The following is a 57,671-nucleotide window of genomic DNA, read 5'->3' on the forward strand; positions in this document are numbered from 1 at the left end:
AGGATGTATCAAATGTTGGTGTCAAAGAAGGAGAAATGCTCTATCGGCAATTAGGGCGCACGGGAGAAAAAGTCTCACTAATTGGTTTGGGCGGTCATCATATTGGCAGACCTAAAGACGAGCAAATGGCAATCGCGCTAATTCGTAAAGCGATCGATCGCGGCATTAATTTTATGGATAACTGCTGGGACTATCACGACGGCGGTAGCGAACTGAGAATGGGTAAAGCTTTGCAAAATGGCTATCGCGACAAAGTTTTTCTTATGACTAAAATTGACGGTCGAACCAAAAAGTCTGCTGCCGAACAAATAGACCAGTCCCTGCAACGCTTGCGAACCGATCGCATCGATCTGCTGCAACATCATGAAATTATTCGCCTGGAAGATCCCGATCGCGTTTTTGCCCCAGGCGGTTCGATGGAAGCAGTATTAGAGGCTCAAACAGCTGGAAAAGTTCGCTACATAGGTTTTACAGGACATAAAGACCCATACGTTCATCTCAGAATGCTAGAAATTGCCAAACAGAATAACTTCCGTTTTGATGCAGTACAAATGCCTTTAAATGTAATGGACGCTCACTTTAGAAGTTTTGAACGGCAAGTTTTACCCGTTCTGGTTCGAGATGAGATTGGCGTATTGGGTATGAAATCAATGGGCGATCCTTACATTCTTCAGAGTAACACCGTTAGCCCCATTGAATGCCTTCATTACTCGATGAATTTGCCCACTTCGACGGTAATTACGGGTATTGAAAAAATGTCGATTTTAGACCAGGCATTTGAGGCGGTCAAAACCTTTGAACCTATGAGTGAAGAACAAGTAAGTGCATTACTCGATCGCACCCGCGAAGCAGCAGCTACAGGTAAGTACGAGCTATTTAAAACCTCATATAAATTTGACGGTACAGCTAAAAACCCCGAATGGTTGGGATATATCGATTCATAGTTAAACTGCTTTTAGTATTTAATTAATACTGAATGAATTAAGATCTTAAATAATAAGAGCGCGTTCGCAATTCGATATTATTCTCTTGTTTCTATGGTTAAGTCTCTTTCAACCTCACAGTCAACTTCAACTTCTAGTTTTTCAAATAACAATTTATCGGCAACCCAAAAAATTGCTTTAGACGTGTCGGGCATGAAGTGTGCTGGCTGTGTTAAGGCTGTAGAAAATCAGTTAGAACAAAATTCTGGGGTAGTATCGGCTCAAGTCAATCTAATTACAGAAGTAGCGGTAGTTGAATACGAAGCTAAAACTGTCAAACCAGAATCACTAGCAGAAAAACTAACTGCAACGGGTTTTCCTACGCAATTGCGACAGAGCGATCGCAGCATTCGGCAAGCCGCTAATGATGCTCGTAACAAACGCCAAGAGCAGCAGCAACAGCAAGTTCGCCAATTGATTACTGCCGCGATATTATTAGTTTTTTCCAGTATTGGGCATCTCAAACATTTTGGTTTGCCCTATATTCCCGTACTGAGTAATGTTTGGTTTCATTGGGGGTTGGCAACTCTAGCTATATTTATCCCTGGGCGATCGCTCATAATTGATGGTTGGCGCGGTTTAGTTCGTGCTATGCCCAACATGAATACTTTAGTCGGTTTGGGTACAGTTAGTGCCTATGTGGCTAGCTGCATAGCTTTAGTATTTCCCCAACTAGGTTGGGAATGCTTTTTCGATGAACCAGTAATGCTGCTGGGCTTTATCTTGTTGGGGCGGACTATAGAGAAAAAAGCTAGAAATCGTGCTTCTCAGGCGTTAGAAAAACTAGTCTTTTTGCAGCCACCAGTTGCCCGTTTGGTTAGTAAAGATGATTCAGAAACGGCAATTGAAATTCCTGTAGAACAAGTCAAGATAGGCGAATGGCTGCGAGTTTTACCAGGAGAAAAAATTCCCGTTGATGGGGAGATAGTTTTAGGTGAAACAGCTATTGACGAGTCGATGCTGACGGGAGAATCTTTGCCTGTAGAGAAGCGAGCTTCAGATATGGTAAAGGCAGGTACTATTAATCAATCTGGAGTTATTACGCTCGAAATAACTAAAATTGGCGATCGCACGACTCTTGCTAAAATTATCAGTCTGGTTGAAGATGCCCAAACTCATAAAGCTCCAGTACAGCAGCTTGCCGATACCATTGCGGGTTACTTTGCCTATGGGGTAATGGCGATCGCTACATTAACTTTTCTGTTTTGGTATTTTATCGGCACTACAGTTTGGACGGAAGTTTTAGTTACCACTTCCCACACTATGGGAGGTATGGTAATGAATACTTCACCTCTATTGTTAAGTCTTAAACTAGCAATTTCTGTATTGGTTATCGCCTGTCCCTGTGCGCTGGGTTTGGCTACCCCCACCGCAATTTTAGTCGGTACGAGTATCGGTGCCGAACGAGGAATTTTAATTAAAGGTGGCGATATTTTAGAGCGAGTCCAGCAATTAGATACCGTCGTCTTCGACAAAACTGGTACTTTAACTATCGGTCATCCGCAAGTTACTGACTGTATACCTTATGGCGAACTGGATAGCAATCGCCTATTACAGTTAGCTGCTGCTGTTGAAAATGGCAGCAATCATCCTTTGGCTAAAGCAATTATCGACTATGCTAAAAAACAACAACTTTCTATGCTGAAAGCACAAGATTTTCAAAGTGAATCGGGTTTGGGTATTTTGGCAACGGTAGCAGATAAAAAAGTTTATTTGGGTAATAAAGATTGGTTAGTCAAACACAATATTAAACTTGACGATGACAGCCAACGTCGGGCAGAGTCTCTATTGCGATCGGGAAAAACGGTTATTTATGTAGGAGTAGAAGAAAAATTAGGGGGATTAATTGCCTTACAAGACACCCTACGTCCCGATGCGGCTCAAACCGTTCGAGAATTGCAGTCAATGGGTTTAGAAGTAGTTTTACTTACAGGCGATCGCCAAGAAGTAGCAGATACCGTAGCAAAAGAACTAAAGATAAACAGAGTCTTAGCTGAAGTCAAACCAGAACAAAAAGCAGAGGCGATTAAATCTTTACAAAAATCGCAGACAGTAGCTATTATTGGCGACGGCATCAACGACGCGCCAGCTTTAGCAGTAGCAGATGTAGGCATATCTTTACAAGAAAGTACAGATGTAGCGATCGAAACCGCCGATATCGTTTTGATGCAGAATAAGTTAGCAGATGCGATCGCCTCAATCGAACTCAGTCGGGCAACCGTCAATAAAATTAGGCAAAATCTGCTTTGGGCTTTAGCGTATAACGTATTGGCAATCCCCCTGGCAGCAGGAATATTGTTACCTAGTTCGGGAATACTTTTATCTCCAGGGTTGGCAGCAGGAGCAATGGCGTTTAGTTCGGTAATAGTTGTTTGTAATTCACTTTTATTAAATCTTCATTTTTCCTCGACTAAACGATAATTTATGTGAAAATGAAAGACGAAAATTAGAAGTTTAAGCGATTTAGTAGACACCAAAAAGTAATCCGCTCATTACAAACTTACTTAATCAATGGCTGCAAAACCCGTACAACATCGTGAAGAACACGTATTAATCGTCATTGATGGCAAAGGACGAAAAGAAATTCTACTGCGAGAAGAATACTATTCTCTAGGTAGAGGAAAGCAATGCAACATCGTGTTGCAATCTCAGTTTGTATCCCGCCATCACGCTACTATTATCAAGCGATCGCGTGAAGATGGCAGTTATTACTATCGGATTATTGATGGAGATTCTGAAGGCAAGGTTAGCGTCAATGGCTTGTTAATAGATGGTCGTAAGGTACGCTTTCACGATCTTAAAGATGGGGATAAGGTAGTATTTGGTCCCCAGGTTTATGCAATCTATCAATATCGTCAATACGATATTTTTCCGACCATTCCCCCAGACGATCCTTTTGACATTACCCTAATCGATCCTTCAACGATTGATGCTTCACTGGATGTAGACAATTAATTTAATGGATGCTTTTGCCAATTTAATCGGACAGGATCGGGCAGTTCAATTTTTATGGCAGGCTGTAAAATTAAATCGTATCGCGCCGGCATATTTATTTTATGGTGCGGTTGGCATTGGTAAAAAAATAGCTGTGAAAAGTTTTGCCGAACTGTTACTGACTGCTAATTTACCATTTGATAAACAGCTTAAGGCGATTAAAAAAATTAGAGCCAAACAACATCCCGATTTGTTGTGGGTGCAGCCTACTTATCTACACAAAAAAGAATTAATCTCGGTCGATCGCGCTATGGAGCAAAATTTATCATTTAAAACCGCTCCTAAAATTCGCATCGAACAAATTAGAGATATTACGCGGTTTTTAACTCGCCATCCTTTAGAAGCCTCTCGTCAGATGGTAGTTATTGAATCAACCCAAACTCTAACAGAACCTACTGCTAATGCTTTGTTAAAAACCCTGGAAGAACCAGGAAACGCAACTATAGTTTTGCTAGCCCTGGACAAAGACTTACTTTTGCCTACATTGGTTTCACGCTGTCAACACGTCCAATTTTATCGCCTGTCAGAAAGTAATTTGGCAACAATTCTCCAACGGGAAGGCTACTCAGAAATTTTAGAGCATTCCGAACTCATGGAGATCGCCCAAGGAAGCCCAGGACAGGCGATCGCTTCTTGGCAGCAGCTACAGCAAATAGATCGAGATTTACTGCGGCAGTTGTTACAACCACCTCAAAGTCCTTTAGAAGCTTTTAAACTCGCCAAAACTATTAATGCAGAGCTAGATTTAACAGCGCAACTTTGGCTAATCGACTATTTACAAAACTACTATTGGCAACAAGGAGCGACACGAGAAACGATCGAGCATTGTGAAACAGCACGTCAGTATCTAAATGGTCACGTTCAACCCCGTTTGGTTTGGGAATGCCTACTTTTATCTCTGGTAAACAACAAACTGACTATAAATAGCCATGTTCGGTTAGGAAATTAAGACCAATATCTTCTTGTTGTGCGATCGCATTACCATTAATAGCTGTTTCAGGTAGTAAACCTTGAAGATTCTGCCTTACCGCTCTTTCTACATATTTACCAAGAATATCGCTTTCTAAATTTACTAAATCTCCGCTTTGTAAATAACACAGATTAGTTTCGGCATAGGTATGAGGAATTACGGCACAGCTAAACCAACTGCGATCGCCAGCGATTTCGGCAATAGTCAAACTAATTCCATTGACGGCAATACTGCCTTTGGCAACTAAATACTGTCCGATACGCTCTTGCCATTTATTTGCTTCTGGGGGACTGCCAAAACGCATCAACCAGGAGTTGTTGCTAGAGCTAGATTCAAGCAAACAGCCAATGCCGTCGATGTGTCCCGTAACAAAATGTCCGCCGATTTTGCTTCCTGCCCTGAGAGAAGTTTCTAAATTGGCGTATTTAGCAGCGCGGCGGCGATCGCCTAAAATTGTCCTATTTAAGGTTTCGGGAGAAACACTGGCAATAAAGCTGCGATCGCTAATAGTTTCTACTGTCAGACAAACTCCATCTACTGCCACGCTATCCCCAACTGCCAAATCCTCTAAAACTGAGGCTGCCTGTCTTCCGTCGAGCAAAATTTGCAACCGATCTCGCCCTACAGTATCTACCGAACCCAGAGATTGTATTAAACCTGTAAACATAATATTAAAAAAAATACTTTAACTTGAGAACCGAGCCGTTGTAACATAGTAAACAACTAAAAAATACATAAAAAAGCTTAAAATTGCCAATTTTTAAGGAACAATTGACCTATAAATTGCATACTAAATATTAGGGAAACTTATCACTAGCAATTTATTTGCGCTCAAATAAATTTTTTACCTAAACCGAAAAAATGAATAAATTTCTGCAAGACAGGCTTTATACATATTATTTTAACTTCGGGAGGACTTGGTCAACGCCAATAAATTAAGGCATACTGTGATTAAACATTACCAGGTCGAAACAGACTTTACCCGAACAGGGTAGAGTTACTGCGATCGCCAAATTCCGCCCCGTTCAAAAAATAATATTGCTTTGCTGCTTGGCTCGTATGATACATTCAGCATATTTTTACCAAGTTGAAGCAAACTCCGTTGTGTTACGACGAAGTATCTTTGACTAGAGCAAAAAAATCGACATTATGATATTTTTGCTTGTTTTAGCTCTTATATTCTGCCGATATTGTTACTTCTTCAGAGGCTAAATCCATGATTGAAATGAAAGTTGCTGGCATTGCACTAGAAGCCGCTAGTCGTAGTCCATTTATCCTGCTCAAAGATAGTTCGGAAAGACGAGCATTACCTATTTTTATCGGACAAGAGCAAGCCAGATCGATTATCAGCGCGTTGGAAAAACATTATCCCCCTCGCCCTCTCACTCACGATCTAATCGCGAATATTTTTGACAGTTGGGATTTGAACCTGGAAAAAGTTATCATTCATTCTTTGAGAGATAATACATTTTATGCGGTTCTCTGTCTGCAAAAAGGTGAAGTCAAAAAAGAAATTGATTGTCGCCCGAGTGATGCTGTTGCTATTGCTCTGCGGACTGATTGTCCAATTTGGGTAATGGAAGAAGTAATTGCCGATGCTTCAATTCCTGTAGACCGAGATGCTGATGATGCCGAACGAGAGGCTTTTAAAGAATTTGTTTCCGATCTCAGTCCAGAGGAGCTAATCAAACGAGGTGGCTACAAGCAACACTAGTACCGCTACGCGGAAGTAAAAAGTTAGAAGTCAAAAGGAAAAAGTGTTTGGCTTTTTCCTTTGTTATTTGTTCGAGCAAATTTATTAGATGCGACTGCGAAGATTTGGCAAAACCAATCTCGATTTATCGGTGTTCTCTTTGGGAACCATGCGTTTGGCTTCTGAAAATACAGCCATAGCTACAGTTGAAAGAGCGATCGCGCTAGGCATCAATCATTTAGAAACTGCTAGGGGCTATGGCAATAGCGAAACTTATTTAGGTTCGGCTCTAAATAAGCTACAAATACCGCGATCGCAAATACACATTACAACTAAACTACCCCCTACGCTAGATGCCGAACAAATGAGGGGCTGGATAAACGAGTCACTAGACAGATTGGGTTTAAAATATATCGACTGTTTGGCAATTCACGGCATTAATACCTACGAACATTTAGAGCGACTCACAAGTTCTTCAGGCTGTTTGAAAGCGATTAAAGAGGCAATTGCCGAGGGTAAAATAAGACATTTGGGCTTTTCTACTCACGGTAGTTTAGAGCTAATTTTAGCAGCTATTAATACAGATTTATTTGAATTTATCAATCTTCACTATTATTATTTTCAACAGCGCAACCGAGAAGCGATCGCCCTGGCTGCTAGTAAAGACATGGGGATATTTATTATCTCGCCAGCAGATAAAGGAGGTAGACTCTACACCCCTCCCGAACAGTTAAGGCAGCTATGCAGACCTTTTACTCCTTTAGAATTAAACTATCGTTTTTTATTGAGCGATCGCCGCATTACTACTTTAAGTGTCGGTGCGGCTATTCCAGAAGAATTAACAGTTCCTTTGCAGCTAGCGGATAAAGACTATACTCTTACCGTTGCCGAAATAGAAGTATTTAATAGATTGGAAGAACATCTAGAACAATCTTTAAACGACGAACTCTGTCGTCAGTGCGATCGCTGTTTGCCCTGTCCCGAACAAATTAACATTCCCGAAGTGCTAAGACTCCGCAATCTAGCCGTAGCCTATAAGATGACAGATTACGGTCGATATCGCTATCGAATGTTAGAAAATGCGGGACATTGGTTTCCAGGCTCTAAAGGTAATCGCTGCACCGAATGTGGTGATTGTTTGCCTCGTTGTCCAGAAAACTTAAATATACCTTTTTTAGTTAAAGATACTCATAGCAGATTAAATGGTTCCCCTCGCCGTCGCTTGTGGGAAGAAAATTAATAGCTAATCTGTAGGGTGACAGAAGCGCGTACGGTTTGTTCTCCACCGATTACAGGGGTACTAGGTTCGGCTGCATCTGCACTCATTAGTCTTTCTGCTTGGATAAGCTTTGGTTCGGGAACATTAGCACCATTAATTTGAATGCTGACGATCTCTTCAGGACTAAAATTAAGAGTTTCTAAAACCGCCTCTGCTTGCGATCGCGCATCAATAGTTGCCTGACGCAAAGCCTCTTTTTGTGCCTCAGAAATGGCTGTGTCAGTTGCGGTAAAACTTACGCGATCGATACGAGTAGCACCTGCTTCCACCGCTTCATCTAATAAATTACCTGCTCGCTCTGTTTCCAAGCGAAAACTGACTGTATTGGTACCGATATATCCGATTAAATTTTGTCGATTGTTACTGTAATCATAATTTGGCTGTAGCTGTATACCAGTAGTTTGTAACTGTTCTACTTTAGAAGACTCCAGCAAATCTACTACTGCCGAGGTACGTTTGGCAAGTTCCTGTTGAACTTCGATAGCTGTTTTACCTTTAATTTCTACGCCTAATTCTACTTGGGTTAAAGTTGTAGAAATTTTCTCCATTCCCTCTCCCGTTACTGTTAGCGTTCGCATGAGTTTTTCTTTGGTCAAAGCTGGTTCGACTGAAACTAAATTGAGCAAACTTAAAAGAACCAGCGTAAAGCCAAAACGCCGATAGGGTAAAGCAAGTCTATTCATTTTGTAGTTGTTTCCAATTTTTTTGATACTTAGTACGTATCTGTTGACTGGTTAGCTCTTTTGTTAGTTGCACGTAGGCTAAAATTATTAAATTATAATGTTGGGACATAGGACATATTTGTACGGACGTTCCATCATGCGCACGTTTCATCGTGCAGACGTTTCCAAGGAACGTCCCTATAGGACTCGCAAAATACTAGGGATACTGTCAATCGTGTCGCTATTTTTAATCTCAGCTAATGCTTGGCGAAAATCCCCTTCTATTACATCGTGAGTAACTACGACAATTTCGGCTAGTTTATTGCGGAAGCCAATTTGCACCACCGATTCTAAGCTGACGTTGTGTTTGCCAAAGCAAGTACCCAAATGTCCGATAACTCCAGGAACATCTCGACAGAGAAAACGAGCATAAAAACGAGTTTCGATCGCTTCAGTGGGAGTTAGCTTGCAAAAATCGCTATGAGTAAGACTCAGAAGCGGATCGAGAGTTTTAGTATTGCCATTACTTTTGAGAATGCCGACAATATTAATAATATCTGACGCTACAGCACTGGCAGTAGCACCTTTACCCGCACCAGGACCAAAAAACATTACCTGTCCTAAAGGTTCTCCCTGTACTAAAACTGCGTTATAAACTTCGTTGACGTTAGCCAGAGGATGAGTCTTAGGTACTAAGGTAGGATGAACTCTTACTTGTAAAGAAGGATCGGGTTCTAAATTGGTTTTGGCGATCGCTAACAGCTTGATAACAAAACCTAAATTGTTAGCATAATTAATATCGGTGGCGTTTATTTCCCGAATACCCTCACAAAGAATATCTTCTCGATTGATTCTGCCTCCAAAAGCGATCGAAGCTAAAATGGCAATTTTATCGGCAGCATCCAAACCATCGACATCGGCAGTAGGATCGGCTTCTGCATAACCTAATTGTTGTGCTTCAGCTAGTACTTCTTGAAAATCTACGCCTAATGCTGACATTTGAGTCAGGATATAGTTAGTAGTGCCGTTGACAATACCGATGAGGCTTTGAATGCGATTAACCCCCAAAGATTGCTTGAGTGGTTTAATTATGGGAATTCCACCCCCTACCGCCGCTTCAATTAATACGTATACCCCAGCTTTATTGGCTGCGGTATAGATTTCATCTCCATGACGAGCGATTACGGCTTTATTGGCAGTAACGATGTGTTTGCCATTAGCAATAGCTTTAAGAATTAGCGATCGCGCTGGTTCTAATCCTCCAAGCAACTCTACAACAATATCAATTTCAGGATTGGTAACGAGGGTTTCTAAATCTGTAGTCAAAGTTCCCGCTGGCAATTCAACCTCTCGGGGTTTATCGAGCGATCGCACACCTACCCGCTCGATTTTAATCTCATTTAACAGCGTATTGCGCCCTGAAGTATCTAATAAAATTTCAGCCGTACCCGTACCAACGGTTCCCAATCCTAGTAAGCCAATCTTGAAAGCCACAGTTACTTAAAATTCCTGATAGTGTAACTTTATCTAGATTAGCGGTAATAGGTACGATTGGCTATGGAGAGTTACTTCCTGTAATTTTAATGCGGTAGCTATTGTTGGCGTTTTCTCGATAAGAACCAATCCAAACTTCATAAATGCCAGGTTGCCATTGCCCTTCAATCATAGGATTGGCACTTTCGGCATCATCGTTACACCAAACACCACCTGGACCTTTAATTAAAATAGTTGTATCTGCGCTACTTTCAACTTCTACTTTTAAAAAGTCAAAGAAAGAATTGAGTTTAAAAATATGATTTGGCTGGCGATGAACGAAACCATCACAATACCCCGTAGCAGTATTTTCAGTTCTAACTACCTCTGCTGCTGAGGAATTTCCGCCGCTAATACCTTCAAGGGTCATCGGACTAGAAATAAATTGGCGGTCTATAATTACTTCCTCAATTCGATTTTGAGCTAATGTCGAAGTATTACAGCTAAGAATSGAGCCGATAAACAATAACCAGTAAAGTTTAATAAATGCTTGTTTATTTAAATTTAAGTCGAGCGATGACTTTATTTTATCAATCGCCAGGCGACGGTAATTATTAAGGTAGTACAATGGCTAAACGTAAATTAAATTTAGAAATTTACTGAAAATTTATTATTTACTGCTAGACGTTATTATTAAAAGGCTTGTTCCAAATACACTACTCTTAGTAAAAAGACGTTGCATCATATTGGATGGTGATAATAATTGACGGGGAGACGCAGGGAATAATTTGAATGTTGCTGAAAAAATTATCCCCCAACTATGAGATGTCAGTAAAAATACTAAAAACTGCCATAGTCTACACACAATGTTAGTTTTCCTCGATAATTAATAACTGTTCTCGATCGAATACCAATCTATCCTTGTTAAATTCTAGTTTTGAACCATTTCAACCACTTGCAGCGATCGCTACCAATCAAACAGCCGCTCGAATTCTGCAACCTTTGTGTCAAACTACGGAAGCAACTTTATGGCTACCCGAATCTGTAGAAAAGACACAAAATGCCCAATATTACCATTCAAGTCTTAAAAAACATCTTACTTCAATTTGGACATCTCACAAAGCAATTGTTTTTTGTCTGGCTGCTGGTGCGGTAGTGCGCTTAATTGCTCCATTATTAGCAGACAAACAAAACGATCCTGCAATAGTAGTTATCGATAGCTTGGGGCGTTATGTTATAAGTCTATGTGGCGGACATCAAGGCGGTGCAGACTTACTGACCCAACTGATTGCCGATACTATCGGAGCGGTACCAGTAGTTACGGGAGCGGCTAGCAGTTGCAAATTACCCGCGATCGATACTCTAGGTGTTCCTTACGGTTGGCGTAAAGGTGAGGGAGACTGGACGGGAGTAATGGCAGCAGCAGCCAGAGGCGAAACCGTACAGGTAATTCAAGAAGTGGGTAATACACTATGGCAAGAACATCTCCCAGAGCAACATTCGTTTAGTTTTGACTTTTCTGAAATTAAGCCTCAGGCTCGTATTTGGATAAGTCTTACCCAAAGAAAATTTGCCCCTAAGTCTGATTTTCCCAAAGTACAGTGGCATCCTAGAGTCTTGTGGGTAGGTATTGGTTGCGAGAGAGGTACTTCTAGGCAATTAATAGAAACGGCTATTAATACCACTTGTCAGAAATATCATCTAGCTAAAGACGCGATCGCGGGAATTGCCAGTATCGATATTAAATCCGACGAAACGGGAATTTTAGAACTATGTGGCAATCTTTCCCTGCCGTTTAAAACTTTTACTGCCGAACAGTTACGTCAGGTGACAGTACCTACACCTTCTAATGTTGTGGCTAATGAAGTTGGTACGCCAAGCGTTGCCGAAGCTGCTGCTATCTTGGCAGCTAATAACCAAGAATTGCTAGTTACCAAACAGATATTTAAAGGCGATAACGAACCTGGAGCGGTTACTGTAGCGATCGCGCAAGCCGAGCTAGAATATACGGGACGTACTGGCAAACTGTTTTTAGTCGGTATTGGTCCTGGTAGTTTAGATCAAATTACGCCTGCGGCAAAAACTGCGATTACCTCTGCCGATGCAATTATCGGTTACTCTCTCTATACCGAATTAATTGAACCCTTACAGCGTGTAGGACAAATTATTGAATCTTTACCCATTACTCAAGAAAAACAAAGAGCGCGACGAGCTATAGAACTAGCGCAGTGGGGTTTAACTGTTGCCGTGATTTCTTCTGGTGACTGTGGTATCTACGGTATGGCAGGTTTGGTGTTAGAAGCTTTACAAGCCGATAACTGGGATGGTAAAACCCCTCAAGTACAAATATTTCCTGGTATTTCCGCTTTACAAGCGGCAGCATCTAGAGCGGGCGCACCTTTAATGCACGATTTTTGTGCTATCAGTCTCAGTGACTTATTGACTCCTTGGGAAGTAATTACCAAACGTCTGCAAGCCGCAGCGCAGGGAGACTTTATTGTGGCAATTTATAACCCGCGATCGCAAAAACGCACCCAGCAAATTATTACCGCACGGGAAATATTTTTACAGCATCGTCCGTCAAATACCCCTGTGGCGATCGTTCGAGAGGCTTATCGAGATAACGAACAAGTTACTTTGACTACATTAGAAAAAATGTTAGAAGCTCCGATAGATATGCTAACCACAGTAATTATCGGCAATAACAATACTCGTAACTATGCTAACTGGATGATTACTCCCAGAGGTTATTCGGTAAATGTTTAGTTGAGACCAAATAAACACTATCGCGAACGCATTTCAATTGGAGTACAGAAGAAATAGTTTTATTGCTTCAACAGCCGTTTCAATAACATGTATACAAAAGCTATCAGTATTATTGATGATTAAATATAGTGACCGCACTGTCACTACAAACTTTAGTAAGATCGACTCAAATTTAAAAATTTCTGATTTTTACGAAGATGTAAAGTCTACCAACTAAATTGTTTTGACGCGATCGCTATCTATGTATTTAGAGTGCAACTGATGTTCTTCAGCAAGAAGTTTAGGTTTAATGTAGAGATTTTCTAGCAATACGCCGCCTCCTGCAACCCAAGGGGGAACGATTAGCGCACCGATAATACCCAGTACCTGCGCTCCACCTAAAACTGCTAGTAGTTGATATAGTGGGGGAACCTTGACCGAACTACCAACTAATAGCGGATCGAGTAAATAAGTTTCTAAATTCTGCACGATCGCGAATAGCAAGATTACCCAAACAAAAGTCAAGCCTCCTTGAGCGATCGCCACAATTAAAGCAGGTATTGCCCCTAAAATTGGTCCAAAAAAGGGGATTAGATTAGTAAAGCCAGCAATTACGCCCAAACCTAACGCCAATTCCGACATTCCCAAAAATCTTAGAGAGATGCTAATTACCGTACCTAAAATAGCCGAAACTAAGATTCGTCCTTGAATATAGCCTCCCATTCTCTTACCCACTGGCTGTATTTGATCCGCCAGCTTTTGATTCCAGGGGTAGGGAAACAAATTAAAAATATCTCCCAGCAGTTGTTTAGAACCAGACAGCATGTATGCTGAGAGTAACAAGGCTAAAAAGAGGCTGAAAACGCTGCCGATAATACCTCTGGTAACGCCATAAGAACGAACTACCAGTTGTTGACTGGAACGAATTGCCCAAGATGCCAAACCCTGAATATCTAAGAACTGACTGATAATACTAGGGGTACCTGGTTCACTGATGCCAAAGCGCATTGCTAAATTTTCCAGCAGCGATCGCAATGTTTCTAAATAGAGAGGAAGTTTGCCAATCAAACGCTCTATTTGTTGGGCAACTGTCGGACCTACTATTAGTCCAAATCCTGTAAGCGCACCAATTAAACCCAAATATACCAGCAAAACTGCCAGCCAGCGCGGTACACCCAATTTATGCACGAGATTAACGCTTGGTGCCAAGGTAGCAGCTATAACTACCGAAATCATCAACACCACGATCAAACTTCTCAACTGCCATAGCAGTATTACCGATAAAATAACTGTCGTAACTAGCAGAATGTTAGTGACAGAAAGATTAGTACGTTTATCTGACATATAAATTGCGTTTAACCGCGAAATAATTTAGCAGAATAGCCTGTTATTAGCAAAATAGCTATTGTTTTAGACCAAAGATAGTTCGATATTTTCTCCCGACTCAAGATTTATGGCTTTGGTACTGAGATTATTTTGTTGCAGCATTTGATTTATTTCTGCTTCGCTACCCTCTGCCTGCAAAATAGCAGGAATAAAGCCTTCAAACTCTATATCTCCACCTGCGGCAGTAGATAATAAAACTTGGGGCTTTAAACGCTTACAAATATCCAAAGCCGTTTCTTGTCCTTTGATTACCGCACCAATTACAGGTAACTTCAAGCTAATAAATGGGGTAATAATAACATCTATAGGAGCGGCTTCAGAAAGTGAATCGTCATGATGACCGTGAGGTTCGTAATAAATATTTTTACCCGACTTTAATCCTTTGATAATATAACCATTTTCAACAAGTGTGGGTCCGATGGGCGATCCAGGTACGGCTTGAATTTCTATTTTGTCTTGCCAGGTAAAGCTCTGTCCGTGTTCTAAGGTGTTTATATTGTGGTAGTCGAGTTTCTCTACTACTTTGGCTGCATTAAGAGAGGCAACTACGGGAAGATCGCGATCGAGTTGTTTGAGAGTGGGTGGATGGGCATGATCTTCTAATCCCTGCGAGAGCAAGATCAAGTCAACATCTTCAGGAATAGGATAGGTGTTATTTTTTTTGCCTTTAAACAACCAAGCCTGATTGCTAAAAACCAGATCGTCTACAAACCAGGGATCTAAAAGTATTCTGGTGTCGTCGTGTTCTATCAGCCAGGTGTTGCTATCAAAATGTGTAAGCTGCATCGAGTCAATATATGTAAATTACTATTAATATTTTTATTGTAAATATATTTTAAGAAATCTAAACTATGAGCGATCGCAATATCGGTAGAGTTCAAGAGTTGGCTCAAAAATATTACGCTCGTCAGGATGCAACGGGCTGGTTTGAAGAACTGTATTCTTTAGCCGAGGGAGATATTGGGGCAATTCCCTGGGCAAAATTGACGGTAAATCCTCATTTAGCCGACTGGCTCGAACAGAATAGAATTAAAGGCCAAGGAAGAACTGCTTTGGTAATTGGCTGTGGTTTGGGTGACGATGCCGAAGCTTTAGCTAACTTCGACTTTGAAGTAACGGCATTTGACGTTTCTCATAGCGCGATCGCCTGGTGCAATCGTCGCTTTCCCAATTCATCGGTAAACTATCTCAGAGACGATTTGCTACAGCCACAAGTTTTAGTTGGTAAAAAATTTGATTTTGTTTTAGAAGCTTACACCATTCAAGCTTTACCCGCCGATATTAGAATTCAGGCGATCGCTAATATCCCTCGCTTTCTCGCTCCAGATGGTAAATTATTAGTCATTTGTCGTGGTAGAGAAATCGACGAACCAGCCAATGAACTACCCTATCCACTAACTAAAACCGAACTGGCTTATTTTGAAGAGTTGGGTTTGCAGCAGGTTAGTTTTGAAGAGTGTGGTGACTCTCAAGTCAGAAGGTTTCGCATTGTTTATACGAAGTAATATGAAATACTTAATTGTTTGCTACCAATGGTATTGTCTTTGGCTTTAAGCTTTTTATTTTTACCTCATCTTTCTAAATGTAGCGTTCTTTTTTAGATTTCATATAACAAGCTATTATGCGATTTTTATTCTCAATTTATTTATAAACAGCAACTAAAAATTATTTGAGATCGAAATGAAGTAAACAAAAAATAGCGATTGCTCTTGAAATTTGAAGCGATCGCCTGAAATCATAAATTTATTTACAGCAATATCTTTGGCTTTTTCCGAGTTTATCTTATGTATTATTAAAGACTAACATTTGTAGCTCTAAGAGTTGCTATAGTTGCGAGTTAAAAATAACTCCAAAATTATCGGCACTAAGATGGTCGGCGTTTACGCTAGATAAAAAAGCTAATTTTTCATCGTCTGCACTGATTACTGTACCGCTATATTTTTGAGTTAGTTCGATGTCTTTGTAACTCAAACCTCCACCCAGACTAATGTAATCTTTGTCAACCTCAAAGTCTTTAATTTGGTCATAACCATTTCCTGATGCGATTAGAAATTTATCGTAACCTTTACCGCCATCAATCCAATCGTTGCCTTTACCGCCATCAATCCAGTCGTTTCCTTTACCACCGTAGATGGTATCGTATCCTTCGCCGCCATAAGCCTTAATATTGACAGCAGTGTATCTAGCATCGAGCCAGTCATTGCCTTCTCCACCTGCGATGTAAACTTGTTTCACATCAGTACCAGACAGGTCTTTTACCGTGATAGTATCGTCTCCGCCAAGACCATTGAGTTCAAACTTTTCGACGTTATTGGCATCTACACTAAAAGGTACCAAGTTTATTCTTTGAAATAAGGCTTGATGTCCCTTAGCTTCTAACTCAAATTCATCTCCTGCATCCGCACCATTTATTCGGGAAATATCGTAATCTTTACCACCTTCATTAATATCGCTACCATCACCATTATTCCAAACAAAGAGATCGTTTCCTTTACCACCAAATTTACGATCACTTCCTCGATCGCCAATTAGAGTGTCGTTTCCTTTTAAACCTTTAAGAAAATCGTCACCGTCACCACCACGAAGTAGATCTTCTTTTTTAGTTCCAATAATTTTATTATTGCGATTGTCGCCTATTGTTGTAACCATTTTTTGTTCTTCTTGATAAATTTTTTGACTACAAATAAATAGTAAAAATCAATCGAGAATAACTAGAGATAAAAACAAATAAATGATTTTATCAGTTCAAAAATTTGCTTTTCTAATAGAAATAAATAAGTATTTAAAGGTTTAAAAAATTAGCGATTGGTTGGCAGCTCTCCCTGGACATAAAAAAAGATCGCCTCGTATACTAACAGGCGATCGCAATAAAAATATTTTTACCAGGAGGCTTATAGCTTTAAGAAGCGACTCCGAAAACTACTACAAAACCCAAAACCGCCGCAAAGATAATTAAGGCGTAGAATTGGGCGCGTCCGTTTTCAAAATACTTCAAGCCTTCACCACTAAGAACGGCTGCCAGTCCCGTTAGATTTACCGCACCATCGACAACGCGAGCATCTACTTCCATAATTTGTCTTGCCAGACGGCGACAGCCAAGAACGAAGACGTTATGGTAAATGTCGTCGAAGTACCACTTGTTAAGGGATAGTTTGTAAAGGGTAGGAATTTGTTTGGCGATCGCCGAAGGATCGATTTTTTTCTGTAGATACATTAAAGAGGCGATAGTAATGCCAATTAGAGCAATCCCTACCGAATTACCAGCCATAATTAAAAACTCGGTGCGATCGAAATGGGTTGCCATTTCCATAGCTTGAGTTGCGGTTTCGCCAGGGGCATACACAAACTCTTCAAAGTAATTTTCCCAGGGACGACCCAGAAAACCAATAGCGGTAGAAGGTACGGCTAAGATTAACAATGGTAGAGCCATAGTCAATGGCGACTCGTGAGGAGTTTCGCTATGTCCGTGATGCTCGCTTTCTTCAGCATCCATTGCTCCAGGACCAAAAGCAACCCCAGAGTGAGTTAGCAAACTCTGACGGATACCTTCATCATTGCCGCGAAACTTACCTTCAAAAGTCATAAAATACATGCGAAACATATAAAATGCCGTTATACCAGCAGTTGCCCAGCCAATAAACCAAAGAGCGGGGTTAGCTTCAAATGCCTGTCCGAGTATTTCGTCTTTCGACCAAAATCCAGCAAAGGGAGGAATACCGCAAATTGCTAGATTTCCCACAAAGAAAGTACCTGCGGTAATCGGCATGTATTTTCTTAAGCCGCCCATCATTCGCATATCCTGCGCCAAGTCTGGATTATGACCAACTACATCTTCCATACCGTGAATCACCGAACCCGAACAGAGAAACAGCATCGCTTTAAAATAAGCGTGGGTCATTAGGTGGAATAAACCAGCGGTATAGGAACCAATACCCATTGCCATTACCATGTAGCCAAGCTGGGAAATTGTCGAATAAGCCAGACCTTTTTTAATATCGTTTTGCGTCATGGCAATACTCGCACCCAAGAAAGCGGTAAACGCTCCCGTCCAGGCAATAGTGGTCATTGCCAAAGGAACATTTTCAAATACGGGATACATCCGCGCAATCAAAAATACACCAGCCGCTACCATCGTTGCTGCGTGGATCAATGCAGAAATTGGTGTAGGACCTTCCATTGCGTCTGGTAGCCAAACGTGGAGGGGAAACTGCGCCGATTTAGCAACGGGACCTAAAAAGACCAAAATTGCAAACAGAGTAGCCAAACCAGCACTTAAAGCACCAGAGGCAACTAATTCGCTCAGGCGATCGCCCATGACTTCAAATTCAAAACTGCCAGTCGCCCAATACAAACCTAGCATCCCTAGCAACAAACCAAAGTCACCGACACGGTTGGTGACAAAAGCTTTCTGACAGGCATCGGCAGCAGCTTTGCGATCGTACCAAAAGCCAATTAGCAGGTAGGAACACATCCCTACCAGTTCCCAAAAGATATATATTTGTACCAAGTTGGGGCTGATTACCAAACCCAACATTGAAGAACTAAAAATGCTTAAATAGGCATAAAAGCGTACATAACCATCATCGTGCGCCATGTAGCCATCAGTATAGATCATCACCAAAAAAGCTACTGTAGTGACGATCGCCAGCATCACAGTAGTTAGATGGTCGATAGTGTAACCCATTGACAGGTGAAAATCCCCTGCTGCTGCCCATTCAATAGTACGGGTGTAAACTTCGTGTCCGTGAATCTGACTCCAAAGCAAGGCAAAGGATAATACCATTGCCGCACCGAGAATAGAGACAATAAAAACGGCAACAATCTGACGGAGATTGTTAGTTGCCTTATTAAAAGAAATAAGTCCAATTCCTACCAACATTGCCCCCAACAAGGGCAAAACAGGAATCAGCCAAGCATATTGATAGAGGGGTTCCATATTTCAATCTATATTATTAATTGCTTCACTGCATTTTAACGACCGACGCTAATCATTTTGACACATACATTTATTTAAAGATGTGTTTGATGTGTGATTTTAGGCTTTAGGCTTTAGGTGGTTAGTTAGTCAAACTTACTTGCTACTCGCTACTTATTACTCCCTTGCCCACAACCAAACGGATAGCCTGTCTTATATGTATCTTCCCGTTTGCCAAACCAGCTATAGCGATTGTCTCTGATTTGTTCGTAGCTAAGATCTCCGAGCCATTTCATTCCTGGTATGGCACGATATGCCGCAATAAAAGCTTCTCCCATAGGCAACAAACGGGCAATTTCTTCTGCGGCTGCGCTACCCTGCCATCTTTGCTGCGGGCGATCGCCATCGATCAAAATCATTCCTGCTTCGCAATCTTCGGGGGTAATATTAAACTCAGCTAGAGTTTCTTTATCCTGCATAGGGATATAGTCAAAAATATCGCCGCGATCGTATTTTTCTAGTAATTGAGCAAAAGTGCTGCAAAGATTGCACTTGCCGTCATAAATAACGTGATATTTCATACCGAGTTAGTCTGCTTTTTTTATTTATCTTAGAGGGTCGATTGCTTTTATCAAGTCTCCCAAATAAAAAAATCTAAATTTATCTGGCTTGCAAATCAGAGTTTTATATAATTAGACTGAAAACCGCTATAAAATGAACTAATAGCAGTTTATCCTGTCTGCACTCATCATCATGACCATTCGCAAAACGGCTATTTCTAAGTTACAGCAGTTACCCGAGCCGCTATTACAGCAAGTTAGTGATTTTATTGACTTTTTAACCCATAAGCATCAGCAAAGTGCTGTGACTAGCGAGCGTCAAAATAATTTCTCTGAAACATGGACACAATGGTTTGAATCAGTGGACTGCCTGCAAGTTAAACCAGCTAAATCAGTTAGGGCAACTTCTTTTGAATAAACTGTTATTAGTTTATGAAATTTGAGAAGAGGATTGTGGGCGGCTGTTGAAATTAATAGAACAGTATCAAGAGCGACCAAGAAATTGTTTATGGAAGAAATATTCCTAAAAAAATGGCAGAATTTGCTTACTTCTCTCGAAGTTACAGGCGGTGATGTATTACCTTGTGAAAAGGAAATTCAGATGCTTGAAGAAACTGTCAATTTTACTTTGCCTGCTGGATTCAAAGAATATTGTTCGGTCTTTGGTGCTGGTGTACTTGGTAATGAATTCCGTGTCTATTGTCCATGCCAATTGGACGATCGCTTTGATTTACTGAGTCATGCTAATTGGCAGCTTGATGCTTTTAAGGATGCAGTTAAGCATGAAATAGAACATGGAAGTAAAGGATATCCAGCTTTAGATCTAGAACAAATGCTATGGTTGCAGGACATACTAAACAATAGCTTCCCATTTGCCGATAATGGTTGTGCCGAAATGTTTGTCTGGCATCTGGCTTCTTTCAATGAGAAAGACAGTAGCTACGACATTTATCGGATACCACTTGATGCGTTAGAAGAATCAGGTTTTGTTGGGCGCGATCTATACAAATTTATATCGGAGTTTATCTATGAAACAAAAATCAACGAAATTTTACCAAAAGACAATCAATACCAAAAATTGGATAAGACATTTTACCGAGTAACAGGGAATGAGTGATGAAATTCTTCAAGAAGCTCTTAGTGAAATCACTCAGCAGTAGTCATTTGTAATTTGTTTCAGATAATAGCTAAATCGAAACTGCTCCTATGAGTTTGAGCATTCTAGAATAACTGAAAGTGTACTAAGGAGAACAACATTGTGTCAGAACTACTTAAAAGAATCACTATTAATCCAAAACAATGTGGTGGTCGTCCCTGTATTCGAGGGATGAGAATTCGAGTATCAGATGTTTTAGATTTGTTTGCGGTTGGGCTAAGTGCCGAGCAGATTTTAGAAGAAATGCCCGATCTTGAAGCAAGCGATTTAAAAGCATCCCTTCTATATGCTTCGCGTAAGCTCAATCACCCGATGTTGGTGGCATGAGGATTTGGGTCGATGCCCAGTTGTCCCCTGCAATTGCAGCTTGGATTAGCAGCACTTTTGAAGTAACAGCATTAGCTTTACGAGATGTTGGTTTGAGAGATGCTGAAGATTCTGAAATTTTTGAAGCAGCAAAGACACAAAGCGTTATTTTCATGACTAAAGATAATGATTTTGTCGATCTAGTCGGTCGTTTTGGCTCACCACCGCAAATTATTTGGTTGACTTGCGGTAATACCTCAAATGCTCGGTTGCGAGAAATTTTGAGTGCTACTTTGCCAAAAGCATTAGAGCTTTTACGATCTGGTGAAGTTTTAGTTGAAATTAGCGGAGACTAGCAGCGCATGACAACAAAATTCATGCACTCGAACGTTAAAAGAAAAGCTCTCAGTCATCGTCGCTCGATATCTCGTTAAAATAATAAGCTGCACTAAATAAAAATATATTAAATTTAAGAGGTATTCTGTGGCTGTTAGAGTAAGAATTGCACCTTCCCCGACAGGAAATTTGCATATCGGTACGGCGAGGACGGCGGTGTTTAACTGGCTGTTTGCCCGTCGTAACGAAGGTACTTTTGTTCTAAGAATTGAAGATACCGACAAGGCGCGATCGCGCGATGAATATACCGAGAATATTAAATCGGGATTGTCTTGGTTGGGTTTGAATTGGGATGAAGGACCGATTTTTCAAACTCAAAGATTAGACAAATATCAACAGGCGGTACAAACTTTAATCGATAAAGGTTTGGCTTATTATTGCTATTGTTCTGCCCAAGAACTGGACGAGATGCGCGAAACTCAAAAAGCTAAGGGACTTGCTCCAGGTTACGATAACCGTCACCGCAATCTAACCGAAGAAGAAATAGAGACGTTTGAAGCCGAAGGGCGTAAACCCGTAATTCGTTTTATTATTGACGAAGCCCGTACTATTGTCTGGGAAGATAAGGTTAGAGATAAAGTAGTTTGGAAAGGCGGCGACTTAGGCGGCGATATGGTTATCGCTCGTGCTGCGGAGAATGATAACGAACCTTTCGGACAGGCTTTATACAATCTGGCGGTAGTTGTAGACGATATCGATATGCAAATTACCCACGTCATTCGCGGAGAAGACCATATTGCCAATACTGCCAAACAAATATTGCTCTACGAAGCTTTAGAAGCATCAGTACCAGAATTTGCTCATACGCCTTTGATTTTGAATGAAGAAGGGCGCAAGCTTTCCAAACGAGATAATGTAACTTCTATCGACGAGTTTCGCAAATTGGGATTTTTACCAGAAGCTATGGTCAACTACATGACCTTATTGGGTTGGACTTTTCCCGATTCTACCAAAGAAATTTTTACCCTCGACGAAGCCGCTAAAGAGTTCGATCTCGATCGCATTAATAAAGCAGGAGCAAAGTTTGACTGGAATAAACTAGATTGGATTAATACTCAATATCTCCATCAGATGCCTGTAGATCGGTTAATCGATTTACTCATACCTTATTGGCAAGATGCAGGTTTTGAAGTTGATAAATACGATCGCACCTGGTTAGAAAGCCTAACGGCAATGACTGCACCTACCCTAACTCGTCTGACCGACGTAATTAAAGAAACCAAAATCTTTTTTACCGACTCTGTAGAGTATGGCGCAGAAGCAATAGAGTTATTGCGTCAAGAAAAAGTAGCCGAAGTACTTAAAGAAGTGATAGCAGCGATCGCTGAAAATACTCAACTAGAAGAAACTGAGGCTAAAGACATAATCAAACAGGTAACTAAAAGCCAAAAAGTCAAAAAAGGTCTGGTAATGCGATCGCTGAGGGCAGGTTTAACAGGAGAACTACACGGACCCGATCTTACTCAGTCTTGGCTGCTGCTCAATCATAGAGGTTTGGATAAGCCTCGCTTACAACAAGCTTTAGAGAAAATTTAAAAGAGATAAGAAAAGCGCAGGGTAGAGGAGCATAATTGTTACCTCTTACCTAGCGCATAATCGGACTACCATGATGGTGAACTAAGTACCATTTTTGAGCCATTTTTTGAAAAAGATTAGTGGCAATTGATGGTGCTTTTACTTTTCTACCTTGGCTTGACTGCAACACCATTTCTCTGACGATTACGTAGGCAACAGAGCGATCGATTTCTACTTTAATCACTTCTATGTCGATTTCAAAAGCATCAGTATGGCGAAAAATTCCTTTCCAGGAAGATTGAATTTCCTCCCAACCTTCTAATGCGCTGCCGCCTGGATGAACGCACAAACTAGTAGAGCCTTGCCACCATAATTGGTTCATACTACTAAGATCCCTACTGGAGAAGGCATCATAAAAGGCTTGATTAGCTGCTAGTACTGCTTCTTTATCTGCTGGATCGCTCATAAAAAAATTTTACAACTAATATCACTAAGGTCAGAATAGTTTTGTCGTGAAGTTAAGTAAAATCGACAATATAGAATAATTAATTTTTTATTGTGACTGGAAATACAGGACTGTTCAACCGCCGATTTGCTAATAATTTTGTTCCCCTACCGCCTCGGCAGGTACCAGAAATAGGCGCGATCGCACCAGATTTTAGTTTGCCTCAAGTTAAAGGAGATGACAAAGTAGAGCTTTCAGACTATAAAGGTAAACCTATAGTGCTGGCATTTACTCGCATTTTTACCGAAAAGCTGTTTTGTCCTTTTTGCTATCCCCATATACAAGACTTAAAAGAACGATATCAAGAGATAAGCGATCGCGGCGCAGAGTTACTGATGATTTCCAGTACCGATCCCGTACAGAGTCAAGTGGTTGTCGAGCAACTCAGCTTACCATATCCATTCTTATACGATCCCGACTGCACTGTCTTTCGTCGTTATGGTCTGGGACAAGCTTTAGGCGCACCTTTACCAGGACAGTTTATTCTAGATGTAGAAGGAAAAATTGTATTTCGTCATTTGTTTTCGTTCACAGACAGCAATGCAGAGACAGATACAATTTTGAAAGAGCTAGATAAGCTTGCAAATAAATAGAAAATTACCAATATTCAAAGAGGAAAAAAATTTGCTAGAAAGCGTCTATCAGTCGCGAGTCGATAAAGCAATTGAGACACTTAGAGCCGAATTACCAACTCTATTTGTCAAAGATCTTTCTTACGATATTTATACTCAAGATATTTTTTTTCAAGATCCAGTCAATACCTTCAAAGGGAAGTTCAACTATCGTATTATCTTCTGGACATTGAGATTTCACGGCAGGTTGTTTTTTACCTCGCTATATTTTGACTTGCACGACATCGAGCAGACTGCAAACACCATAATTACAGGTAATTGGACAGTGCGTGGTACTTTAAGGGTACCCTGGAAAGCGCGTATCTTGTTTAATGGCACTTCTACCTACAGGCTGACACCAGAAGGATTAATCTACGAGCATATTGATACCTGGGATCGTAAACCAAAAGAAATTCTCAAACAGTTTTTTCGTAGTGAGAAAGCAGAAAATGAAAAACCGAAGCTTTCCACGAGCGATTGCCGCTAGTAATGAATAAAAGAAATAGAGTTTAGTCACAGAGGGGCAGATAGTCATTTATGGGCTACTGATTTTGTTTCTTAGGAGATGTGTGCATTGCATCACGAGCCTCTATAGCAATTCTTAGTTAAGTGAAATACATCTTGGTTTGTCAATCGAGAAACCGAACAATTTTGGCATTCAATTTATTAGGTTCTACCAGACATACCTAGTGATTGCCAGTCACCTGCCAAATTTTTAGTAAAATTATCACAAATATCTCAAACTAAGAGCTATCTAACCAATAACCTTGAACAGACCAATTAATCTATTTGAATACGAGGTCACTGCCAAACAGCATTTAGAGCCAATGGCTCTCGAATATTACCAGAGTGGTGCTTTGGATGAAATTACTTTGAGAGAAAATCGTTTAGCCATCAATCGCTATCGACTTCGCCCCAGAATGTTAGTCGATGTAAGTCAGCGCGATTTAGCCACCAAACTCTTAGGACAAACTCTAAACGTACCCATTCTCATTGCACCGATGGCTTTTCAGTGTTTAGCCAATTCAGAAGGTGAAATTGCCACCGCCAAAGCTGCCGCTATTAGCAACGTGGTAATGGTACTTAGTACACTTTCAACTAAAAGTTTAGAAGCGGTTGCTGCCCAAAGACAGAATACCCCTCAATGGTTTCAACTCTATATTCATCGCGATCGCTCTCTTACTGAAACCCTGGTACGACGAGCCGAAGCTGCTGGATATGAGGCTTTATGTTTGACCGTAGATGCCCCTATGTTAGGCAAAAGAGAAAGCGATCGCCGCAATCAGTTTACTTTACCTAAGACAATGGAACTCGCCAATCTTTCCATGTCCAATTTGGCTATTCCTCAAACGTCACAAGAGTCGGGGTTGTTTGCTTATTTTGCCCAACAGATAGATCCGAGCGTTACCTGGAAGGATTTAGAGTGGTTGCAGTCGATTACCTCTTTACCCGTGCTAGTGAAAGGAATTTTACGGAGCGATGACAGTCTAAAAGCTTACGAACATGGAGCCAAGGGCATCATTGTTTCCAATCATGGAGGAAGGCAATTGGATGGAGCAATTGCAACTTTTGAAGCACTTACAGAAATTGTAGAGACAGTAGGGGACAAAATCGAGATTTTAGTTGATGGCGGGATTCGTCGGGGAACAGATATTCTTAAAGCTTTGGCATTGGGCGCGAAGGCAGTATTAGTCGGTCGTCCAATTTTGTGGGGTTTAGCTGTGGAGGGAATGAAGGGAGTCGCTCACGTGTTGCAGTTGTTGATAGAGGAATTAGATTTGGCAATGGCTTTATGTGGCTGTGCTTCGATTGAAGACATCGAACCTAGTTTAGTAAAAATAAACTATTAGTCGCCAATTGGTAGGGTAATTATTAGCTCAATAACTGGTATTATGCACTAAACAATTGACTTAGCCCTTTAATCCATCCTAAACTGTACAGTTGTTTAGGTTTTTGACTCATAAAAAGGCAGTCGTCCTAACGTTTACAATTTTTATTCTTCTATTTTGTTATCAGCCCACAAAATTTTTAAAGCCATCATAGCAAAGCCAATCGCCGCTAGAGCTTTGAGTAATTTTTCAGGTAGAATTTGCGCGACGCTACCACCCGCGATTACCCCTAAGAAACTAGCTAAAATTAACGCTACCGTAGAGCCTAAAAAAACGGCGCGAGGAAATTTAGAACTGCCGCCCAAAGCGATCGCTGCAAGCTGGCTTTTGTCGCCAATTTCTGCTAAAAATACGGTAATAAAACTAATTCCAATAAGTTGCCAATCCATGTTTTATGCTCGATAAATACTAAATTAATTTACGCTCCTACAACATCGCCAATCAGCCAACCAGTAATAAACAAGAGTAGTATTGCCACAGCTATATCGAGAGTTTGAGGTGAAAGTCTTTTAGCCAGCCAGTATCCAATTAAAACTCCTAATAGACTGGTAGAAATTAAAGCCAAAGCCGCACCAATAAAAACAATCCAGGGAGATTGAGACTCGGCACTCATTAGTAAAGTTACCAGTTGAGTTTTATCTCCCATTTCGGCAAGAAAAATAGTAATAAAAGTAGAGCTAAAAACCGCCCAAAAGCTATACTGTTTTTTTTGGCTTACCTTTTTTTGGCTTACCTCTGAAGGTGCAGCTATTTCAAGATTATTAACTGTGTCGATACTGCGATCGCTAGGCATTAAAGTCATTATTAAATTAAATAGGCGTAAATAGTTTTTTCGTAATATACATTTATTTATTTCCTGTTATTGTCGCAAAGTTTAGTATAAAGACCAAATTGTAGCAAGATTAAAGAAGATAAAATAAATTGAATTGTCTATTCGGCTAAAAAGGCGCGATCGCGTCCTTGTTCTTTAGCTTTATATAAAGCGCGATCGGCATTAGCAATTAAATCTTGAGTAGAAGCGACCGATTTACTACTGGTACTAGCAACGCCACAGCTAAGACTAACATATTTACTAGCTTAAGAATTAGAATGAGGTATTTGTAAAGACTTGAGGCGATCGCTAATTCTAGCAGCAACCATCATCCCTATCATTTAGTATTGATTATCTTCTAAAATGCCTGGGATTCTATTTATCCGCAAGTCTCTTACAGCTTTGAGTGCCTCTGGGCAAGGTGGAAACTTAGAGCTAAAAGTTGCAGATTCTTTATTGTTGCGTAACGGTAGTTCGATCTCCGCAGAAGCCAGAAGAGCTTTTGTCAACCAAAACTCAAACATTAATGGTGGGAATATCAATATTAATGCCGATACGGTTTCGCTGTTAGAAAATAGCAACATTAACGCTAACGCTTTTGAGGGTAACGGCGGCAACATCGATATTACTACTCAAGCGTTGTTTACTTCCTCTAATAGTCAAATTAGTGCCAGTTCTCAGTTTGGTCTAGACGGTACTGTGAAAATTGATAAACTTAATGAGGATCGAGTTAGACAACCTATAGTAGTCGAAGCTCAACAATGGCAATTGAATAAAAAAGGTAATGTGGTTTTAGTTGCAGCACCTTCTTTAATAAAGCAAAGCAATTCCTGGCTAAATGCCCATCATTGTCTAGAGCTAATGTAACAGTATAGTTAATGTACGAAACTGTACGCATAACACAATTAGTTTAATTTTTCCAGCTTAAAAGGGCAATCTAAGATTAAAGTTAAAGCGAGCTTTATATGGTGGGCTATAAACGCCTCGGTTTCGGATTGCTAATATCTAGTTGGACAAGTTGTCTGACTACTCCTGTTTTGGCTCAAATTACACCAGATAGTAGTTTGGGCAATGAAAACTCTACAGTTATTCCTAATGCTTCGGTAAAAGATGCCATAGCCGATTTGATTGAAGGTGGCGCAATTCGAGGAAATAACTTATTTCATTCTTTCGAGCAATTTAACGTCTCTGATGGAAATAGCGTTTATTTTGCTTCTCCCGATGGTATTGCTAATATTCTGACTCGCGTTACGGGTGACAATATTTCTGAGATTTTCGGCACTTTGGGAGTAGATGGAACGGCTAATTTATTTTTACTCAATCCCAACGGCATCGTCTTTGGCGAAAATGCCGCTTTAGATGTCAATGGTTCGTTTTTTGCTACTACTGCTGACAGTTTCGTTTTTAAAAACGGTTTTGAATATAGTGCTACGAATGCCGATGCACCACCGCTATTAACAGTTAATATTCCGATTGGTTTGCAAATGGGGGATAACCCAGGGCAAATTAGAGTAATAGATTCTGGTCACAGTATTGTCAGACAAAACGATTTTGCTCCTTTTATCAATCTCGATAACTCAAAGGGCTTAAGACTAAAACCCGATAGCACCCTAACCTTAATTGGTGGCAAGATTTCTTTAGAAGGAGGCAATATACTCGCACCAAACGGGCAAATTCAATTAGCTAGTATTGCTAAAGGAAAAATTAGGTTAAATGCTACCGATACTAATAATTGGACGCTCGACTACTCAGAAGCAGAAAAATTTCAAAACATCAACTTATTGCAAAAGGCATTGGTCGATGTATCGGGGATAAGTTCTGGTTCTATTCAATTACGTGGAGCAGACATAATTCTTACAGAAGGTTCGGTAATTTCTAGCAATAGCTTAAAAGCCGACTCTGCAAACAAGATCGATGTTAAATTCGATAACTTACAAGTAATAGGTGTAGATGTTCCTACATTAACTCGCAGCGGTATAGTTAGTATTGCATTGGATTCGGGCAAAAATGCCGAGATCTTTTTGGAAGGTAATAATCTGTTAGTTGCTAATGGCGGTATAATCGGCTCTTTTTCTTTCAGTCAAATACCTAATCAAGCTGGTGACGTTAATCTTGAAGTAAGCGACCTGGTAAGCGTCGATGGCTTAGTTCCTGCTGATTCTGTCTTACCCAGTAGTATTATTACGGCTAATTTCGGGCAAGGAAATGCAGGAAACTTAAACTTAAATAGTAGTCGCATTGAAGTTTTAGCAGCAGGAACTATTTCTTCTTTAGCTTTTGGCAGTGGAAAAGGAGGGAATGTAACTGTCAGGGCTACTGAATCTATAGCCGTTAAAGGTATAGATTTTAATACTTTTATTCCCAGTCTAATTGGCTCTAACACCGTAAGCATCGGCGACGCAGGAAATTTACAGATCGATACAGCTAAGTTAATTGTTAGTGACGGAGGCAGATTGGACTCTAGCACTTATGCTAAAGGTAGTGCGGGAAACGTAAATATTAACGCCTCAGAGTCTATTGAAATTTTTGAAACCTCGCCCAATTTTACAGAACCTAGCGTCATTACCTCTGCTGCTAGAGTTGTCAATCCAGTTTTGCAGCAGATTTTTAGCCTTCCACCTATTCCTGGTGGTGATGGTGGCAGTTTGAGCGTTAAAACTCCTCAACTAGAAGTCGCTAACGGCGCACAAATTTCAGTAAGGAATGATGGTTTAGGAGATGCTGGTAGTTTAAGTATAGATGCTGACTCAATTTTGCTCGAAGCAGCAGGAGGTGTTACTGCCTCTACAAAATCGGGTAATGGTGGCAATATTAATTTACAAGTGGCAGATACATTATTATTGCGCGATCGCGGCTTTATTTCTGCTGAAGCTAAAGGAACTGGTAACGGAGGGAATATTCATATTGATGCTGGTACTATTACTCCAATTGGTAAAAGCTCAATAGTTGCTAATGCTCTAAAAGGAAATGGTGGAAATATTAAAATCACCACTAAAGGTTTATTCGTTGCTGCCAATAGCGCGATTAGTGCGAGTTCGGAGTTAGGTTTAGATGGTACGGTTGATGTCAGAGCTATTAGCATTGACGATCGCCATCTAGAAATATTCACACCTCCAGAAACTCCCATCGATCCCGACCTCTATTTAGATCGAGGATGTGAGATGGCAGAAGATAGCTATTTTGTTAATGTCGGTCGTGGTAGTAGAATTGCTAACCCTTTAAACAATGTTGCTGGTTTCGATGATTTGTTACCCGATCTGGGTACTAACAAGTCCGATCTTAATTTTTCCTTGGAGCAAACGCTAGATTTTAGTAGAACTCCTTCTTTCGGTAAGGGCGATAATTCTTCTGTTGTTGAAGCTCAAACCTGGATCTTGAACCGACAAGGAAACGTGGAACTAGTTACTGTTTCGGGTCAAAATTTTCTCGCTCTCAACAGCAACGATTTTGATTGTAGCGGACAACAAAAGCATCAAGTACTTAAGTCAAACTAATTTTTATTATTTCAATAAGGTTGGTAGTAATTTGGGCAATCTTAAACTATGCCTGTCGTAACAAGCAGCATATCGATCTCAGTTGCTCAAAATGATTGATTTTTTTCGCTCTTGCCGTTTTGCAGTTTGCCTGAGTTTGTTAACTCTAACTCTAACAATTGCTATTCCTGCAATTTCTCAGCCATCTACAAAAGAAACTTCGGTTATTAAAACGACAAATGATGCTGTACAGTTAATCGATCGAGGACGAACTGCCTATGAAGCAGGTAAATATACTGAAGCAATTACAGCTTGGCAACAAGCAGAGCAAATTTATCGGCAAAGGGGCGATCGCCAAAATCAAGCGGCGAGTTTAAACTATCTTTCCCTGGCACATCAAAAGTTGGGACGGTGGCAAAAAGCAGAAACCTATAACTCTCTTAGTTTAAAACTCTTACAAGAAAATTTGTCTGAAGTAAATTTTCTTGTTTTAGCCCAGGCTTTAAATACCAAAGGCAGTTTAGAACTAGCTATGGGTAAAGCGGAAACTGCTCTGGAAACTTGGCAGCAGGCGGCAGCTATCTATGAAAGTGCTGGCGATAAAATTGGAGTGATTGGCAGCCAACTCGATCGCGCTCAGGCTCTACAAACTTTAGGCTTACATCGGCGAGCGCAAAACCTGCTAGAAACATTGCAGCAAGAGTTAGAAGATCGAGCTGACCCCTTATTAAAAGCACAGGTATTACATAGTTTGGGAAATACTTTACAAACTATTGGCGTCTTAACCGTTCGCAAGAAGTTCTAGATGAAAGTTTAGCGATCGCTAGTGAACTCGAATCGCCAGAATTAAAAGCTGGGATTTTTTTTAGCCTCGGAAATACTGCCAAACTATTAGAACATAGGCAAAAAGCGATCGCCTTCTATTAACGAGCGATCGCTACTATTGTCGAGCCTCTTACGCAAACAGAAGCACGACTAAACTTACTAAGTTTGTATATTGCTACCCGACAGTGGCAGTCTGCAACTACTTTAATCGATCTGATTTACGCAAATATCGACAAATTATCCCTTAGTAGACCGACAGTTTTTGCCAGAATCAATCTAGCTAAAAATGCGATCGATTTACAAGCGAATAATCCTGTTGTTGGAGATCGCCCTCTGCGCGCTGGCTTCGCCAATCGCAACCCACAAATCGAAAATTTACTTCAAGAAACTCTAAAACAATCGAGAATGCTTGAAGACAAAAGAGCAGAGGCTTCAACTCTAGGCACTTTAGGATATTTTTACGAACGTCAGCAGCAATGGTCTATAGCTCGAAAGTTTACCGAACAGGCTCTCGAACTATCACAGGCGATTAACGCTACCGATATTAGCTATCAATGGCAATGGCAACTAGGTAGATTGCAGAAAAAACAAGGAGATGTTGCTGGCGCGATCGCACCCTATACTGAAGCTGTCAATAATCTACAATCGTTACGTAGCTCTTTAGTAGCCATAAATCCCGATGCTCAGTTTTCTTTTCGCGAAAGTGTCGAACCAGTGTATCGCGAATTAGTAGCAACTTTATTAGATGGCACTCCCTCTCAAGCACAACTCAAACAAGCCCGCGAGACAATTGAGTCGCTACAGTTAGCAGAACTAGAAAACTTTTTTCAAGAAGTGTGTCTGACAGCCAAACCCAAACAAATAGATGATATCGATCCGACTGCGGCGGTAATTTATCCAATTATCTTGCGCGATCGCCTGGCAGTTATTTTATCTTTACCAGACCGTTCCCTACGTTATTACTCTACTTATTTACCCCAGGCTAAAATTGAAAGTACCATAGAAAATTTATATCAATCTTTCAATCCAGTTTTTTCTAACCAAATAAGACTGCAACTATCCCAACAGGTTTATGATTGGTCGATCGAACCCGCAGAAGCAGAGTTGACCAAGCACGAAATTAAAACCCTTGCCTTTGTCTTGGACGGTAGTTTGCGAAATATACCTATGGCGGCATTATATGACGGCAAACAATACGCGATCGAGAAATATAATATTGCTCTGACACCTGGTTTACAATTATTGCCTCCAACCAGTTTGAAAGATAATTTAAAAGCAGTAGCTGGGGGAATTAGCCAGTCCAATCAAGGCTTTGCTTCGCCACCTGGAGTACAAACAGAATTGACCGAAATTTCAAGTTATTTGCCGACAAAGCTACTGTTAGATAGCGAGTTTACCGAAGCTAATTTACAAACCAAACTCGCTCGAATTAACGCACCTATACTTCATATTGCCACTCACGGACAATTTAGCTCCGATCCAGAAAATACTTATATCCTTACCTGGAACGATCGCGTTAAAGTTAATGAGTTTGAGACTTTACTTCGTAATCGTCAATTTACGCAAATAAATCCCTTAGACTTAATGGTTCTTAGTGCCTGTCAAACAGCCGCAGGAGACAAGCAGGCTGCTTTAGGTTTGGCAGGAGTAGCCGTCCGTTCTGGTGCTAGAAGCACCCTTGCTACTTTGTGGTCGGTCAAAGATAACTCTACTACTTTGTTAATGAACGAGTTTTATCAAGAGTTAGTGCGATCTCAATCGGGTTTAAACAAAGGAGAAGCGTTACGACAAGCTCAGTTGGCTTTGATTGATTCAGAAGATTTCGATCATCCTTTTTATTGGGCTGCTTTTGTTCTGGTAGGAAATTGGTTATAGTTTTTCAGGGTTTCTAATTTGAAAACTCGTTATTTATCTTTCCATGTGCCATGAAAGCTATGAGGAATCACACTGGGTAAAGCCAGACGGCAACAGGGTTCTTCAGTCAAGCGATCGCTTTGATAAATTCTTACTTCGCTAGAGTCTTCGTTACCGTTATAAACCACCGTTAATAGCCAACCCGATTGAGAATTAGGCTGAGAAACATATATAGGTTCGGAAGCGTAACAGTTTTCTCCCATGTCTGCAATAGACAAATTACCTGTTTCACGGTCGAAACGAGCGATCGCGCCAAATAATTCTTTACCGACTAAATCGCGATCGCGCTGAATAGTTAGATAGGTATAACGCCATGACTTACCAACGCAGTTGCGATCGATTACGGGAAATTCGCAGTTATCGGTGAGTAGCTGTTCGTTTTGTACAACTTCTCCAGTTTGAGGATTAATTTTTACCTGCCATAAAGTTCCTGGCGCAGAAGTTTTCGTGCTACCCGTTGCTACTTCTTGCAAATATTGATTAGTTTGAAAATCTTCATAGCGAACTAGTTCGGTAACAATCGCGCCTTCGTTGTCTACACAACCATTGGTAAAATGCCACTGATACCAAGGTTCTGCTTCGCTTCTACTAACTAAACTTAGTGTCTGGCGATCGAATACTAAAACTTCCGTACCGAGTTCTGGCTGCCATTCCATAGCATCGCTAAAGCTATTGCGCCCCAAAGTTACTGCTGCTAGATTTACTCGCACTGGAGAAACAAAAAAGACTAAATACTGTCCTGCCAGTAAAAAGTCATGCACTAAAGGCAAACCTTTAAGATCGAATGTACTTTGCTGCTGAATTTTACCAGTGCGATCGCTGCGATAGAGATTTAACGTTGCATTTAACCCCGCACCAATACCAAAGTTAAATATTTCTTCCGTCTGAGAATCTACTTTAGGATGTGCCGAATAAGACTGCTTATCTGACAAACCAGATAGCTTATCTTTACCCTGAGTTGTTAAATCTTCTAAATTTAAAGCATGAGGCAATCCTCCTTCCCATAAAGCCAAAACTTTATCTGGCAATGCTAAAACTGAAGTGTTTGCCGCATTTTTAACTGGTTTGAGCCAATTATTCCAAAATGCTCCAGGGGCAGTCATGCCATAGTTGGGATAGATAAAGCTATCTTGGCGTTCTTCGTTTAGGTATCCTTCGGTTTTGACGTAGCGATAAACTGCGCTTGCTTCTGCTGCCTCAAAATGAACCGCTAATACCGCACCATCTCCATCAAACCAATGTCCCACGCGATCGCCACCTCTAGAGAGACGAGCGGGACCATTACGATATAAAGTTCCCTGTAGTCCTTCAGGAATTGAGCCTGAGATAACTTTAAGAGGAGTCAGAGCAAATTCTGTAGCAGGTCTGGCGATCGCCTCAGACCAAGCTTGCGGATGAGTAGCTGTAACCATAGAGTTTTGGTTTGATTCTAGCAACTTACAAAAGGTAACGAAAAAACTACAATTGTATTTGCAAAGAAATTATTGGCGTTGCATATGTTGCATATTATATTTACAGGATAATTTTTTTAGTTAACTATCTAAAAATACTTGCTACTTGCTACTCGCTACTCCACCAGCCAGAAGCTACAGCAATACCTTTAAATCGAGCAATCTTAGATTCTTCCATAAAATAACACCAGGCATTAGTTAACAAGCGATCGCTGTCGAGTTCGTAAACGGGAACTAGCAAACGGTAATATTCATTTAGCTCTAAATCTCGATCTTCTCCATATCCTTCTAGAAAATCCAAATCTTGTAAAACATTAAAGTCTGTAAATTCCAGTAAGAAACCTGTAACTTTGTTATCTCCTTCAGCGATCGCAGGGTAGCCAAAAGGCAAGCTGTATAATTTACCCCTAACATAAGCTGGAGAGCGCGATCGCACTTTTGCCGCACAATAATACTGGTAGTTACTTTCCCCTGGTTTGAGAGTGCCGTAGACAAAAACCTTGAGAGTCATTGTTGCTAATTGTTCTTTCATGCCCAGTTTTACTTTTGCTCTGTTCTACGCTAATGTATGATTCGCGCCGATTATTTATTAGCAGTCAATGAAGATAGCCACTTGGAATGTTAACTCAATCCGCACCCGACAACAGATTGTAATTGATTGGCTACAGCAACATCAGGTAGATGTTCTCTGCTTGCAGGAAACTAAAGTGCAGGATAAAGATTTTCCGCGATCGCCTTTTGAAGATTTGGGCTATAACCTGTATATTTCGGGGCAAAAATCTTATAATGGCGTAGCTATATTTAGTAAAATGCCATTAACCGAGGTTAGCTATGGCTTTAGTCCAATAATTGGCAAGGAAACGGAATTCGATTTACAGAAGCGAGTAATTAGTGGCGTAGTTAGTGATATTCGTATTGTCAATCTCTATGTTCCCAACGGTTCGGCGATCGCCAGTGAAAAATATCAGTACAAATTAGACTGGTTTAAAGTTTTACGAGAATACCTTCAAACACTGCAAGCTCAAACTGTTGAAATGTGCGTTTGTGGCGATTTTAATATTGCTCCAGAAGATAAAGATATTTATACTTCTAAAAATAGAGACACTCACATTATGTCTTCTCCTGCCGAAAGAGAAGCACTGGCAACAATTCTCGAACTTGGCTTACAAGATGCCTTTCGCAAATTTACCAGCGAACCAGAACATTATAGCTGGTGGGACTATCGCGCTGCGGGTTTTGTCCGTAACCGAGGCTGGCGCATCGATCATCATTATTTAACTTCACATTTGTGCGATCGCGCCATTAACTGTTGGATCGATATCGAACCGAGAAAGTTAGACAAACCTAGCGATCATGCACCTGTAGTTGTAGAGATTGACTAATTTACAACAATATTCCTAAAATCGGTATTTTTTATCGGTAATTGTAATTTTTTGCGGTCGCTATATACTTTAAAGTGATAATTCCCTGAGAATTATCACTTTTGGTGATTTCAGCTTCCATAGCGCGTGGATTATAGTATTACAATTTATGAATTAATTGCCAATCAACTTATGTGCGTATTTTAATTATACTCATTTCTTTCTGCACTTCTTGTGCGATTTCTAAAGCATTACTCACTAATTTTCCAAATTGTGAAGCTTTTTCGTCTGTCTGCAAAACAATCAGGTCAGATAGACTATCAAAAAGTAATTCAGGACTTTCAGTCATTAATTCTTTATTTTCTCTTAATATTCTTTCCGTTTTTAACGATTTAATTAAATCTTGTCTTAATAAAGACAACACCTCTATTGATTTTGCTCTTTCTTCTTGAGACATTCCATTTAATCCAACTTCGGTTAGTTGGTCGTTTATATCTATTAATTTAATAAACGTATTAAATTTTTTAATTTTTGAGATAATTTTTGATAATAAATAAAATTGCTCCTTCTGTTGGCTCCGATCATTTCTGTTTTTCTGTTTTATGGTTTCTCTTATTGCAAATCTTGAAGATAATGCAAACCAGATTGGCAAAATTACATATGTAGCAGTGTAGCTCATAAAAAGTATAGCAAAACCAAGAAAGATCAATCCTGTCACTGTTAAAGCTATAAGTACTCCTGTTATAATTAAATATATAGTAAAATTAAGAGAAAGTTTATTTATAAAATCTTTGATATCAGAAATAAAATCTTTTTCTTTTTTAAACAATATGTCGCCTGTATCATTTATATCTTGACCGCTTATTTCTTTTTGTTCTTCAATAGTTATCTCAAGTTTTTTTAAATCTGTATTCATTATCTATCCTCTCTTGTATAAGAAAAAAGCATATTTTGCATATCATCATGTATAGTTCCCAAATATTGATGTAAATCAAACTTTAAACATAGTTTTGGATATGTATAGTAGCGAGTTTCGTCTTTGCTTAAAACTTTTGTTCCTTAATTAGATATTTTTTCAACACCTGTCACTTTTGACAGGTAAAACCGCCTATAAATACCTCAAATATGCAAAAAGCGATCGCTTGCCTGTAACTATTACCAGACTAATTTTTTCCGTAACAAAATACACAGGGCAAACTATGGACTAAGCTTTAATCTGCGATCGGATGCGAAAAACATAAGTCAGGTGCATCTAAATCAATTGAGCTTATGAAAGAACGTTATTCCGTTGTCATAATAGGAGGTGGTCAAGCAGGTTTGTCCCTAAGTTACTGCCTGAAAGAAAAAGGGATCGACCATATTATCTTTGAGAAAAACAAAATTGCTCATTCTTGGCGTGATAAACGTTGGGACAGTTTTTGTTTGGTAACACCCAACTGGCAATGTAAGCTTCCAGGATATTATTATCCAGGTGACAATCCCGACGGTTTTATGGAAAGAGATAAAATCGTTAAGTACATAGAAGACTACGCTAACTCATACGATCTTCCCGTAAAAGAAGGGGTAAATGTTTTAAAAGTTCGCAAGAATCATACTCAAGATGTCTTTGAGTTGGCTACTTCTATAGGGGATTTTATTGCCGACAAAGTAGTAATTGCTGTAGGTAACTATCACCTGCCTAAAATACCGAGAATGGCAGAAAGGCTATCCGCAGACATTTTACAGCTACATTCATCAGATTACAAAAATCCCGAATCATTAGGCGATCGCGATATTTTAGTAGTTGGATCTGGACAGTCGGGATGTCAGATAGCTGAAGACTTGCATCTTGCAGGTAAAAAAGTTCATCTCTGCGTAGGTGGTGCGCCTCGTTCGGCAAGACGTTATCGGGGTAAAGATGTAGTAGATTGGCTCGATCGCATGGGTTACTACGATCTACCTATTGACGATCATCCAGATAAAGAAAAGGTCAGACACAAAACCAACCACTATCTTACAGGACGCGATGGCGGACATGAAATCGATCTCAGACAGTTTGCCCTGGAAGGGATGCAGCTATACGGATCTTTAGCCGATATTCGAGGCGATCGTTTAGAATTTAAACCCAATCTTAAAGTCAATTTAGATCGCGCCGATGAAGTAGCCGCCAGCATCAAACGCACGATAGATAAATACATCGAACAAAATCAGATCTCGGCACCTATAGAACCACCATATCAACCCGTTTGGCAGCCAGAAACCGAAGTTACCAATCTCAATTATCAAGAAGCCAATATCGGTGCTGTAGTTTGGTGTATTGGTTTTGAAACCGACTTTAGCTGGATTGAAATTCCCGTGTTTGATGGTAAAAGTTATCCCCATCACAACCGAGGTGTAACTACCGTAAAAGGACTTTATTTTCTCGGTCTTCCCTGGCTGTATACCTGGGGGTCGGCAAGATTTTCGGGAATTGCTAGAGATGCTCGATATATATGCGATCGCATTTTAATGAGTACCAATATTGCTTATCCAGGTTCGTTACTGGCTGTCAACGAAGCTGCGATCGGTTCTTAACAGTCAACAGTTAACAGCAATCTATCGATTTCTATTTTATAGATAACAAACATTTAAGGAGACAAAATTATGCCTGAAGTTACTACCCCCGCACACAAAGCTGGTGACTATTTTGTAGATTACGAAGAAAAAGTATTTCCCGACGTACAGGCAGAACCAGGCGAAAAAGCTTTAGTTACTTTTCATACTGTAGCTTTTGAAGGTTCGATTGGCTTGGTAAACTTATTACAGGCAACTAGGCTAATTCGTAAAGGCTTTGAAACTTCAGTTTTACTCTATGGTCCTGGGGTTACGCTAGGAGTACAGCGAGGCTTTCCTAAGATTGGCGATGAGTCTTTTCCAGGACATCAAGCTCTAAACAATCAATTAATTAAGATTATGGACGAAGGTGGTAAAGTTTACGCCTGTCGCTTTGCATTGCAAGCCTTATACGGACACGGAGAACCTTCTTTAATTCCTGGCATTATTCCCATTAATCCTAAAGATGTATTGGACTTTATTCTGCTACATCGTAAAGAAGGGGCATTTATCCTCGACACCTGGACGATGTAACTCTGTTACTAGTAGGGATAAATGGACATTTGCCTTCATATATTACCTTAAATAGTATTGACAATTGACCATCAACAATTTACGAAACGATGGATTACTCACGCACAGTTAAAGCCGCTGCCGTACAGCTTTCTCCCGTACTCTATAGCTGCGAGGGAACGACTAATAAAGTTTTACAAGCTATAGAAAATGCCGCCACCGAACGAGTAGAGTTAATCGTTTTTCCAGAAACTTTTATTCCTTACTATCCTTACTTCTCTTTTATTCAGCCTCCCGTACTGACGGGAAAAGAACACCTGCGTTTGTATAAAGAGGCGGTGAAGGTTCCGAGTCCTGTTACTGAGGCAGTTAGTAAGGCGGCAAAAGCCCACAGTATGGTGGTTGTTCTGGGGATTAACGAACGCGATGGCGGTTCGCTATATAATTCCCAATTAATCTTTGATGCCGATGGAACTTTGTTATTAAAACGGCGCAAAATAACCCCTACCTATCACGAACGGATGATTTGGGGACAGGGTGATGGTTCGGGATTAAAAGTTTTAGATACGGCTGTGGGCAAACTCGGTGCTTTAGCCTGTTGGGAACATTACAATCCTCTGGCTAGATATAGCCTAATGGCGCAATACGAACAAATACACTGCGCTCAATTTCCTGGTTCGATGGTAGGACAAATTTTTGCCGAACAAACAGAAGTGACGGTTCGTCATCATGCCTTAGAAGCTGGTTGTTTTGTAGTCAACTCTACGGGTTGGCTAACTCCCGAACAGGTTGCCGAAATTTGCCCCGATGAAAAGTTACAAAAAGTATTAACTGGCGGTTGTTATACCACGATTATTTCTCCTGAAGGGGTTCCATTATGCGAACCTATAACCGAAGGAGAGGGAATGGCGATCGCCGAACTAGACTTTTCTTTAATTACCAAGCGCAAACGGATGATGGATGCGATCGGACATTATGCTCGTCCCGACTTGTTACAGCTTCAGTTAGATACCGATAAGCGAACGGTTTTACATCAAAACGATATTCATTTATTTAGAGTTACGGAGCAAAACTATTCTACTAACGGAAGCAACTCTAACAACGATGGGGCTTCTGTCGATTCAGAAAAAGTAACTAGTGACCAATCATTAAACATTGAACATTGAGGTTTTAAGCCTCTTCCTTGAGGAGGACGCATCCTTCTAGGAAACCTCAAACGCTTGTGTCGTCCGTAAAGAAAAATAATAAATGAAATGACTGAGATTACGATCTTCAGTCGTTTGTGAGTTAAGCAATAAGCAATAATTAATGACAATTAGCAAACAAAAATTGATTACCGAACTACAGTCACAAGGTTTGAAACTGATAGATCGCGACACGGGTGCGGCAGGTAGAAAAGGCGGCGCGGGACCATCGGATCATAAAGCCGTTACTATAGACGGAACGACGGTAATGATTCCCGTATATAACGGTGTGGCAGCAGAATCGCCATATACCGTGGGGGAGTATTATGATACTTCCCTACGGAAAAACGGTCGGGCGATCGCGTCAATCGCCTTTCCCCAACAGCCAAAATTTTATAGTCTTAAAACTGCTGACGGAATTCCTTACAGCCAGATTGCCCTGTTACACAGCCACAATGTCTTAGCTACCACAGTTTTACAAACCTGCATTCGCTATAGTAACCGCAATACTGCCTGTCAATTTTGCGCGATAGGACAATCTTTAGAGGCAGGTAAAACTATCGCCCAAAAAACTCCCCAACAGTTAGCAGAAGTAGCAGAGGCAGCAGTTAGACTAGACGGAATCGAACACTTGGTAATGACTACGGGAACGCCCAACACTACCGACAGAGGTGCGGCTTATTTGAGCGAATGCGCCCAGGCGGTAAAAGCCAGAGTCAATTTACCCATTCAGGCACAGTGCGAACCCCCGAATGATTTTGTATGGTTCGAGAAAATGAAAGCGGCAGGTATAGATAGCCTGGGAATGCACTTAGAGGTATTGGAACCAAAGGTGCGCGATCGCATCATGCCAGGAAAAGCTAAAGTATCTTTGGATTATTATTTTCAGGCTTTTGAGGCGGCAGTTAAAGTTTTTGGTTGGGGACAGGTAAGCACCTACATTCTGGCTGGTTTGGGAGATAGCATGGATACTATAGTCAATACTTGCGATCGCCTGATAAAACTAGGTGTCTATCCTTTTGTCGTTCCTTTTGTTCCGATTATGGGTACGCCTCTAGTTAACCATAAGCCACCCAGCAGTGAATTTATGTATGCCATCTACGAACAAGTAGGCGCAATGTTAAGGAAAGCGGGGATGTTTTCTCAAGATATTAAAGCAGGTTGCGCTAAATGTGGTGCCTGTTCGGCATTATCTGCATTTGAAACCCTGTAGCGGAGACAGCTTCACGCATTGCTCCTACGTTAATGTATTGTCAAACGAACATGGTTAAAAAAAATTATCAATTTAAACTCGCACTAACTCCAACAGAAATCGAAGCATATTTTCAACTCAGACAAGAAATATTTTGCCAGGAACAAGGTATTTTTGAAACGAGCGATCGCGACAAATACGATAATATTGCTTATCCAATTGTTGCTGTAAATAGCAATAACCAAGTTGTCGGAGTTGTTAGAATTTACGAACCAAAACCAGGACTGTGGTATGGCGGTAGATTGGGTGTCCACCAAGATTATCGCCGCGTAGGACGTATTGGCAAAGGTTTGATCCAGAAAGCCGTTACTACTGCCAATACCTGGGGATGTCGCCAGTTTTTAGCCACAGTTCAATTACAAAACGTTAGGTTTTTTCAAAGACTGCATTGGAACTCGTTAAAAGAAATCGATATTTGCGATCGTCCCCATCATTTGATGGCAGCAGAATTAGATTACTATCCGCCCAATCTAGAACCACGTCCAGCTTTACAGCCAATGTCCTTGGTTAGTTAAATTTACAGCCAAAAGTAAGTTTTTCTGATTCGACCGTATTTTACTTTCAGCCACTAAATTTCCTCGGTTAATTCGATCGATGCAACTTTTCAGGTTGCACTACTAGATAAGTAGTATAATCGATGTGAATTTATTATCAATTATCGATCGCAAAAAATAATATGGCAGATATTGTCGATATTGCAGTCAACACAGAGGGGTTTAGCACCTTGGTAGCTGCGGTTAAAGCCGCCGATTTAGTTGAAACTTTAAAAACTTCAGGACCATTTACCGTATTTGCTCCCAACGATGATGCTTTTGCCAAACTTCCTCCAGGCACGGTTCAGACCTTAGTTGACAATCCACCTCAACTAGCTAGAATACTTACCTATCATGTAGTTGCAGGAAAATTAACCAAAGCAGATTTGAGTAAAGTAGATTCGGTAGATTCGCTAGAAGGTTCGCCAATTTCAATTAATTGTAACAACGATCTTTTTGAAGTAAAAAATGCCACTGCGATCGCCGCAGATATTGAAGCTGACAATGGCATTATTCATGTAATTGATAATGTAATTTTGATGGGATAAACTTCGAGCGAAATTAAAAGCCAAGTTTAACGATACTCAGAACTTTGAATATCTCGCAAACGAGCTTCAGAGCGTTTAAAACGCTCCATTTGGGCGGTAAAAAACGCTCGATTTTTTTGCAAGTGTTCGGGGTTGGGATCGTCTAGAGGATATAGTAATGCTTGTCGCAATGCCTGAATTACAGCCGAAGTAACATTATACATTGATCGCTGAAAGGTAATGCCCAACTGCACTAGCATATCGCTTTCACCCCGACAGTGTTGTCTGTAGTAGTCTCTCAAATAATCTGGAAGAAAATGCCACATATCGTCCATCAGCAAAGTGGGAGGAATTCCCGCCATTCCTACGGGTAAAACATCGGCGTAAAGAATGCCATAGTGAAAGTCTGGCTGTTTGTCTGGTACCTGTAGGGCTTGGGCGTTATAAGACTTGGTGCCGCGAAATGGAGAAGTCCGATAAAAAATTGCTTCTACATAGGGTAATGCCGCCTCATACAGCCAGGTAAAACCTTGGGATTTAGGAATAATTTCATAGCATTCATCCCTAATATATACATGATGATAGATTGGTCTACCTGCAACGGCAAAAATTCCGTTGACCAAAAACTCCATTGCCTCTTTTACAGTAGTCATCTTACCTTCATCGTAAAGATCGGACATTTCTAGAAATACGGGACACATTACTTCCCAGAAAAGCCCTAAATTAGAATAGTAAGATAGCTGTCGGACTTGTTCTAAAAACATATTGGGGAAGAGCTTATACAGTCCCAACATCAGAGGATTGTTTTTAAAGTAAGCTTTTATCGCCCGATTGGCATTGTCTTTATACTCTTGACTGTCTAAAAATTCGTTAAATTTAGGATTGATATCTTGATGCCAAAACATTGCCTGCATACAGGCTTCGGCAAATTCCATATTAATTCGGTCGTGGTTAAGGTGATGCAGCAGCTTGGGCATTTTACCAGTTTCCCCTTTAGCCATAAACTCTAAAAGTTCGGGATGTGCCGAGGCTTTACCACGCCAAACTTGAAGTGCAGCGTCTTCACCTGCATAGCGGTTGGGAAAGTCTAAATATTTTTGGGGCAAAAAATATTTAAAAAAGGGTAGGGGATTTAAAAACACTCGTTCGGCAATGTAAAGCAGATCTCGCCAGTAAAAGTCCATAGGAATAGCATAAGCTTTGTAAATGCCGATTATCTGCATCAAGTTTTCAGGAGTATCGGGCAGCATCGAACCGCCAGCCTCTAAACGATGAATGACATCGGCGAATTCATGGTTGGTAGGTGGTAGTTTGGTTGTTATAGTTTGAGTCATGTTAATCATTCGGTTATTAAATGTAGAGGCAGGGCGCATAAACGCCTGGACAAACTCCAAATCTCAGCCCCCTGTGAATTGCAATTCACCCTTACGAAGAAAGTTTTTGAGACACGAGCGTGGTAGTATCTGGATGACTGGCAAGGATGCTAAATTCGGTAAGATCGGTCAACCAGGCGGGGCGTACTCCCAATACTACGATTAATAGTGCCAAAACCAAAGCAGGCAAGCGTTCTGCTAGTCGTACTCTAGGATAGACGGTTGGTGTTTGACGACAATCGATTTTGCCAAAGAAGGTTTTATTAAGCAAAATTACAAAGTAAACCGAAGTCAGACCAGTCGCAACCAGGCACAATATGGTGAAAGTCGGAAATACGGTAAAGCTGCCCTGAAAAGAAATATATTCGCCGATAAAACCAACCATTCCAGGTATACCAGCACTAGCCATTACTGCCAGAATAGTCAAACCGCCAATTAACGGTAAACCCCGTTGGGGATTCATTAAGCCTCGGAGTACGTTAAGATCGCGGGTGCCAGTTTTTCTTTCTACGATTCCTACTAAATAGAATAAAAGCGCGACAATCAAGCCGTGAGCAAACATCTGGCAGATTGCCCCAGATATGGCGATCGAAGTTCCTGCCGCCGTTGCTAAAACTACAAAGGCAATATGGGCAATGGAACTATATGCCACCATTCTTTTAAGATCGGTTTGTGAAATTGCTACAAACGAACCATATAAAGCACTGACGGCGGCGATCGCAGCCAACCAAAAAGCCAGATCGTTCCAAACTTGCGGAAACAACTCCAAGCCAAATCTAATCAAGCCATAAGTTCCTAGTTTGGAAAGTATGCCCCCTAGAATTATCGAGACTGGGGTAGAAGATTCGGTGTATGCATCGGGCAACCAAGTATGCAGGGGAGCTAAAGGAGTTTTGATCGCAAATCCAATAATTAGCGCGATCGCCAGAATTACTTGTTTGCTATAGGGCAATATTTGAGTTTGAATGGTGTCGTAGTCAAAACTGCTGGTAGTCAGAAAGACGATTCCCAAGAAAGTCGCCAGCACAAACACGCCAGAAAATGCCGTATAAAGCAAATACTTTGTCGCGGCATAGCCGCGATTTTCGCCTCCCCAAATATTGATTAGAAGATATACAGGAATGAGTTGAATTTCATAAAAAATAAAGAACAACAGCAAATTTTGTGCCAGTAAAGCACCGTTGATACAGCTAGCCAAAATTAAAATCAGACAGTAAAACAGCTTGGGACGAATTAAGGTGTCATTTTCTTGAGTAAAATTGCTGCTATAAATTGCCACACATATCAATAAACTATTGAGTATGACTAAAGGCAAAGATAAACCATCAATTCCCAAGTTGTAATTGAGTCCTAAAATTTCAATCCAGGGTAAAAATTCTGTCAGTTGTAAACCCTGTAGTTGGTAATCATAGAGAAAAATTAGTGACAGAGAAACTACAAAAGAAACAATACTAAACCCCAAACTGGTTGTTTGTAATAAGCGTTGCTTTTTTGTGGGTAAACAAGCAACTAGTAATGCTCCTGTAAAAGGTAGCCAAATTAAAAAACTAAGCATGATTTGAAAAACAATGTTATCAATCGTTATTTGTCACAAATGAGAGATAGATTTAGCTAATTATTTGAACTTCTGCGGTGTCTGGCACCAACATTTTTAATTGACTTTTGTTAATTAGCTGGGTCAAAAGGAACTTTTTTAATTGCTTTGTTTAAAGTAAAGTATTGCATTTGACCGTATCGGCTAAATAGTATTGAAATTAATTTTTGAAAAGTCAAAGCCAACATCAAAAGTCAAAGCCAACATCAAACCCAACAAAATCGTTCCCAATACAATAGAGAGAAAATAAAATTGCGACTGTCCCGAATTGCTATATCTTAAAGTTTGTCCGCTAAATAAAGTACCAAATCCAATTGAGTTGATTACACCATCAACGATATAGCGATCGCACCAGGAAATAATCCGAGAAACAATACTCACCAAACCAACAATAGTCAGACGATAAATATCTTGAATATAAAGATCGTTGGCTAACAGTTGCTGTATCCAAGTCGGTACTAATTCTACGGGTTTAGTTTTTCTATCTTTGAGATATAAAATTGCTGCCAAACTAATTCCCAGTAAACTCGAACCCAGCAAAAGTAAGGCAATGCTTTTATCTAATTTTGCCCAAGTTGGTAGTAGATTAAACTGCTGCATAATCAAAGGTAAATGCAAACTAACCCCAACTAAAATCATCATCGGCACGACCATCGCCCAGAGAACTTCCGCCGAGCGTTTGGTCATGGCTTTGGGTTTACCTGCAAAGACCAAACAAAAAGTTCGCATCAAGTTAAATGCCGTCAACGCGTCTACGACCAACATTACTCCTAGTAATATCGGCTCGACTTCTAGTAAATAATTTCCTAAGTCTAGTAATGCCCAAAAACCACCAAAAGGGGGAATGGCTATCAAACCCGCACCACCTACCAAAAAAGCAATTCCACTCAAAGGACGGCGAGAAAAAACACCGCCTAACAAAGTAATGTTTTGAGTAATATTGCTAATTACTATAGTTCCAGTACTCATGTACAACAGCGTCATGGCAACAGCATGAGTCAAAATTAGTAGTAAGGCTGCATCATTTGCGCCTATAGCAACGGCAATAAATACAAAACCCATGTAGGCACTTACCGAATAAGATAGAGTGCGTTTGATATCTACTTGAGCGATCGCAATTAAAGAACCACCAATAGCCGTAGCCGAACCTATGACCAACATAAACAGATTGGAAATGTCTGACTGTGCCAAAACAGGCTGTAGCTGAATTAGGACATATGCCCCCGTAGCTACAACAATTGAGTTACGCAACATTGAAGCAGGAATTGGTCCTTCCATCGCTTCGTCCAGCCATAGCTGTAGGGGAAATTGAGCGCATTTAGCCAGGGGACCCGCAATTAATGCCAAACAAAGTAAGTTAGCTGTTATTGGTTTGAGGTTAGCTACTTCCGTCCACTGCGCCAATTCGTCGTAATTCCAGGTTCCCGTAAAAGACCACAGGGCAATTATGCCAATTAGCAGCAATAAGTCTCCTACTCGCTTCGTCCAAAAGGCATCTCTTGCCCCTGTAACCACCAAAGGTTGAGCAAACCAAAAGCCGACGATTAAATAGGTAGCCAAAGTAAGTAACTCTAAGAAAACATAGCTAAAAAAGAGTGAATTACATAGGGCCAGTCCGCATAAACCCGCCTCAAAAAAGCTCATCAAAGCATAAAAACGCGCCCAACCCCAGTCCATTTCCATATAGCCAATGGCATATATTTGGGCGAGAATATTCAATCCCGTAATTAAAACCAACGCCCCAACGGTAACGGCAGAGATTTTGATGTCAAAAGAAATATACAAACCTGCTGCTGTCAACCAGGGAAATCTGATTTCTTGAACTGGCTGCTGCCAAACTTCCTGTAGGGCAAAAACGCTGTGAACGAATGCCACACAAGTCATAGCGATATTAAGATATCCTGCTGGTCTAGAACCAGTTTTTTTAATAATTCCAGGCGACCACATTAATGCTAAAGTCGCTCCAATTAGTGCATAGCAAGGTACTAGCCAAATACTTTCACTGAATATCTGCTCCATAATTTCAATTCGATTTAGGTTGACTTTTGGCTGTGAACCAAATATTTATCTTCAATTTAGTAAAACTATAGACTATAATCAATCATCATCAAAATATTATTTATTTATTTCTATGATAAGTAAATTATAAGTCGCCGTAAAAATGCCTTGTGTTTTCGCAGACCCAGGCATGATAAGGGTATTTAGATAAATTTAATTGTACGTTAAAATTCGGCGATTCCAAATCCTGTTTGGTTTTGTCTCTATTTTTTAGTCATATTTAAGCTAAAGCGATCGCTATAAAATCATGGCGATCGCTTTAATTCTACAAATCAAGTATTTTTTCTTAGTTAATGATAGTTAAAAAAATTGAGCTATTTTTATCTATATCTTTGGAGTGAGTCAGTTGGCAGTTCCTGACTACGTTAACTGACTCTTTATAGATGTTTGAGACGTATACGACTTTTAAAATTAGAACTGTTTATGACATTAAATATAAAAATTATGAGTAATTATACTCCCGTAAGCAGCAAACTGTACGATCGCCTGAGAGCTACAGCAACAATGAACAAGGAATGTAATTTAACTTATCTCAATGACAATAATGAGCATACCAAAGTAAGAAATTTTATAGTAGATGTGTATGCTGCTGATGGTGCCGATTGGTGTAAATTAAAAGACGATACGGTAATTCGTCTCGATAAGATTGAAAATTTCGAGGTAGATTAAGATTAGGTTTATTAAATTAAATTTGTTCGGATTGAAAAACAGCTAATTGTATTTAGCATATTTACTCGCACTGTATAGATTGCAAAAGCGATCGCCAAAACCGTTTGGCTGTAACTACATCATCAATTTGACAATTTTCGTACTTCATCGCCGAAGGTAAGGACAAATACATCATTACCTTCATTCTTTCTGAGGCGATCGCCGCCAGTACCGCCATAAAGTATATCGTTACCCGTTTCAGCTTTAAGATTATCTCTACCCGAGCCACCAAGGTAAATCTACATTACAACGCTTTACGCTGGGATTAGCTTTTGGCTTGTGTTTGAGGATGGCTCGAGTCAGATTTGAACTGACGACCTAGGGCTTATGAGTCCCCCGCTCTAACCAACTGAGCTACCGAGCCGCTTTGAGTCGCGTATTGCCAGCGACTGAATAATTATAAAATACTTTTAAAATTTTTGGAATGTTGAAGCAAAATTAATCTCGAAAATTGGCTACGATAAATTACGTAACGCAAAATACAAAAGATCTAAACCTTAAATCGAATTAAGAAAGATAATTATTTATGGGAAGCGAACGAATTACTCTACTTTCTAGGCGAGAAATAGATAAAATGCGCCGTGCTGGAGCTTTAGCTGCCGAATTATTAGACTATCTCGCTACTTTGGTCAAGCCAGGAATTAGTACGCTAGATTTGAATGATGCTGCCGAAGAATGGACTCAAGCCAAGCAAGCCAGAAGTGCGCCATTAGGTTATCATGGTTTTCCCAAATCCATTTGCACCAGTGTTAATGAAGTAATTTGTCATGGTATTCCCAATGCCAAACAAGTACTTAAAGATGGAGACATTATTAATATAGATGTTACGCCAATTTTAGATGGCTATCACGGCGATACTTCCAGAACTTTTTTTGTCGGTACTCCTTCTCCCGAAGCCAAAAAACTGGTAGAAGTTACTGCAGAATGCTTACATCGCGGCATTGCCGAAGTTAAACCAGGCGCGAGAATAGGTGATATTGGTGCAGCAATTCAAGAATATGCCGAAGCCAATAATTATTCAGTAGTTAGAGATTTTGTCGGACACGGAGTCAGCCATATTTTTCATACCGCCCCTCAAATTCCCCATTACGGCACGCGAGGTAAAGGCAAGAAGTTAAAAGCAGGGATGGTTTTTACTATCGAACCCATGATCAACGAAGGAACCTGGGAGGCAGTAACTCTCGACGATGGCTGGACGGCAATTACTAAAGATGGCAAACTGTCGGCTCAGTTCGAGCATACCATCGCCGTTACTAAAGATGGAGTAGAAATTTTGACTTTATCCGACTAGTATTCCGAACGGCGAATATTAAAACAGCACCACTCTTTACGTCTCCATAAAGCGGCAACCGTCCAGCCATAGTATTCGACCAAACTAGCGATGTCGTCTGCCTGTTCCAATAAAATGCCGCTCAAAATAGCCCAACTACGATCGCCGCTGATAAGATCGAACTGAGGAAATAGCTCGGTAATAGTATCGGCAAGAATATTACAGACAATACCGTCAAAAGAGATGTCAAGTTCGAGTAATCGCTCGATACTGCCATCAATAACTTTTACTTGCTGCGAATCTATGTGATTTAGCTGGCAGTTGCTACGAGTTGTTTTAGTAGCTAGAGGATCGGTATCTACAGCATAAACTTGTTTTGCCTGCAATAGACTGGCGGCAATTGACAAAATTCCCGAACCACAACCAATATCGGCAATAATATTAGAGTCAGTAGGATCGTAAAACCGCATTTCCAATGACTCCAAACAAAGTTGGGTAGTAGGATGGGTTCCCGTACCAAAAGCTACTCCAGGATCGAGACGCATAATTAATCTATCTGAAGTTGAGGGGGTTTCTAACCAAGCGGGATAAATTGTAAAGCGATCGCCTATATTTGTTGGTTGCCAATGTTGTTTCCAACTGTTTGCCCAGTCTTCTTCGTCGATTAACTGCCATTTAACTTCAGGGACTGTTGCTTCTACTAGCATGGCATCTCGATCCAGGTGTCGCTCTAACTCTGCTAAATCGGACTTTTGTACTTTAACTTCGGGAATGTAAGCTCGAATTAACCAGCGTTCTTCTTTAGCTTCGGTAGCAGTTCCCGAACAACCAAATTGTTCTAGCCGCCAAAAAATTGATTCTTCTAAAGTTGGATCGCAGAGTACGATTATTTCCCACCAGCGATTAGACATAAATTTTTTTGTAGTAATGGGTTATATAGATCTCTAAAAGGATAATTATTCTTTCAGTTATTTTCCTACTGTAGGTCAATTTTTTAGCTTCATCTATATTTTGAACCTAAAATAACTGTTAATTTAGCGTTCGATATCAATAATATATGTATCTTCTCGATTTCGGTTGAGAAAAGAAAAGTAAATAGGTAAACTTTGTTCTGGGGCAATGGAAAGATCGACGTAATTGATGTTTAATACTGTAGCAACAGAATCTTGCTTATGCCTGGTTTGCCATTTGTCAACAGACCATTCTAGCTGGAAAGCGTTTTTGTCTTGAATTCTCAAAGTGTAGTTGGGTTTGACTCGATTTATTTGACGATTGGGTTTCCAAATTTCTAATAGTTGACAGTCGGTTCTACTATCGTAGCGATCGCCTACTTCGGGAATATAGTCAAATACTCGTCCGTCTGCGGCAGAGCGTAAGAGCTTAATATATTCTGAATGCGACCACAACAGAGGCATTGCCGAACCTGTTGGTCTGCCACAATACATATGTTGCTGGGGTATATCTGGAGCGTCCCAAACCTGTTCTGGCAATAAACCCGTACAGCTAGCAAAACCTTCCATAGCTTTAATATAGTGGGTAGGATCGTTACCCGCAGCGAGTTCGTATTGTCCTCGTTCGCCAGTTAATAATGTCCAGGAACGCCCCGTACCCCAATTCGACCAGGCTGTACCATCATCTCTCTGTCCGTGTCCGTCGTGATTGTAACGTTTCCAAACTGCACCGTAGGGGGTATTGGTTTTTAATATCTTATCTACTACTTTGAGGGAATTGACAATTAAAGGATGATGGGGACGTCGAATACCATAGCGTACTAGCTGTAAAAAGCTCGGATCGACTATTTCTTTGGCAGGAAACTCTTGTTGGCTGTCGGGATGGCGATGGGGTATGTATAAAGTACCGCAGTTGGGGTTTTCATTCGGACGAATATCGTCTGGTGAAGCGGGAGTGATGCGAATATAGTGCTGGGAAATTTCTGGAACTAAAGTACCTTCTGTAGTTACCGTCCAAGTTTCAATATGACATTCTAAAAAGTCGGCGTATTCCTCAACAAATTTGGCAGTTTTATCTTCTCCTCGTTCCCGCATCCAGGTAGCAGCGCAAATTAAAGCAGCAATAGTAACTGCTAGAGTAGCTGGTGAAAAACCGCTAGATTGTTCCCAGCGTTCTTGAGGTGTAACGGGTCCCCGTTCGATTAAATATGCAGTGGCGGCAACAACCATCGGATAGGGATCGAAATTTCGCAGGGCTTTCTCGCGATACAAACGCCAAGCTAATAAAATTGGATAGGCTACTTCGTCAAGCTGGGTACTTTGACGTTCTGGCGTGCCATCGAGCCAAAAGTTTTGAGCAAAACCCCCATCTTCTCGCTGTAGTGTAGCTAAATAGATTAGGGTACGTAAGGGCGTTTCGGTATATCCTGCGGCAATCAGAGCGGTAGCACTGTTGTATAAATCTCTGGGCCAAACTAAATGATAGCCGCCATAATCAGCATCATCGGTTTTTTTCTGTCCCCAGGGAATAGAAAGAGAGGCAATCATTGCTCCCGAATACTGTTTGTCTTCGTGGGCTAGCAACAGTTTATAACTGTTGTGATAGAGATTGCCGCCATCGCTAGTAACTGCATCTAAAGACTTAAATTCGCCGCAAATACGCTGCCACTGGCGGATAAAACGATCGCGCTGTTGCTCGAAGGGAATGTCTAATGATTGAAATAAATTGGTTACGGCTCGGTGCATGGTATTACCGAAAGCGATCGCCAGGGTGAATTCGTAACCTTTACTGAGATCGAGTTCTCCCATGAGAGCGATATTACCATCTTCGGCGCGATCGAATTCCCAGTCCATTTGATAATTATCTTCTAAGTCTTGCCAGCCGTCACTATGACCGACATAACCAACCGACAGACGTTTGAAAGGAATTGTGGCAGCGAGCGCCATCCAGGAATTTTCCCTTTGAGCGATTAAAATTCTTTTACCCGCAAATTGACGAACATAGCCATTATTTCCCCAACCACCAATTTCTAAATGAGGAGCGCATAAGACATAAAGATTGAGTTTGGAAATATCTTTCCTTCCCGATAATTTAGTGTGCTGTAGAATGCAGGGAAGATGCGGATCGCTAATAATTTCTTTGGTTATCTGATATCGCCCTTGTGGCTCGGAATTGATAATGCGATAGCCCAGACTACTATCTATCGCTTCTATTTTAGTTTTTAGGTGATTTTTTTCTCCGTGAAAGTTTTTTTCACCATCACTGACCAAATATTGCAGATCGCGAGTCTGAGGTTTGTCAATAGTAGGATAAAAAATTTCTGTTAGAACGCCGTTCCAAAGCGTAAACCAAATGTTGCTAGCTACAGAATAAGCCGTTCCGATACCTTCTTTACTACCGTGAGTCCAGCGAGGTTCGATCCCTGGATGCCCAAACGCTTCTTGGTTTTCGTCCAATTCGGTCACTTATCGCTCTCCTATTTTTTTAGTTATTAATTTAGAAAGATGTCAAAATTGTTACATCTGTCTGGGGATAGCAATTGTATAGGGATAGTAAACAAAGCCAGACAAAACTGCCGTATCGTTATGTTTCGTATAAATTTAATAGCTCATAGGTTTGATAAACTTGTCTGTAAAGTTTTACGGTTAATATCTATTTAGCCCAAAAACCAACAATAAGAGGGAGTTGTCGGCAATTTTTCTCTTATATTTAAAAAAACAAACAAAATCAATTTTCAGGAGACTAGATTTATGGTTCAACGAGGTTCTACAGTCAGAATTCTTCGTCCAGAATCCTATTGGTATAAAGACGTTGGTACGGTTGCAACAGTTGACAAAAGCGGTATTCGCTATCCTGTAATCGTCCGTTTTGAAAAAGTAAACTATGCTGGAGTCAATACTAACAACTTTGCCGAGGCAGAGCTTGAAGAAATAGGCGCACCCAAAGGCAAAAAAGCTAAGAAAACTCCTTCTTCTGATGGCAAACAAACCCCTACCGAGGCTAAAACTCGCCGCACTGGTAGTGAAGAGCGCAGTGAAAACGCTAGAGAAGGAGCAAAAGCAGAAGCCCCTGGAGATAAAAACACCAAGGTTGAGGGCGATCCTAACCAAGGAACGGAAGCTCGTTAGTTAGTCGCTCGAACTTAATTTATCTCATCGTTTATCCTCCAAGGTCGTTCGATTTTGGAGGATTACTTCTGCATATCTAGTGAGCTTTATTGTCCATTAAAAATAACTCTAGATGAAAATTCAGATCGAACCTTACGAGGTTCATTACCTGGATGGAATAATTTGCCTTTCGCTTCGGGCATGGACTCCCGTTTTTGATTCAATTCAGAAAGCGATGGATGCCGACGTGTATCGGGCATTCTATCCCGATAGTTGGCACGTAAGCCAGAAAAAGGCTATTGAGGATGTCTGCGCTGCGGAAGATATTAGTGTGTGGGTTGCTATACATACAGATTTTATTGTAGGCTTTGTAGCCGTCAAACTACACTCAGAAGATAGCATGGGTGAAATTCACATGGTCGCTGTCGAGCCAGAATTTCAAGGTCAAGGCATTGGCACCACTTTGATAAAATTTGCTCTCGATTGGATGAAAGCTGCTGGAATGTCTGTAGCTATGGTAGAGACTGGAGGCGATCGCGGTCATGCCCCAGCGCGTCATACTTATGAAAAGGTAGGCTTTGGTTTGTTTCCAGTTGCTAGATATTTTAAGAAGCTTTAGCAGTCTGTTATGTTTTTTATTAACTGGCAGACACACGATCGCAAATTATCTTTGTTCCCATTGACGGCGAATTTTTTGAGTAGCAGCTTCGTGTTCGGCTAAAGTTTTGCTAAAAACGTGAGTGCCATCATAACGAGCGACAAAATATAGATATTCGCTGCTTTCAGGGTTGAGAGTAGCTTTGAGACTGGCAATTCCAGGAGAGGCAATGGGAGTGGGAGGTAAGCCAAAATTCATATAGGTATTATATGGTGAAGGCGTTCCCACCTGAGCGTAAGTAAGAGGCTGGTCGGCTGTTTGCCTGATGCCCAAACCATATTCTACAGTTGGGTCTGTCTCTAGTTTCATGCCTTTTTCTAATCTGGCAACAAATACCCCTGCAATCAAAGCCCTTTCCTTGGCAATAACCGCTTCTTTTTCGACGATACTACCTAAAGTTACCCACTCTAAAAGACTAAAATCGGTTTGTGCCTGTTGATATACGGGAAGCGCGACTTCCTCGAAGCGATCGAGCATTACCTGAATGACTGCCTGGGGGTTGGTAGCGCGATCGCTGCCAATTTTGTAAGTATCGGGATACAAAAAACCTTCGAGAATTGGCAGATTTGGTGGTAGCCAGGAATATCGCTGGTAGGGAATCTCGCTAGCAGCAGCAATAAAATCTGCGGCACTAAAATAAGCCAAACTTTCAAAGTATTCGCCCATTTCGGCGATCGACCAGCCTTCAGGAATGGTGAAAGTTGTCTGCATAATCTCACCACGCCAAATTTTACCTGCGATCGCTGGTAGAGATGATTGAGGTGACAACAAATAAGTACCTGCTTTGAAACCACTAGAAGAGTCTTGTTGTCGCTGCTGCCACGTCCAAATTTTCCAGGCATCTGCCGATTTTATCAAACCCGCTTCGGCTAATTTATTGCCAATTTGTTGCCCCGTCATGCCACTCTCAACAGTAAATCGAACCGACTCGGTTTCTAATGCCGATTCTTGAGCTACAGGTGCGATCGCGCCTCGCCACCACAACCAACTGGCGATCGCACCAAATCCTAAAATCACAGCCAGGCTAGCTGCCACAAGATAGGGTAACTTATATTTTTTAACCAGCTTCATTCTGTATCACTCAGATTCATCAAACAGCAGTTCTTGTAAAATCGGTAGTAAATTTTCCTGTTCGGGAGAAACCAATTCTAGCCGATTTTCTAAATCGTAGCGAGCGAAAAACAATAAAGGGGTTAAAGGTGTATAAATACAGTACTTGCGTTCTGAATGATAAAAACTCGCTAGCAACTGTAATTCTTCTGGCTCTAGCTGACTATCTTCATCATCTATGTTTAAAGTCAAAATTTCATCTTCTTCTAAAGGAGGAAGTTCCCCAATGGCAGTAAGTGTGTAAGCAGTATGGTAGAGATACAAATTTTGCTCTGCTAGTACGGCTTTAGCGTTACCAAAAATTTCTGCAATTTCACTATCATCTTCTAACATCGTAGCTTCTACTTCCTCGTTTTCATCATCTTCTCGCTCCCAACTCATAATTACTATAGGTATGTCTGTCGGCATGAGTAACAAATAGGTAATGCCGTCTACTTCTATAGAATGTTCGATGTAGCAGGGAAGCGATCTCCCATTGTCATCAACTAAAGTTAATGTCTCTCCATCGTAATATTCGTTATCGCGATTAAATTGAGATGAAGACATGATTAGAAGTTGTTTCTCCGATCCGATAATGCTCGATCGATTTTTTATACTCGTTCTTGAAGTTCGATCGCTTTGGTTCAAACCTCAGAATATCATGACCGAGGACATCAAAACGTTTTAAATTGCCGTAAATTTTAATACTCAATCTTAGTTGAGAGCGATTTTTAACAACTCGGGATCGGTAGAATTGAAAAGATTTTACTTTGTACGAATGTCTTATTTTATGGGCAATCGCCATGCCGTTTACAAAAAGAATATCTGGATAAACTTTTGTCTGCTCCTGTTTTGGATTTTATTGGGGTTAAGTTTACGCTTTACAAATTTAGCTGCCAAACCTCCTTGGGCAGATGAATGGGCAACTTTAGTGTTTAGTCTCGGCAATAGTTTTAAAACAGTTCCTTTAGAGCAAATAATCTCGCTCGATACTATTTTACAGCCTGTAACTATAGACAATACTATTAAAAGTCGCGATGTTATTTTACATTTAATGGATGAAAGTACCCATCCTCCTTTTTATTTTCTGCTAACTCATTGGTGGTTAAAATTATTTCCCAGCCTGTCGGCACTCGTATCCCTGTGGCAGGCTCGTTCGTTGAGTGCTCTATTAGGAGTTTTGGCGATTCCTGCTACGTTTGGTTTGACATATCTTTGGCGTAGTTGCATAGTTACCAGCCAAATAGCTGCCGCATTAATGGCAGTTTCTCCCTACGGAATTTATTTGGCTCAAGAAGCTCGCCATTACACCCTGGCAATTCTCTGGATAATTGCTTCTCTAGCCTGTGCGATCGCTACTATAAAACATTTACAAAAAAAGTCTCTTCCACCTATTGCCATAATCTGGCTATGGATAGTTGTTAATAGTTTGGCTGTTGCCACTCATTATTTTTTTGTCCTGTCTTTAATCGCTCAGATTATTGTTTTAAGTGGGTTTTGGCTGCAAGAGGCTAACGGAAAAGGAACTAAATATGCTTTAGCTCTACTCAGTTCTCACCGTTGGCGTAGAGTTGGTATTGCCATCTTGGGAACTTTTATCGGCTGTCTGGGTTGGATTTGGGCATGGAAAACTATACCCGACGATCGCCTGACTGAATGGGTTTATCAGGACAATGCTCTTGGAGGCGAATTTTTCGCGCCAATTCCCAGGCTGTTGGGTTGGATCGTAACTATGTTAATGATGGTACCCATTCAAAACGTTCCTGCTTGGGTAATTGTAGTTTCTGTGGCAATTGTCTTACCAATATTAGGCTGGCTGGCGATCGCTACCATTAAAAATTTCTACAGTAATACTGGCGATCGCCTATTAAATATTGTTGTTTGGTATCTTTTGGCTTCTGTAAGCTTAATTTTAGGATTTACATATATATTCGATCGCGATTTAACTCTAGCGGCTCGATTTCAATTTTTCTATTTTCCTAGCGTGTTATTGGCGATTGCTACTGTGTTTGCCCAACTGTGGCGCAAAAGTTCTCAAAGTAGTCAAACTAAATTTTTGGTGCCGAAAACTCTAGTCATTCTAACCCTACTTCTTGGCTGTTGTGGCAGTATTAGCATTGTCAGCAATTTAGCTTATCAAAAACCAGACCGCCCTGATTTAGTCGTTCCCGTAATTGCTGACGCACAAAGAGATAATCCAGAAATTCCTACAGTTATTGCCACCGTACACAAAACTCACGAACAAACGGGTGAAATAATGGGTTTGGCCTGGGAATGGCAAAAACTCAATCCTGAAAATTCAAATCCGCCTCAATTTTTATTGCTACATAAAGAAGCAGATGACGATGTTCCCACCCGTAACTTAAATCGACACATTGAAGAACTATCTCGTCCTGTAGATGTTTGGGTA

General features: G+C 40.6%; 56 protein-coding genes, 1 tRNA gene and 1 pseudogene (2 of these 58 cut by a window edge). 32 read left to right on the plus strand and 26 right to left on the minus strand.

Annotated elements, in window-relative coordinates; translation table 11 throughout:
* From KV40_RS10850 to KV40_RS10865, 4 genes are all read left to right on the plus strand, one after another.
* A protein-coding gene (locus KV40_RS10850) for an aldo/keto reductase (protein ID WP_036481266.1) crosses the window boundary here: on the plus strand, positions 1-944 show its 3' portion. Its footprint begins 100 nt before the window's first position; only the last 944 of its 1,044 coding nucleotides appear in the window; its start codon lies off the left edge, out of view; the stop codon is at positions 942-944.
* 93 nt (positions 945-1,037) lie between these two features.
* Positions 1,038-3,404, plus strand: a complete 2,367-nt coding sequence (locus tag KV40_RS10855) for a cation-translocating P-type ATPase (RefSeq protein WP_036481007.1) — start codon at positions 1,038-1,040, stop codon at positions 3,402-3,404.
* Between the two features lie 90 nt (positions 3,405-3,494).
* Positions 3,495-3,938, plus strand: coding sequence for an FHA domain-containing protein (locus KV40_RS10860; RefSeq protein ID WP_036481009.1), 444 nt, complete (start codon positions 3,495-3,497; stop codon positions 3,936-3,938).
* 4 nt (positions 3,939-3,942) lie between these two features.
* Positions 3,943-4,926, plus strand: a complete 984-nt coding sequence (locus KV40_RS10865) for a DNA polymerase III subunit delta' (protein WP_052055541.1) — start codon at positions 3,943-3,945, stop codon at positions 4,924-4,926.
* Here KV40_RS10865 and ribE read toward each other — a convergent pair.
* On the minus strand, positions 4,895-5,614 hold the full coding sequence (gene ribE / locus KV40_RS10870) for a riboflavin synthase (RefSeq protein WP_036481010.1): 720 nt from the start codon (positions 5,612-5,614) through the stop codon (positions 4,895-4,897). The two genes, KV40_RS10865 and ribE, sit on opposite strands and share 32 nt — an antisense overlap.
* A gap of 549 nt (positions 5,615-6,163) precedes the next feature.
* Here ribE and KV40_RS10875 point away from each other — a divergent pair.
* Positions 6,164-6,661 carry a bifunctional nuclease family protein gene (locus tag KV40_RS10875; RefSeq protein ID WP_036481011.1) on the plus strand — a complete coding sequence of 166 codons (498 nt, stop codon included), beginning with the start codon at positions 6,164-6,166 and terminating at the stop codon, positions 6,659-6,661.
* Positions 6,662-6,749: 88 nt separating this feature from the next.
* Positions 6,750-7,880 (plus strand): aldo/keto reductase, encoded by a 1,131-nt coding sequence (locus KV40_RS10880; RefSeq protein WP_036481013.1) that lies wholly within the window; start codon positions 6,750-6,752, stop codon positions 7,878-7,880.
* Here the strand turns inward: KV40_RS10880 and KV40_RS10885 are convergent.
* The 4 genes from KV40_RS10885 to KV40_RS10895 form a co-directional block, all read right to left on the minus strand.
* A complete protein-coding gene (locus tag KV40_RS10885) occupies positions 7,877-8,602 on the minus strand; it encodes an SIMPL domain-containing protein (RefSeq protein WP_036481015.1) in 726 nt (241 codons plus the stop codon). The genes KV40_RS10880 and KV40_RS10885 overlap by 4 nt on opposite strands.
* Positions 8,595-8,753, minus strand: coding sequence for a hypothetical protein (locus KV40_RS34870; RefSeq protein ID WP_156114012.1), 159 nt, complete (start codon positions 8,751-8,753; stop codon positions 8,595-8,597). The genes KV40_RS10885 and KV40_RS34870 overlap by 8 nt, the downstream gene beginning before the upstream one ends.
* A gap of 26 nt (positions 8,754-8,779) precedes the next feature.
* Entirely contained in the window at positions 8,780-10,075 is a 1,296-nt protein-coding gene (locus tag KV40_RS10890; RefSeq protein WP_036481017.1) for a homoserine dehydrogenase, read from the minus strand.
* A gap of 61 nt (positions 10,076-10,136) precedes the next feature.
* The gene (locus KV40_RS10895; protein WP_081942829.1) at positions 10,137-10,682 is read right to left on the minus strand and encodes a hypothetical protein; all 546 of its coding nucleotides are present in this window, start codon (positions 10,680-10,682) and stop codon (positions 10,137-10,139) included.
* 293 nt (positions 10,683-10,975) lie between these two features.
* Here KV40_RS10895 and cobJ point away from each other — a divergent pair, with 293 nt between their 5' ends.
* Positions 10,976-12,820, plus strand: a complete 1,845-nt coding sequence (cobJ, locus tag KV40_RS10900; RefSeq protein WP_052055542.1) for a precorrin-3B C(17)-methyltransferase — start codon at positions 10,976-10,978, stop codon at positions 12,818-12,820.
* A 213-nt stretch (positions 12,821-13,033) separates the two neighbouring features.
* Here cobJ and KV40_RS10905 read toward each other — a convergent pair whose 3' ends face one another.
* Both KV40_RS10905 and KV40_RS10910 read right to left on the minus strand, forming a co-directional pair.
* Positions 13,034-14,143, minus strand: coding sequence for an AI-2E family transporter (locus KV40_RS10905; protein WP_036481020.1), 1,110 nt, complete (start codon positions 14,141-14,143; stop codon positions 13,034-13,036).
* A 66-nt stretch (positions 14,144-14,209) separates the two neighbouring features.
* Positions 14,210-14,971 carry an MBL fold metallo-hydrolase gene (locus tag KV40_RS10910; protein ID WP_036481022.1) on the minus strand — a complete coding sequence of 254 codons (762 nt, stop codon included), beginning with the start codon at positions 14,969-14,971 and terminating at the stop codon, positions 14,210-14,212.
* A 65-nt stretch (positions 14,972-15,036) separates the two neighbouring features.
* On the opposite strand from KV40_RS10910, the gene KV40_RS10915 reads away from it, so the two are divergent.
* Positions 15,037-15,690, plus strand: a complete 654-nt coding sequence (locus KV40_RS10915; protein WP_036481024.1) for a bifunctional 2-polyprenyl-6-hydroxyphenol methylase/3-demethylubiquinol 3-O-methyltransferase UbiG — start codon at positions 15,037-15,039, stop codon at positions 15,688-15,690.
* Between the two features lie 319 nt (positions 15,691-16,009).
* Here the strand turns inward: KV40_RS10915 and KV40_RS10920 are convergent, their stop codons facing one another.
* The 3 genes from KV40_RS10920 to KV40_RS10930 form a co-directional block, all read right to left on the minus strand.
* Positions 16,010-16,834: a calcium-binding protein gene (locus tag KV40_RS10920; protein WP_052055543.1), complete on the minus strand. Its 825-nt coding sequence runs from the start codon at positions 16,832-16,834 to the stop codon at positions 16,010-16,012.
* 250 nt (positions 16,835-17,084) lie between these two features.
* Positions 17,085-19,121 carry an NAD(P)H-quinone oxidoreductase subunit 5 gene (locus KV40_RS10925; protein WP_036481025.1) on the minus strand — a complete coding sequence of 679 codons (2,037 nt, stop codon included), beginning with the start codon at positions 19,119-19,121 and terminating at the stop codon, positions 17,085-17,087.
* 149 nt (positions 19,122-19,270) lie between these two features.
* A complete protein-coding gene (locus KV40_RS10930) occupies positions 19,271-19,681 on the minus strand; it encodes a thiol-disulfide oxidoreductase DCC family protein (protein WP_036481027.1) in 411 nt (136 codons plus the stop codon).
* A 172-nt stretch (positions 19,682-19,853) separates the two neighbouring features.
* Here KV40_RS10930 and KV40_RS10935 point away from each other — a divergent pair, with 172 nt between their 5' ends.
* The 5 genes from KV40_RS10935 (at position 19,854) to gltX (ending at position 23,054) form a co-directional block, all read left to right on the plus strand.
* Positions 19,854-20,078, plus strand: coding sequence for a DUF2281 domain-containing protein (locus KV40_RS10935; RefSeq protein WP_036481029.1), 225 nt, complete (start codon positions 19,854-19,856; stop codon positions 20,076-20,078).
* 123 nt (positions 20,079-20,201) lie between these two features.
* Positions 20,202-20,777: an SMI1/KNR4 family protein gene (locus KV40_RS10940; protein WP_172657272.1), complete on the plus strand. Its 576-nt coding sequence runs from the start codon at positions 20,202-20,204 to the stop codon at positions 20,775-20,777.
* Positions 20,778-20,918: 141 nt separating this feature from the next.
* On the plus strand, positions 20,919-21,143 hold the full coding sequence (locus tag KV40_RS10945) for a DUF433 domain-containing protein (RefSeq protein ID WP_036481032.1): 225 nt from the start codon (positions 20,919-20,921) through the stop codon (positions 21,141-21,143).
* Positions 21,140-21,478: a DUF5615 family PIN-like protein gene (locus KV40_RS10950; protein WP_036481033.1), complete on the plus strand. Its 339-nt coding sequence runs from the start codon at positions 21,140-21,142 to the stop codon at positions 21,476-21,478. Before KV40_RS10945 ends, KV40_RS10950 begins: the two co-directional genes overlap by 4 nt.
* Positions 21,479-21,605: 127 nt before the next feature.
* Positions 21,606-23,054, plus strand: coding sequence for a glutamate--tRNA ligase (gene gltX, locus KV40_RS10955; protein ID WP_036481035.1), 1,449 nt, complete (start codon positions 21,606-21,608; stop codon positions 23,052-23,054).
* 49 nt (positions 23,055-23,103) lie between these two features.
* On the opposite strand, the gene KV40_RS10960 is transcribed toward gltX, so the two are convergent.
* A complete protein-coding gene (locus KV40_RS10960) occupies positions 23,104-23,499 on the minus strand; it encodes a nuclear transport factor 2 family protein (protein ID WP_036481036.1) in 396 nt (131 codons plus the stop codon).
* A 92-nt stretch (positions 23,500-23,591) separates the two neighbouring features.
* Here KV40_RS10960 and KV40_RS10965 point away from each other — a divergent pair, with 92 nt between their 5' ends.
* The 3 genes from KV40_RS10965 (at position 23,592) to KV40_RS10975 (ending at position 25,999) form a co-directional block, all read left to right on the plus strand.
* A complete protein-coding gene (locus KV40_RS10965) occupies positions 23,592-24,131 on the plus strand; it encodes a peroxiredoxin family protein (RefSeq protein ID WP_036481038.1) in 540 nt (179 codons plus the stop codon).
* Positions 24,132-24,162: 31 nt separating this feature from the next.
* Positions 24,163-24,636, plus strand: a complete 474-nt coding sequence (locus tag KV40_RS10970; RefSeq protein WP_036481275.1) for a DUF2358 domain-containing protein — start codon at positions 24,163-24,165, stop codon at positions 24,634-24,636.
* A 280-nt stretch (positions 24,637-24,916) separates the two neighbouring features.
* Positions 24,917-25,999, plus strand: a complete 1,083-nt coding sequence (locus KV40_RS10975; protein WP_036481039.1) for an alpha-hydroxy acid oxidase — start codon at positions 24,917-24,919, stop codon at positions 25,997-25,999.
* A gap of 143 nt (positions 26,000-26,142) precedes the next feature.
* On the opposite strand, the gene KV40_RS10980 is transcribed toward KV40_RS10975, so the two are convergent.
* The 3 genes and pseudogenes from KV40_RS10980 to KV40_RS37300 all read right to left on the minus strand — a co-directional run.
* On the minus strand, positions 26,143-26,427 hold the full coding sequence (locus KV40_RS10980) for a TMEM165/GDT1 family protein (RefSeq protein WP_036481041.1): 285 nt from the start codon (positions 26,425-26,427) through the stop codon (positions 26,143-26,145).
* A 29-nt stretch (positions 26,428-26,456) separates the two neighbouring features.
* Complete coding sequence (locus tag KV40_RS10985) at positions 26,457-26,840, minus strand: TMEM165/GDT1 family protein (RefSeq protein ID WP_172657273.1); 384 nt, start codon at positions 26,838-26,840, stop codon at positions 26,457-26,459.
* 128 nt (positions 26,841-26,968) lie between these two features.
* Positions 26,969-27,097 (minus strand): annotated as a pseudogene (locus KV40_RS37300) (diguanylate cyclase domain-containing protein); the annotation flags it as partial.
* 115 nt (positions 27,098-27,212) lie between these two features.
* Here KV40_RS37300 and KV40_RS10990 point away from each other — a divergent pair.
* From KV40_RS10990 to KV40_RS11000, 4 genes are all read left to right on the plus strand, one after another.
* The gene (locus tag KV40_RS10990; RefSeq protein WP_036481043.1) at positions 27,213-27,716 is read left to right on the plus strand and encodes a hypothetical protein; all 504 of its coding nucleotides are present in this window, start codon (positions 27,213-27,215) and stop codon (positions 27,714-27,716) included.
* A 98-nt stretch (positions 27,717-27,814) separates the two neighbouring features.
* Entirely contained in the window at positions 27,815-30,343 is a 2,529-nt protein-coding gene (locus tag KV40_RS10995; RefSeq protein ID WP_052055544.1) for a filamentous hemagglutinin N-terminal domain-containing protein, read from the plus strand.
* Between the two features lie 91 nt (positions 30,344-30,434).
* Entirely contained in the window at positions 30,435-31,127 is a 693-nt protein-coding gene (locus KV40_RS36190; RefSeq protein ID WP_052055545.1) for a tetratricopeptide repeat protein, read from the plus strand.
* A gap of 185 nt (positions 31,128-31,312) precedes the next feature.
* On the plus strand, positions 31,313-33,022 hold the full coding sequence (locus tag KV40_RS11000; protein WP_052055546.1) for a CHAT domain-containing protein: 1,710 nt from the start codon (positions 31,313-31,315) through the stop codon (positions 33,020-33,022).
* 29 nt (positions 33,023-33,051) lie between these two features.
* On the opposite strand, the gene KV40_RS11005 is transcribed toward KV40_RS11000, so the two are convergent.
* Together KV40_RS11005 and KV40_RS11010 are read right to left on the minus strand one after the other, a co-directional pair.
* A complete protein-coding gene (locus KV40_RS11005; RefSeq protein ID WP_036481044.1) occupies positions 33,052-34,473 on the minus strand; it encodes a carotenoid oxygenase family protein in 1,422 nt (473 codons plus the stop codon).
* 148 nt (positions 34,474-34,621) lie between these two features.
* A complete protein-coding gene (locus KV40_RS11010; protein WP_052055547.1) occupies positions 34,622-35,044 on the minus strand; it encodes a gamma-glutamylcyclotransferase in 423 nt (140 codons plus the stop codon).
* Positions 35,045-35,111: 67 nt separating this feature from the next.
* Here KV40_RS11010 and xth point away from each other — a divergent pair, with 67 nt between their 5' ends.
* Positions 35,112-35,894 carry an exodeoxyribonuclease III gene (xth, locus tag KV40_RS11015; RefSeq protein WP_036481046.1) on the plus strand — a complete coding sequence of 261 codons (783 nt, stop codon included), beginning with the start codon at positions 35,112-35,114 and terminating at the stop codon, positions 35,892-35,894.
* A gap of 169 nt (positions 35,895-36,063) precedes the next feature.
* Here the strand turns inward: xth and KV40_RS11020 are convergent, their stop codons facing one another.
* Entirely contained in the window at positions 36,064-36,789 is a 726-nt protein-coding gene (locus KV40_RS11020) for a hypothetical protein (protein WP_036481047.1), read from the minus strand.
* Positions 36,790-37,142: 353 nt separating this feature from the next.
* Here KV40_RS11020 and KV40_RS11025 point away from each other — a divergent pair, with 353 nt between their 5' ends.
* From KV40_RS11025 to KV40_RS11050, 6 genes are all read left to right on the plus strand, one after another.
* Positions 37,143-38,426 (plus strand): MSMEG_0569 family flavin-dependent oxidoreductase, encoded by a 1,284-nt coding sequence (locus tag KV40_RS11025; RefSeq protein ID WP_036481048.1) that lies wholly within the window; start codon positions 37,143-37,145, stop codon positions 38,424-38,426.
* A 69-nt stretch (positions 38,427-38,495) separates the two neighbouring features.
* Positions 38,496-38,978 carry an MSMEG_0572/Sll0783 family nitrogen starvation response protein gene (locus KV40_RS11030; RefSeq protein ID WP_036481050.1) on the plus strand — a complete coding sequence of 161 codons (483 nt, stop codon included), beginning with the start codon at positions 38,496-38,498 and terminating at the stop codon, positions 38,976-38,978.
* Between the two features lie 89 nt (positions 38,979-39,067).
* Entirely contained in the window at positions 39,068-40,123 is a 1,056-nt protein-coding gene (locus KV40_RS11035; protein ID WP_052055548.1) for a Nit6803 family nitrilase, read from the plus strand.
* A 148-nt stretch (positions 40,124-40,271) separates the two neighbouring features.
* The gene (locus KV40_RS11040; protein ID WP_036481288.1) at positions 40,272-41,354 is read left to right on the plus strand and encodes an MSMEG_0568 family radical SAM protein; all 1,083 of its coding nucleotides are present in this window, start codon (positions 40,272-40,274) and stop codon (positions 41,352-41,354) included.
* Positions 41,355-41,404: 50 nt separating this feature from the next.
* Positions 41,405-41,908, plus strand: a complete 504-nt coding sequence (locus tag KV40_RS11045) for an MSMEG_0567/Sll0786 family nitrogen starvation N-acetyltransferase (RefSeq protein ID WP_036481051.1) — start codon at positions 41,405-41,407, stop codon at positions 41,906-41,908.
* 161 nt (positions 41,909-42,069) lie between these two features.
* On the plus strand, positions 42,070-42,474 hold the full coding sequence (locus KV40_RS11050; RefSeq protein WP_036481053.1) for a fasciclin domain-containing protein: 405 nt from the start codon (positions 42,070-42,072) through the stop codon (positions 42,472-42,474).
* Positions 42,475-42,500: 26 nt separating this feature from the next.
* Here KV40_RS11050 and KV40_RS11055 read toward each other — a convergent pair whose 3' ends face one another.
* The 3 genes from KV40_RS11055 to KV40_RS11065 form a co-directional block, all read right to left on the minus strand.
* Positions 42,501-43,787 (minus strand): CO2 hydration protein, encoded by a 1,287-nt coding sequence (locus KV40_RS11055; protein WP_156114013.1) that lies wholly within the window; start codon positions 43,785-43,787, stop codon positions 42,501-42,503.
* 91 nt (positions 43,788-43,878) lie between these two features.
* Complete coding sequence (locus KV40_RS11060; RefSeq protein WP_036481056.1) at positions 43,879-45,381, minus strand: NADH-quinone oxidoreductase subunit M; 1,503 nt, start codon at positions 45,379-45,381, stop codon at positions 43,879-43,881.
* 183 nt (positions 45,382-45,564) lie between these two features.
* Entirely contained in the window at positions 45,565-47,439 is a 1,875-nt protein-coding gene (locus KV40_RS11065; protein WP_036481058.1) for an NAD(P)H-quinone oxidoreductase subunit F, read from the minus strand.
* A gap of 483 nt (positions 47,440-47,922) precedes the next feature.
* Between KV40_RS11065 and KV40_RS11070 the strand changes: the two genes are divergently transcribed.
* On the plus strand, positions 47,923-48,147 hold the full coding sequence (locus KV40_RS11070; RefSeq protein WP_036481060.1) for a hypothetical protein: 225 nt from the start codon (positions 47,923-47,925) through the stop codon (positions 48,145-48,147).
* Positions 48,148-48,269: 122 nt separating this feature from the next.
* On the opposite strand, the gene KV40_RS34875 is transcribed toward KV40_RS11070, so the two are convergent.
* The gene (locus tag KV40_RS34875; protein ID WP_172657275.1) at positions 48,270-48,425 is read right to left on the minus strand and encodes a hypothetical protein; all 156 of its coding nucleotides are present in this window, start codon (positions 48,423-48,425) and stop codon (positions 48,270-48,272) included.
* A 51-nt stretch (positions 48,426-48,476) separates the two neighbouring features.
* Positions 48,477-48,550: transfer RNA gene (locus KV40_RS11075), tRNA-Met, on the minus strand.
* A 162-nt stretch (positions 48,551-48,712) separates the two neighbouring features.
* Between KV40_RS11075 and map the strand changes: the two genes are divergently transcribed.
* A complete protein-coding gene (map, locus tag KV40_RS11080) occupies positions 48,713-49,477 on the plus strand; it encodes a type I methionyl aminopeptidase (RefSeq protein WP_036481062.1) in 765 nt (254 codons plus the stop codon).
* On the opposite strand, the gene prmA is transcribed toward map, so the two are convergent.
* Complete coding sequence (prmA, locus tag KV40_RS11085) at positions 49,474-50,367, minus strand: 50S ribosomal protein L11 methyltransferase (protein WP_036481063.1); 894 nt, start codon at positions 50,365-50,367, stop codon at positions 49,474-49,476. The genes map and prmA overlap by 4 nt on opposite strands.
* Positions 50,368-50,490: 123 nt before the next feature.
* Positions 50,491-52,872: a glycoside hydrolase family 15 protein gene (locus KV40_RS11090; protein ID WP_036481065.1), complete on the minus strand. Its 2,382-nt coding sequence runs from the start codon at positions 52,870-52,872 to the stop codon at positions 50,491-50,493.
* 285 nt (positions 52,873-53,157) lie between these two features.
* Between KV40_RS11090 and KV40_RS11095 the strand changes: the two genes are divergently transcribed.
* Both KV40_RS11095 and KV40_RS11100 read left to right on the plus strand, forming a co-directional pair.
* Positions 53,158-53,535: a photosystem I reaction center subunit IV gene (locus tag KV40_RS11095; RefSeq protein ID WP_036481067.1), complete on the plus strand. Its 378-nt coding sequence runs from the start codon at positions 53,158-53,160 to the stop codon at positions 53,533-53,535.
* A gap of 118 nt (positions 53,536-53,653) precedes the next feature.
* The gene (locus tag KV40_RS11100; protein ID WP_156114021.1) at positions 53,654-54,133 is read left to right on the plus strand and encodes a GNAT family N-acetyltransferase; all 480 of its coding nucleotides are present in this window, start codon (positions 53,654-53,656) and stop codon (positions 54,131-54,133) included.
* A gap of 45 nt (positions 54,134-54,178) precedes the next feature.
* Here the strand turns inward: KV40_RS11100 and mltG are convergent, their stop codons facing one another.
* Both mltG and KV40_RS11110 read right to left on the minus strand, forming a co-directional pair.
* Positions 54,179-55,243: an endolytic transglycosylase MltG gene (gene mltG / locus KV40_RS11105; protein ID WP_036481071.1), complete on the minus strand. Its 1,065-nt coding sequence runs from the start codon at positions 55,241-55,243 to the stop codon at positions 54,179-54,181.
* 6 nt (positions 55,244-55,249) lie between these two features.
* Positions 55,250-55,828 (minus strand): DUF3727 domain-containing protein, encoded by a 579-nt coding sequence (locus KV40_RS11110; RefSeq protein WP_036481073.1) that lies wholly within the window; start codon positions 55,826-55,828, stop codon positions 55,250-55,252.
* A 211-nt stretch (positions 55,829-56,039) separates the two neighbouring features.
* Between KV40_RS11110 and KV40_RS11115 the strand changes: the two genes are divergently transcribed.
* Positions 56,040-57,671, plus strand: partial view of a hypothetical protein gene (locus KV40_RS11115; RefSeq protein WP_052055549.1) — the 5' portion only. The gene runs 111 nt beyond the window's last position; 1,632 of the gene's 1,743 nt are visible here — the first part of the coding sequence; the start codon lies at positions 56,040-56,042; its stop codon lies off the right edge, out of view.

This window comes from Myxosarcina sp. GI1 (assembly GCF_000756305.1).
Classification (GTDB): domain Bacteria; phylum Cyanobacteriota; class Cyanobacteriia; order Cyanobacteriales; family Xenococcaceae; genus Myxosarcina.

Bases quoted from the DNA above. Each gene is read 5' to 3' on its own strand.
- KV40_RS10885 (WP_036481015.1), bottom strand. From the start codon at position 8,602: ATGAATAGACTTGCTTTACCCTATCGGCGTTTTGGCTTTACGCTGGTT.
- prmA (WP_036481063.1), bottom strand. From the start codon at position 50,367: ATGTCTAATCGCTGGTGGGAAATAATCGTACTCTGCGATCCAACTTTA.
- KV40_RS34870 (WP_156114012.1), bottom strand. From the start codon at position 8,753: ATGAAACGTGCGCATGATGGAACGTCCGTACAAATATGTCCTATGTCC.
- KV40_RS10995 (WP_052055544.1), top strand. From the start codon at position 27,815: ATGGTGGGCTATAAACGCCTCGGTTTCGGATTGCTAATATCTAGTTGG.
- KV40_RS11110 (WP_036481073.1), bottom strand. From the start codon at position 55,828: ATGTCTTCATCTCAATTTAATCGCGATAACGAATATTACGATGGAGAG.
- KV40_RS11005 (WP_036481044.1), bottom strand. From the start codon at position 34,473: ATGGTTACAGCTACTCATCCGCAAGCTTGGTCTGAGGCGATCGCCAGA.
- KV40_RS11035 (WP_052055548.1), top strand. From the start codon at position 39,068: ATGGATTACTCACGCACAGTTAAAGCCGCTGCCGTACAGCTTTCTCCC.
- KV40_RS10915 (WP_036481024.1), top strand. From the start codon at position 15,037: ATGAGCGATCGCAATATCGGTAGAGTTCAAGAGTTGGCTCAAAAATAT.
- KV40_RS10935 (WP_036481029.1), top strand. From the start codon at position 19,854: ATGACCATTCGCAAAACGGCTATTTCTAAGTTACAGCAGTTACCCGAG.
- KV40_RS10920 (WP_052055543.1), bottom strand. From the start codon at position 16,834: ATGGTTACAACAATAGGCGACAATCGCAATAATAAAATTATTGGAACT.
- KV40_RS10865 (WP_052055541.1), top strand. From the start codon at position 3,943: ATGGATGCTTTTGCCAATTTAATCGGACAGGATCGGGCAGTTCAATTT.
- KV40_RS36190 (WP_052055545.1), top strand. From the start codon at position 30,435: ATGATTGATTTTTTTCGCTCTTGCCGTTTTGCAGTTTGCCTGAGTTTG.
- KV40_RS11065 (WP_036481058.1), bottom strand. From the start codon at position 47,439: ATGGAGCAGATATTCAGTGAAAGTATTTGGCTAGTACCTTGCTATGCA.
- KV40_RS10875 (WP_036481011.1), top strand. From the start codon at position 6,164: ATGATTGAAATGAAAGTTGCTGGCATTGCACTAGAAGCCGCTAGTCGT.
- KV40_RS11055 (WP_156114013.1), bottom strand. From the start codon at position 43,787: ATGACTCAAACTATAACAACCAAACTACCACCTACCAACCATGAATTC.
- KV40_RS10960 (WP_036481036.1), bottom strand. From the start codon at position 23,499: ATGAGCGATCCAGCAGATAAAGAAGCAGTACTAGCAGCTAATCAAGCC.
- KV40_RS10910 (WP_036481022.1), bottom strand. From the start codon at position 14,971: ATGCAGCTTACACATTTTGATAGCAACACCTGGCTGATAGAACACGAC.
- KV40_RS10980 (WP_036481041.1), bottom strand. From the start codon at position 26,427: ATGGATTGGCAACTTATTGGAATTAGTTTTATTACCGTATTTTTAGCA.
- KV40_RS10950 (WP_036481033.1), top strand. From the start codon at position 21,140: ATGAGGATTTGGGTCGATGCCCAGTTGTCCCCTGCAATTGCAGCTTGG.
- KV40_RS11060 (WP_036481056.1), bottom strand. From the start codon at position 45,381: ATGCTTAGTTTTTTAATTTGGCTACCTTTTACAGGAGCATTACTAGTT.
- KV40_RS11020 (WP_036481047.1), bottom strand. From the start codon at position 36,789: ATGAATACAGATTTAAAAAAACTTGAGATAACTATTGAAGAACAAAAA.
- KV40_RS10930 (WP_036481027.1), bottom strand. From the start codon at position 19,681: ATGAAATATCACGTTATTTATGACGGCAAGTGCAATCTTTGCAGCACT.
- KV40_RS10985 (WP_172657273.1), bottom strand. From the start codon at position 26,840: ATGACTTTAATGCCTAGCGATCGCAGTATCGACACAGTTAATAATCTT.
- KV40_RS10880 (WP_036481013.1), top strand. From the start codon at position 6,750: ATGCGACTGCGAAGATTTGGCAAAACCAATCTCGATTTATCGGTGTTC.
- ribE (WP_036481010.1), bottom strand. From the start codon at position 5,614: ATGTTTACAGGTTTAATACAATCTCTGGGTTCGGTAGATACTGTAGGG.
- KV40_RS11030 (WP_036481050.1), top strand. From the start codon at position 38,496: ATGCCTGAAGTTACTACCCCCGCACACAAAGCTGGTGACTATTTTGTA.
- KV40_RS11050 (WP_036481053.1), top strand. From the start codon at position 42,070: ATGGCAGATATTGTCGATATTGCAGTCAACACAGAGGGGTTTAGCACC.
- KV40_RS11025 (WP_036481048.1), top strand. From the start codon at position 37,143: ATGAAAGAACGTTATTCCGTTGTCATAATAGGAGGTGGTCAAGCAGGT.
- KV40_RS11045 (WP_036481051.1), top strand. From the start codon at position 41,405: ATGGTTAAAAAAAATTATCAATTTAAACTCGCACTAACTCCAACAGAA.
- KV40_RS10905 (WP_036481020.1), bottom strand. From the start codon at position 14,143: ATGTCAGATAAACGTACTAATCTTTCTGTCACTAACATTCTGCTAGTT.
- KV40_RS10860 (WP_036481009.1), top strand. From the start codon at position 3,495: ATGGCTGCAAAACCCGTACAACATCGTGAAGAACACGTATTAATCGTC.
- KV40_RS10990 (WP_036481043.1), top strand. From the start codon at position 27,213: ATGCCTGGGATTCTATTTATCCGCAAGTCTCTTACAGCTTTGAGTGCC.
- KV40_RS11095 (WP_036481067.1), top strand. From the start codon at position 53,158: ATGGTTCAACGAGGTTCTACAGTCAGAATTCTTCGTCCAGAATCCTAT.
- KV40_RS10855 (WP_036481007.1), top strand. From the start codon at position 1,038: ATGGTTAAGTCTCTTTCAACCTCACAGTCAACTTCAACTTCTAGTTTT.
- KV40_RS11070 (WP_036481060.1), top strand. From the start codon at position 47,923: ATGAGTAATTATACTCCCGTAAGCAGCAAACTGTACGATCGCCTGAGA.
- map (WP_036481062.1), top strand. From the start codon at position 48,713: ATGGGAAGCGAACGAATTACTCTACTTTCTAGGCGAGAAATAGATAAA.
- KV40_RS11010 (WP_052055547.1), bottom strand. From the start codon at position 35,044: ATGAAAGAACAATTAGCAACAATGACTCTCAAGGTTTTTGTCTACGGC.
- mltG (WP_036481071.1), bottom strand. From the start codon at position 55,243: ATGAAGCTGGTTAAAAAATATAAGTTACCCTATCTTGTGGCAGCTAGC.
- KV40_RS10925 (WP_036481025.1), bottom strand. From the start codon at position 19,121: ATGGAACCCCTCTATCAATATGCTTGGCTGATTCCTGTTTTGCCCTTG.
- xth (WP_036481046.1), top strand. From the start codon at position 35,112: ATGAAGATAGCCACTTGGAATGTTAACTCAATCCGCACCCGACAACAG.